This is a genomic window from Paenibacillus sp. LT-B23 (assembly GCF_059417685.1).
Map to the genome: position 1 here is coordinate 173,015 of NZ_JBSQBM010000010.1, position 55,430 is coordinate 228,444.

A 55,430-nucleotide genomic window follows, 5' to 3' on the forward strand; every position below is an offset into this window, starting at 1 on the left:
AGACGACCACGATGCGCCATCCCCATCAAGACGTGGCTTGCACCTGCATTCGTCGTAAGACGGATAATCTCGTCGAGTACCGGTACAAGGACATCATTACCCTCGATGGAAAAACGTTTCTGTCCGACAAACGTTTTATGCAAAAACTCTTCGAATTGCTCCACCTCTACCAGTCTGCCTAGCAATGCCTTGCGTTCCTGTGTGGTGAGTGGTTTGGAGGACCAGCCGGATTCAGCATAGCTGTTCAGCCAGCGGCGTTCCTCCTCATTATGAATGTGACTAAATTCATAGGCAATCGGGCCTGTGTATGCCGCACGCAGACGTTGGATGGCTTCCCAGCCGTTAAGTGTTCCGGCAGGAGCGTTATCCCATATTAAAGAGGCCGGAAAAGCCTTTAGGTCCTGTTCAGTTAAACCGTAGGATGCCGGATCAAGCAAGCGAGTATCCTGCTCCGCATCCAGTCCCAGCGGGTCTATTTGTGCAGCCAAATGTCCGTACTCACGGATGTTCCACACCATTTTCCCGGCTGTAACCGCTTTCTGTAATGTGTTCGAGTCAAGATGTCCCTGAGCGCTTGCCGGGGGGCCTTGCAATTTGTAGTCTATCATGGAAGCAGCCGAGTATTCGGATTGCGGCGGCTCACCCCATTGATCAAACAGCTCGCGGTAAGCCGGATCAACTGTTCCGGGGTCCGCTACATACTTTTCATACTGGTCCTGCACATAACCTAGATTAGGTCCATAATAACTCTGCCAAGGTACCTGTCTGCTGCTCTCTTCCATTGTCATCTCGTTCCCTCCGTCAAATTTTGAAATTCATAGCTGGACGGAAATCATTTTCATTTCAGTTTTTGCGAAATTCTCATTTTAAGTTGTTCACAATATGCTCACATTATATGAAATCCTTCATCAAAAGTCGAATTTCACAGTTCCTATCCTTCTTCCATTGTATAAACTTTTCCGTCTATGAGCATTTCCTTTTTCTCAACATACCAATGCGTAAATTAGATGAATCGGGTTATTTCGTATAAAAAAAAGCACCACAGGCGGAGTTGTCCCCCAGCCCAGGCGCTTTATCATACAAAAATCGTAGTATCAGGAACCAAATTGGGCAGTATGCAGACGGCTGTACACGCCACCCGCCGCAACCAGTTCCTCATGTCTCCCCTGCTCGGTAATGCCTTTTTCTGTCACCACGATAATACGGTCGGCATTTTTGATCGTCGCCAGTCGGTGGGCAATGACCAGTGTCGTCCTTCCGGCAGACAATTCTGCCAGCGATTGCTGAATCGCAGCCTCTGTCTCCGTATCCAGCGCTGAGGTCGCTTCATCCAAAATGAGAATCGGCGGATTTTTCAAGAACATCCGTGCAATCGCCAACCGCTGCTTTTGACCTCCAGACAGCTTCACCCCCCGTTCACCGATCACCGTATCCATTCCTTCCGGCTGCGAACGGATAAAATCATGCAACTGCGCACGCCGCGCAGCCTCCCATATTTCATCTTCCCCGGCATCCAGCTTGCCATACCCGATATTTTCACGAATAGTGCCAGAGAACAGGAACACGTCCTGCTGCACAATCCCAATCTGTCGGCGTAGTGAAATCAGCGACATGCTGCGAATATCCATACCATCTATGGTAATGCTACCACCCTCCACATCGTAAAAACGGGGGAGCAAGCTGCAAATCGTCGTTTTACCCGCCCCTGATGGTCCTACAAAAGCAACCGTTTCACCAGCCTGAATGCTGAGATCAATTCCTTTGAGTACCTTGTCCTTGCCTTCATATCCAAAAGAAACATCGCTATAGCGAATATCTCCTCTCAAATGCTCCACAGCACGTGCATCAGGTTCATCTGCCACATCCGGCGCGGTATCCAGCAGAGTTGTATAGCGTTTAAACCCTGCAATGCCTTTCGGATAACTCTCAATAATGGCATTGATTTTATCAATCGGACGGAAAAATACATTAGACAGCAAAATGAACCCGATAAACTGTCCATACGACAGCTCTCCACGAATGACATAATATGCACCAAAAATCAGCACAAACAGCGTAACCATACGGGTCAGCATGTAGCTCATCGACAGTCCGTTGGACATGATTTTATAAGCCATCAGCTTCGCGCCCCGAAATCGGTTGTTGTCCTTGTCAAAGCGAACCTTCTCAAACTGCTCATTACCAAAAGCTTGCACGACACGAATACCGCCAATCGTATTTTCCACACGGGCATTAAAATCTCCCATGCTCGTATACATTGTATCGAAGGCCTTGGTCATCTTTTTGTTAAAATAAATGGACAACCAGATCAGCACCGGAATTACCGCAAAAATCAGCAGCGCCAGCTTCCAGTGAATTGAGCTCATCAGCACAAATGCTCCAATCAGGGTCATAATCGCAATAAACAAATCCTCCGGCCCGTGATGCGCCATTTCGCCAATTTCCATCAAATCATTCGTAATCCGTGACATCAGACTGCCTGTCTTGTTGTTATCAAAAAAACGGAAGGACATTTTTTGCATATGATCAAACAGCTTCCGCCGCATCGCTGTCTCAATATTGACCCCCAGCATATGCCCCCAATAGTTAATAATGTACTGCATCACCGTGTTTACTGCATAGATCGCCAGCAAACCCGCGCAGGCCCACAGAATCAGCTTCAAGTTATTTTGCGGCAATAAGTCGTCTACTACATAATTCACAGCGAGCGGAAACCCCAGCTCCAGCAGCGCAGCAAAAACCGCGCACGAAAAATCTAAAAGAAATAAAGACCGATAAGGTCGATAGTATTCCAAAAAACGGCGTAGCATGCTTCTCCCCATTTCTGTATGTACTCGTTAGCGAACAGGCTTCCAACCGAATAAAATTCCAATAGACAAAAAAATATCCGGCAGGCGCACAATTTGCGTCAGCAGGACATTTTGATTAGAATCGGAGTAGCGGGATTCGAACCCACGACCTCGCCCACCCCAAGGGCGCGCGCTACCTGACTGCGCCATACCCCGATATAAAAGCGCGGTGTATCAACGTTTTCTTTGCGTTCGTCCAGCGGTCAACTACCGTATATTTCCTATTATAGCGGATAGGCGCGCACCCTTGCAATAATTATCCGCGCACCCCTGCGCACTAATTTCTCACAGCTACACGGGCTCCTTACGTTGAGACCAGCGCGCACACCTGCGTAAATTTACGCCTATAAACGAAGAAAAAGCGCCCGCCCACGGATCACTACCGTAGACGAGCGCTTTATTATTTCCGGAAGTTTATTTTGATACGCCGATTTCTTATGCACCTGATTCCGGGCCGCGCGCAGGGGCGCTTGGGGGTACAACCCTCGCAATCTCCACGCAAAAAGACGCTTATTCAATCGCTTTTGATAGCGTAAATAAGCGTTAATTTCGATCGGACAAGCGCTACCATATGTGCCACCCGTCCACCTTTTATGCAGCGTATATTCACGTACATGTGCACAAAATCCATATTATGCGAATATGTCTGCGCCCGGAAGCCGCGCTGTTATGCGGTTCCTAACGTGTTGTATAAACGTACTGTATGCACTGTATATACATTACCAGCGTATAAACCGTATAAATCCCGTAACTACGCGGCTTCCCGCCCTGCACGGCCACCAATCGGCTGGTAACGTATGCAGTGAAATGCGCTGGTCTTCGCGTCCGTTATGCATGGCGTATGCAGCCGGAAGGTATAGCGTGAATCCGCCATGTATCCGTTCACTCCGAAAAATTCCGGAGGGGTCACGCGTCAGGAGCTCCGTGTAGGAAAATCCGCTATATCGGTATCATTGTAACACGTTATTCCTCGTTGAACCACGCGTCAGCCCTACGCATAACGGACATTCACACGTACTTACGGAAGAACCATTCGATATCCCCCGCAGCCCTTACGCGTACCCTTTCGCGGTTCTCACGCATAAACTCATCGGCTCGACGTCGCCCCTCACGCTTTAGCTCCCGTTGGAAGTCTGGACGCTTACGATAACGATACAATGTCATACGCGTAATCCCGAGTCGACGCGCAATCTCTTCGTGACTCGGACGTTTGATATCGGATAGTAGCGCAATCGCCGCGTAATGAATATCGCTGAGAGGCAGGCGGCGGCTCGGCCGTTTATTCATCGGTGGTTCTCCGCTCCTTCAGCGCTTCAATACGTGCCTTTAACGCTGCTATATCCGTGCCGCCTCCGCTGGTTGCGGTTGTGCTTACCTCGACCTTATCGGAAAGCATCCCGTGAACCTGTAGCGCGAGCTTCGCCATAGCTGCGTTCTTTTCAGTGATCGCGATTTTCGGTATCAGCGCAATAAGCTCCGGCAAGTCGTCGACATTATTACGTACGATTTGGCGTTTTAGCTCCGCTTCAAATACGCTGTCCTGACGCCATTGATATAGAGCTGACGGAGTAACGCCACACTCATCCGCAATCTCTGCGAGTGTAGGACGCTCACTAGGTGGAAGCGACAGGTATCGTATCGCAGTATAATGTTTCGTTTCGAGATTCATATAACGTTCCCCTTTCGTAATAAAAGAGCGAGCCGCAGCCCGCCCGTTATTAAATCCGTCCTACCACGATGTAGCGTTGTCCCGCGCCAAACGACGCAACGGCTACGCGGTCGCCCGCCTTCAACTCGTCGTGAAACGTAATCTCGAACGTGCCGGACGAAAAGCCCCCGAAGTTGAATACGTCGCTGAACGCTTTGGACGTAACAGACGCAGACGATTCCGTTTCCTTTGTTACGCGAGTATATCGGTTGAGTTCGACCGTAGTCGGCTCCACCGCTTTAACGGACACCTTCCGGGTGTGTTCACGTAAATGCTCCGGTATGATTACGTCGTCTGCGTCGAGCTCAATCTTCATATTATCGACCTGTACGCGGAGAGCTGGCGGAGGGGAAATGATGGACGCGTACTCGATATCGACTTCAACGTTGTGGCCGAGTTGCTTAATGACGTCGCGGAATTGCGATACGCCATTACCTTCGATTAATTTAATCATTGATCTGTTCTCCTTTCGTTACACTGCTAATCTACGAGCCAGCACACCGGCAAGCTTTTCAATATCCGATTCCTCGCGGATCGTTGCGTTGATCGTGATGTTTACGTCACCGCGACCGCCGCTTCTCCGATACTCCTCCGCTTGCGCACGAGGTAAAACGGCCTCTCCCTTGTGGAGTTCAGCGCGGTACTGGTCAAAAGGTACGTTATTTAGACCGCCCGAGTGTTTACCGTCCTCTTTCCATGCGTTAAAGCGATCTATCCCGACAGGAGCGTTACTTCCCGTAGGATTCGTCCCTTGGTAACTAACCTTTCCGCCAGACTTGGCTTTATCAGCATAGGCCGCCGATCTTTCTTGAGCCGCGCTTGCCGCCTGTGCAAATTCTGACGCGCCTATACCTAAAACAGCCCCGCCCGCGCCTCCAATTACAGCTCCCCAAGGCCCGAACCTAGACCCGAGGTTCACACCGGCCCCACCGAGAAGAAGCGAACTGACTGCCGGATTAGAGCCGATTTCCTTGAGAACTCCGGTTACCACAGCCGCACCGATATCGACTCCGACCTTTGTCGCAGCTTGGAGTAAAGGACCGGATGCTTTGAGCGCTTTACCGATCGTGTCACCGATATTACGGCCAGTCTCCTCAAACGCCGCGCTACCTCCGCTACTCCACCACTTGTCGAACGTAGCAAGAACGTCGTCAAAGATAAACGCGATCTTACTTTGGATGTCTGGAAGTCGGTTGAATGCGGGATTGTCAATAAAATGCGTCTTCAAATACGCTTTCGACGTATCGACTGCACGTTGCATGGCCGCCGTGATTCGCGGCGTATATTTAACGACGAAGTCCGCAGCAGCTTGCGCGAGCTTCTTCAGGATCGGCATTGTCGGAAGCAACGCGGAAATTCTTAAAGTTTCCAGTGCTCCTTCAAATTGTTCTACCGCACCCGCCGCGTTATCCATCTTCTTGGTCGCAACTTGAAGTGCAGTAACGTTCGCCATCTCCTGCTGAAACTTCTTAACGCCCGCCGCGCCCTCTTTAAAGAGGATGTTACCCGCACGTATCGCATCGGACCCGAACATTTGGTACAGGTAGTATTGACGCTGCTCATTCGTAAGTTTTCCGAATCGATTCTTCAGCAAGTCCGCTACCTGCGCCAAGTCCTTAATCTCGCCTTTATTATCGTAAAAGGATGAATGGATCAAGTTACTCGCAGTTAAAAACTTCTGCGTTTCCTTTGCGGCCTTCGACGTACCCGCCTTGAGTCCCGTTTGCGCTGCGACGTACTTCTCGATGTCCTTCGTAACCGCTTGGACGGAAGTACCGGTCGACTTGATGCCCTTTTTCGACATGAACGCGAGAGCGTCCGTCGTATTAACGGTCAAGAGGTTGAAGTCTTCGAACATGCTATACGCCTTGTCCGTCATCGGCACCAGGTTAGCGACCATTGTCTTTAGTGACGTACCTGCGTCCGCACCTTTTAGCATGTTATTCGCGAACAAACCTAACGCAGTATTCGTGTCTTTAAACGACATTCCAGCGCCGTCGGCTACGGAACCAACCGCAGCCAGCGAGTAGCGTAAATCATGCACGTCCGCAGCGGAGGCGTTCGCCGTACCCGCCAAGATATCCGCAGCCTGCGCCGCGCTGAGACCGTCCTTTTTGAATCCGTTAAGTGAGTTCGACATGACTTCCGCAGCTTCAGCGAGACCGAGGCCACCCGCCGTCGCGAGATTCAAAGCCGCGTTAAGACCGCCCGCTTGGACCTGCGCGGTGGACATGCCCGCTTTTAGTAGTTCCTCGATACCCTGCGCGGCTTCAAGTGCGGAGTATTTCGTTAATGCGCCTTGCTGAAGCGCGAGCTGTTGCATGGCCTTCGTTTGCGCGTCGGTCGCTCCGGTTAGCGCCTGTACTGTCTTCATTTGCGATTCGAAGTTCATCGCCTTCTTTACGCTATCTGCCGCGAACGCAATCCCCGTAGTGGCAACGCCGAGGCCGGTTGCTGCTACGCCGAATTTCGTCATATTACCGAACGCTTTACGTAACGGGCGGCTCAAGTCATCTACTAGGCGTAAGTGTCCTATAAGATCGAATGAAATTTAAATCGCCGTCCTTTCGATCGCACGCACCAGGAGTCCCAACGCCTTGTAAACGGCCATTGCCGGTCCTACTATGTTCTTTCCAGTCCGGACGGCTTCGTCTACGTCGTCGATCGCGGGAAGTAGCTTCTTCATACGGAAGCCCATCGCCTGGACACGTGCCATATCTGACGCTTCAAACCTTGCGGCCACCTCATTCCATAGCGCGGCCTGACCCGGAAAGTTGTCGGCGAAATCGTACGAACCGGGGCGCTTGTGCGTTAAGACCGATTCAATTAGCCGGATAACGGGTGTTACGCGCTCCATATCTGCGAGGACGCTATCCGGTAGTTTAGACTTGCTCATTCATATTCCCCCTTAATTTCCACGAAAAAAAGACGCCCGTTAGGACGTCAATTCACGTTTGATTTTGCGATATAGGACGAGGTTGTCTAGCGAGCTGTTCTGACGTGCGAGGTGCTCTGCGTCCTCCAGGTCTTTTGACGTAATCGTATCGCCGTTTGCCGACCTATAAGTACCAACTGCCAATAGCTTTCGGCTTCGCTGGCTCTACTGGTGCAAATAAATAACCACTCCTAGTCCTAAGTGTTTCAATCGCGTCATCAACTCCCCACACCTTGCCGTTATCGTCAATGGATACGCCGGACAAGTCCGCCAGTGTGTACGCGGCGTCGAGTGCATCCGGAAGCACGCCAGCATTTCTTGACACGACCAGAAACTCCGCCCGGACAAGGCGTTTATTTGCGGTCTCTAAAACACCATCGCTCATTACTCCGCCGCCTTTCCTGCCCCAACGCTTAACGTCTGATTCTCGTCGTCTTTATAAGTCCAAGCCAAGTCTTCCTCAATTTGGCGGATACGGTCCCCCTCTTCGTCCACAAACGGCTTTGGCGTGTATTCTGGATGTTTAACAAAAAACGAATCCGTATCGTTGATATAGCGCGCATAATCCGCCCCAAATGTTTCTTCTGCCGCGCTGTTTACGATAACGCTACGGTGAATGCGTGAATCCTCAACGAGCATTTGCGCAATCTCAAGGACTTCGCTGGCCCCGCGAAAATCCTCGCTTTGAAACGGCCTCATCAAACCGTCGTACATCTCGCCGAGTTCTCTACGGACGGAAGTCGTTACCGCCGCAGCGCCAGTGCCTTTTTGGGAGTTACCGTCCCCTGGAGTAGCAAGGACTTTCGTTGTGAGCTCCGCAAAGTCGTCCCGGACAAGCTTCGCAAGGTACGGGTCATCCAACTTTTCGATGAAGCCGCGCAGCTTATCAAACGCCGACTTCTGCGACGTGGCGAACATTAATTCCGTTTTCAGTGACCGGAAAGCGTCCTCAAATCGGCCGAGTTTCGTCGCATCCGGCTTTCTCGGCGGCGTGTAAATCACCTTTTCGGCTTCCTGGATTGTCTTTTTGATGTCCGCGACGTACTTTTGTCTCATCGTGTGTGTTTTTTGCAAGAATTCAATCGCATGCTTTTGTTTAGCTTCGGCTTTGACCTCCTGCTTGCCCTCTTCGGTGAGGCGGCGGTCCGATTCTATCTGTGAAATTTCAGCGGAGAGTTTCCTTTTATATTCCAGCATCATACCAGTTGAGGATTGTTCAATTTCGCGCGCTCTCTGTAAACTTGCCTTTGCTTTTGCGTAACTCATTTTCATTTCCCCTTTTAGTTTAGTTTGCTTGTACGTCCGCCGCCGCAGGCTTGCCGCCTCTACCTTCCGTCAGCACGTAACTCACGCGCAAGCCGACCGGCACTTCCGCCGTATCAAACGATTCGCAGTCCGATAGGTGAAAGAATACGCGATCCTCACCGGATGAAATGAATCCGTAGCCTCGATCGCTAAAGTACGAGACTACGCCGGATTTACGCTTTACTCTCGCCGGTTCAGCCGACTTCCTCCGACTGACTCCGAGTGACGGGCCGATGTTGGCGATCTCTTCACCCGTACCGATGCCGCCTGTCCACGTCTTTGAATTGGCAAATTTACTCACGCTGATTCCTCCGTTACGTTAATTATTTGTAGTGCTCGATCGGCCGCGCCTGGCACGTTTGAATGAAGCCGGATACTATCGCCGACAAACAAACCCCGCGCAGCCACTTCGTCGAAGGCGGAAACTATCGCGCCAGCTCCGGCCTCAACTGCATCGTCGTTATCCTCTGGAATCGGCTTACTACCTTGTAGAATCGGCCACCCGACAGATGAGTCAACGTATACAAAGTCACGGCCGAAGTTCCGCTCATGTTCGATCGTTGGTAATCCCTTGCTCATTTCCGTCTCTCCTTCCGCTTTCTTTTTCTCCGTTCCTCTTCCGCGATCATAGGCGCAGCGAATCGAATCCACGCGCGCGATACTGACGAGCCGAACGTCACGGAAACGTCAGAGTACGTTACGACCGTATGGTACTGGTTAACCCCGTTGCTCAACATACTTGCGTCATCCTTCCTTGATTTAAAGCGTTAAAGTATTGGCTTAAAAAATAAAGACGCTTATTAAAGCGCCAGCTTAGCGGATTCCTTTGCACGTTGAATTGCGGCTAAGACATCGTCACCCGTTCCGAAAACCTGCGCGATCTTGATTCGCAGGTCCCGGGAAACCGTTCGACGGCCGTTTTCAACGTCAGATATGCAGGACTGACTCACGGATAAAGCCTCCGCGAAACTTGCCTGCGTCATACCGGTCATAACGCGGATGCCGCGAACTCCCGTTCCGTCCATTATCACAGACCCCCTTGTCCTATTTGTAATAACGCCTGTCCATTAAATAAAACAGCCAGGAACGTCCGTTCCCTTCCTCACTAGTATGTAAATCTGTACGGGGATAAGCTGAATACCCCGTACTTCATCCGCAAGTAACGTTTTACCACTTCCGGACGTCTTTTCTTGACTGATACAACGCCGCTTTCACCTTTTTGGGAAGGTCGATACGGTCTAAAGTGTGTAGATACCTGTTCGCTGTCCATCGTCACCCCCTGCGGCTTCTGCCGTCCTCCTTTATTCCGCGCTTGGGCCTTTCGATCAATGGTATCTTCCTTATAGCACACCTCTGAAAACTGGTTGACGTGCTCCAATTCGTAAGGGCTATAGAACGGGTATTCATGTTGCTGACGTGCTTGGTCGCGTTTCCTCCGCTCATCCCCTTCGTTTCTATGCCGACGGATTCGAAGCATTTCGGCCCAACGCGTGCAACGTGGTCCGCATCGCTTGGCGTTTCCGCTGGGACTGGTATCAATGAAGTAGCTTCGGCAACATTCGCATACTTTTCGCCTCTTGAGCATAGCTGGCGTAAGGAAGTTCATCTCCATTTCTTGATACGCACGGGCAGCGCCGCCCAACGGAGGATACTCCTTGCTATACTCATCCGGCTCCTCTCGGAATCTGTCGCGCAGCATTAAACCGTTCGCCAAGTCCTCTGCGAGAAGGAAGTCGGTCAATAGTTCAAGCGCAGTTAACTCGCGGTATGTCGGATATACACTCTTGGAGCGCTCGACCAAGATTGCCAGAATAGCCAACACGCCACGCATCCGATGGTCTAACGGTATACTCGCGTTCCACACATAGTACATCTTACGTGTGTTTGGTAACGACCAAGGGATGGCGTCAAGAATATCGGTGTATTGAAGAGAGCGGAAATGTTCGTCGAAGCGGCTGTAAACATACTGATCGAGTGGTGTGACGATTACCCTGAGCTGCGCTTCTGCTCCGTGTTGTGTCAACTTTTTGACTGCTGCCATGTAGTCTCCTCCTTAGATTTCGTAATCTGCCCACGCTTTTAGCAGCGATCGCATACGGCTTGACGGTAGATAAAGACGAATAGGCTCACCCCTACGGACGCGAGAACGCCATATCCACTGAAGCAGATCGGACACCGCGAGCGCGCCCAAGTTAATGCTGACACCGTTCTCCTCAAAAAACGCCTTCTCCTGCGGATTCAGGTATCGGTTGTATACGTAGGCCAACGCCCACCTATCGGCGTACTCGTTAGTCGCTCGTGTATTTACAGGTATGAAACTGTCCGCAAAGCCGCGACCTTTCAAAGTACCGCGATGATCCTTGAGCGTGGTCCATAGTATCTCTCCCGCTTTCGCATCGCATTGATTGCGCAGGAACGTATAGAGATTCCTCTTTAGCTGTATCATCGTGTCTCCGTCGGCCCGATCAAGCCATGACGTACTAAGTGCGTTGGAACGTTTAGCTACATCATTAAGCTTACCGTCATAAACGTCGATTAGTTGAAACAGTTCCTCCCGCCGCTCGTTCCGTTTATCGTATTCGACAAGTTCGTAGCAATCACCGCATTTCTGAACCGCTTTGTATTCATATGGAATGCCGTGCATGTCGAAATAGTACCTCTGTAACTGTCCGTCAAATAAATAGGTCATTGAGTAGACGCTATCAAACGTAGAGAACACACGCGGCGGAAACGTCCATACAAGGAACTGGTTTCGGTAGATAAAAAGATTACCCGCTTTCGCAAGCCGTTTAATGTCCGCAAAACGCGAATCTGAGTATTCATCGAATAACCAAATGACTCGGTTATCTACAATCTCAATGTACTCGGACCTAATCAGCGTCTTGATATCCTGAGTGCCGATGTTCACCCGCTCCACAACGTCCATCGCCTCGTCGAGAATCAGCGTATATCCCGCACCGGTTAGAAGCTCGATCAACTCATCGTCAGCGTCACGAAAAAGACTGTGTGTCGCGCAGATATCCTCACCGCGAATTATAAGTTGCTTGAGGTCAAACATCTTCCGTCCCTTGGCGTTGTTGTTATCCGGTGCCACAATCTCGCGACGAGTCAAAGCCGCCCGAACACGCTCGATCTCAGCAAGAAACGGCGTAATAAAAATAAATTTACTCTCCGCTGGAGCTTCGTTCATATGTGAGATAGCCCACGAAGTTTTTCCGCTTCCCATAACCGAGTCAATTACGATTACCTTATCCATCGCCATACCTCCTATATTTTGTAAGTAGCTATGACAACATCAGCGAGGGAAAACGTATCTTTTTCCTTTAAGGAACGACGCCGGAAACCCTTGATGCATAAGGCTTTTTCGAGAAAACCAGCACACCTACGTTGCTAAATCACTTTCGACGTGATGGTTTTTATCACGGAGATAGCGAACGAAGTGAAGCTATTGATACGGAGTGTTAACGCAGAACCACAATGGTTCACCGACAACACAGCGCCACTTACTGCCGCCTCCCTTCGGTCGTTGCCTCACCGCGCCCAAAAGATGGCACGATGAAAGTGTATCTCTACCAAAGTCTTTCTCGCGTTTAGAATATGTACAGACGTCCCGGTTAGGGGCGGATGTCCGCAGGAGCGCAGCGACGCGGAAGGTAAAGCGGATAAACACGACGTATCTACCGTTGTAGCGTCTACTTTCCCGGTAGTAACGTATCCCGGTATATCTCGGTTAGGCGCGTTAATTTATCCGGCGTAAGTTCTAGTTCTCTTTCGAGCATATCCGCCCTGACTTTCGGTAGGTTACGGGCTCCGTTCTCGACGTAGGACACGAATCGTCCACTCACGCCCATCAACGCGCCGATATCTTCGTATGAGAGCCGATAGACTGCGCGGATAATACCGATATTGCTTTCGTTAACGATCGCCATATAAAGCGTCCTCCCTCCGTAAGATAATTGAGCGGCAGCCCACAGCGGAGCCGCCGCGTTGTTGTACGATTAAGCCTCCAAGATGGCTGCCTTTTCTCGTTGTAGTGCTGCGGTTATACTGCTTCTCAATTTACCTACTTTAATTATTCCTCGTGGTATCCGTTTCTCAATGAGCCTGCTGGCTTTTGGAAAGTTACCTTCAGCTTCAGCTAGTTTTGAAAAATCTGAGAGGACGCTGTCTACGCGCGATTTGAGCAATCCCCCTAATCGTGAGTAAGGTCCTTCCGAGAGTAGTTTAGAGAGTTTCTGGATATGATACATTTCATCGGACAGATACACCGTACTAAGCGCGTAACCCTCCGCATTTATAGCGTGATCCACGTTGTATGCGTGTTCCATGGCCCGAAACATGGACGCTTGGATACCGGCCAGCGTCATATAAAACACAACGTCGATCCCCTTCGCTTCCGCACGCGCTGTTACGAAATTAAACTCTACGCTCAACTGATCTTTCAATGTTTGTACATTTGCTAATACTGTCATAATAAAATCGCTCCCTTTTCGTTTGGTTTTATGAGATGCGGTTCCCCGCGGTCTACCTACTTAACCGAATGCGCGGCGTAATTGTGCACACAAGAATATAGAAAGTTCGCACGCGCTTCGCACATCGTCTTACACTACTTTGTATCCGGCGGATTGAGTTTGGCACAGGTGGACGTGATGTTTTTCCGTCTTACATAGATAAAACAACAGCAACACAGCCTTTCGCACACTCCTGCGGAAATTTATTTCGTCCCGTCATAGATAACACGTCGGTCGATGACCGTTTCGCACATCGGATACAGTTTTATCTACAGCGAATTTTGATTCCGCACAGGTTCACGTGAAATTTTCGTCCTACATTTAATATAGGGACAAGAGATCACGAATTTGGGACACCTTCCTTCATTGAAATTTCTTCGACACTATATATAAGCACACGTTTATTCTAAATTGGGACATCGTCTCCTCTCCTTTTATATAAGGACAGAAACTTTTCAAAATGGGACACGCACAAAAACTTTTTTCGTTATTTTTGAAACCAATCAGAACTCACGTTCGTATTACTGGATATAACAAGCAGACGACCGGTGCCTGAACCGGATTTACCGGCCGATCGTCCACGGATGGAAGCGTAGTTGCCGCTACACTTCCGGATTTATATGAACCACGCCTGCCTGACGGATATTGCCGTATCCGGACGTAGGAATTATCGGAACGGGCCAGCCTACGAGACGTTGGCGCGTCTTACGTAGACCAACCGGAGAACCACCGAGCAGTTAGCGCTACTCAGCTTTAAAGCAGCGACCTGTTAGCGCAGGCCGGATGTCCGTATGGCGTTCTCTTCGATTGACGTCGAAAAGTACGGACATTTAGCCGCCAATGTTGGCGCAAAGACAGCCGGATAATACACGCGCGTCTCCTCCCCGTTAGGCGTTGGCGGAACGTTTGGCGCCATTCCGAACACCGTTAGTTCATTGGAGGCGCGTCAGCCCTTCTTCTTAACGAGATTCAACTCGATATCGCCGCGGTCTTCGAGCCATAAGAGCTCATCTACCAAAAACGTTAACCCGTTCATGGCGCGGATATGATCGAGGACTTCCGTAACCACTTCCAGCAAACCGCGCTGAACGTTCTTCCCGAGTTGAAGACCGCCGGAATCCCCGTCGATAAATAAATGCGTGTGTTCCGGGTGCTCGACTTTGCGGACGTGACGGAGCCACAAAATCCCTGTCTCAAGATGAAAGAAATAACGGTCAGCGTACAAAACGCCCTCCACGAGCTCATACATATGCGGCAGGTCGTACGGACCGTAAGCAAGCGCCGCCTGTTCTAATACGATTGACATCGTTGACTTAATTTCCATACTTATCGACTCCTTCGTATCTAAATCCGATCGGCTTCATATCGGCGGCTGTAACGTTGTGTCCGGTGTCATTCGCGTCTTGAACCGCCTGCTCGATCGCAATAGACCGCAGTTCATCCTTCGTAAGCTGGCGCGGCGAATATACCGGAAAGGTCATGCGGATGTCTCCGAACTCGACGACGCATCTATAACAGTGATCAGCCGCCATTAAGAAACGCCTCCATTCGGAAATACATTGTTAAATGCTGTATCTAGTTCTTTTAACGTCTCGACCCGCTCCGCGTCGGTGAAGTGCGGACTCTCTAATACGTTACCGACCGCGAGTGTATAGAAACGGAACGCGATCATCAACGCATCGCCGTAGGTCTCCGACCCAAGTCGGTAATCCGTGAATATTTCCAAGTACGTCATTACGTCAACACCTCCCGCGCTATCAACACGACAGCGTAGATGAATCTAAGAATCGAGACAATACGTTTGCGATTTTTACGTGATAATACGATGTTACGCGTAGCTGGCGAATTTACTGTTTCGTTCAATCTGTACGCCTCCCTTCCTTACGATGAACCCGAGTTCCTTCATTACATCCATTGACAGCGTTAAACTACCGAGCGGTGACCGCCGACTGACTCCGGTTATCTTCGAGAATGCGCGCGGCTGTATAACGAGTTCCTGACGTGTGCCGACGTAGCGTAATATGTAGTTGCCCGTAGTCGGATCGAGTATATAACGGACTTGAGCCGGTGTAACTAGCGGACGAACAACACGGAAGACTTCCCGTTTCATTTCTGCGTCCAACTCAAAACCGAGTTCGACGATTTGTGCCGGAGTAGCTAAGACTGTGTCACCGTAGAGAAACGGATTAGCTTGCGGTATAATGGAAAAGAATAATTCCGATGTAACGCGAAGTTCTTGACGTTTGCGGCCGCTTCCGACCGTGATGATGACGTTACTTTCGCGACGATTACGGATGAAACCTAACGTGATTGACATATGATTGCGCCTCCTAGCGAGATATATAGGATGAGTTGCGTTGATGCTTCGGAACAGTACGATGTTGCTCGGGATAATCACTCGTTTTATTGAATTGTTGAAACCAATCTGCTACTATTAACGTATAATAATTTGCGCATGTCAGCATGTTGATTTATTAATATGTCTACATAATACAATGTATATTTCATCATGTCAATATGTTGATTAGTTATTTTTTTTTGGAGGAATGAAATGAGCCGCACACGAATACGTTGTACTCTTGGGGATATAATGGAAGAACGCGGTCTGAGTATCCGCGAAGTCGTAGAATTAACCGGAGTAAGCCGTAATACAATTACATCACTAGCTGCTAATGCAACTAAGCGCATTGACTACGATACACTTGAGGCGCTATGTCGAGGCTTTTCTGTTTCACCTGGCGAGTTACTTCAATATGTACACGACGAAAAAGACCGTTAATCTAGCGGTCTTTTTGCGTTAAATAAGCGCCCTCCCCTCGTACCCTTCCGTACCCCTTAACGTAGGTCTAAACGGGCTATTTCACGGTGATTTTACGGTGAAGCGACGCGACATACTCTGCGTTTAACGCAGGGAAATACCCAAGGTGGGTCGTCCGAACATGTACGTTTTGCATATTAATAGGTTTATTTATTCGCTTTAGTGAAATGAAGTAGGGATGAGGGGAATAGTATTCACGTCACTGGCTCGAAAGGAGGAGTCAACGTGAGTGAAGTCGCAACTCTATCAACGGATTTGCCGACAATAACCGCCGAGATTAACGCCTATAAACTGGTTGCGGGCGAGGCGATCTTCGAGATTGGCGCACGCTTAAAGGAAGTACGTGATGTCCCCGAAAAGTACGGCCTGTCCGGCTATCGGGATTGGGAGCGGTGGTGCGAGACGGAGTGTGATATATCGAGGCGTCATGCTAACCGTTTCATTAAGGTTGCGGAAGAGTTGGGGACCTCAGGGTCCCGAGATTCAGCGTTAGGGATTAAAGCACTCTACGAGATCGCAACGCTTCCGCCTGACGAGCGCACTCGGGAACACACGCTGAAATCTGGAGTTACGAAGGTTCCGGACGAAATGACCGTCCGCGAGTTACGCGAAGTTAAAGCTGCGCTGAAGGTCGAACGTGAGGCACGAGAACTTGCGGAGGCTCGCGCTGAGAAGGCGGAGGACGTAACACGCGTGTTACATGTCGAAGTTAATGTATATCCGGGTATACACCGCCTTTACAAACGACGAAAAAGCCCGCAATCCTCTACGTTGAGGACACGGGCTTTTAACGTGAAATTAGGCGTTTAAGGCGCTACCCTTACGTGGGTATTCAGAGCGGAGTTACTGCGCTGATTTGCGGTGAAAATACGTGATAATAACTTTACTCCCAACCACGATATCTCAATACTACCTTGTCCATTATTTCCTTCTTTAGATCAATTTTATTGTCGTTTTCTCTGAGTTGGAGGTTGAAAACTATTTCTGCTGAATGTATATTAATTGCACGACCGAATACATCAAAAAACATATCAATTCCGTCAGGTGCTCGTACGGTTGTAACTTTTAGACTAACTCCGTGATTCTCAGCGTCTAAGTTCAACGAAAGGGCAGCTCTTTCGATTGCTTTTATTAACTCTTGTTTCTCCTTCTCTTTTTCCTGTTCTATTCGTTCCTTCTCTAGTAACTCGTTATGTAACTCCACTAACTCTTTAAAGTAGTCCATTTAGCAACCCCCTACACTTAGTTATATATCGGAACAGGCACAACAAACCCGATCAGTGTACCCAACACCCCGCACGCGATCGCTAACGACATGATTATGACGCCCTGAACGTCCTTACCGGACTTTTTCGTCAAGTATCCGAACACAACGCCAGCGGCTCCGATAAGTAACGGGAAGAACAACAGCGATACGACAACGCAAAGCCATCCGAGTATTGGATAAACGTTAGGCTGCGTCTTCTTCCGTTCAAATCGTGCTTCGAACTTATCGCTCTCCAAACCGAATCCCCCTCCGTTATCTCACGTTTACCTAAATAATACCATTGGACTAGTCCGTTGTCACTACGGATTTTAGCTCGGGCGGCCTTGTAAATAGCGGCCCCGATATAAACAAATATAATAATATATTGTCAATATGGAGCTTAAAGAGTATAATAAAATAAAAAAGGATCGCTACGAAAAGAAAACATAGCGATCACAATTACTATCTTTTACCTTTTAAATTCGCTACTAGAAAGATTAGCATGGTAAAAATTCCAAACAAAAGCATAAGTAGCAGTGTCTGAAATGTGGACATGCTAGTTCACTCCTTTCCTTTAATATGGGTTAGGATTATTTGTCGTATTCTCTGTCTATTCTATATTATTTTATTATAATTTTCTACAAAAAATACCGCCCACCTCCGAAGAGATGAGCGTTTGTGTCGCGATTTACCGTTTGCGCTCTTTCTGAAGTGGACTAATTACGTTATTCATAGGCGTAAACTGGTCGTGCTTCTCTTTAATCGACTTGTCCGAAAGATGTGTATATCTCGCTACCATGCGGAGGTCAGTGTGGCCCATGATCTCCGCCAGATAACGCTCCGATCCTCCGTTTTCAAGAAACATCGTCGCGCTCGTATGGCGGAATAAATGAGGATGTACGCGTAAGGTAAGTCCAGCCTTTTTAACGTACCCCTTCAGCCGATCCCGGAAACGGTCATCGCGTACCGGCCCTCCATAATTCGTAAGGAACACGTAATCCGAATCAAAGTCCTCGCACTCCTTTAGTAGCTCTCGGATAAGCCTTGCGGTCCGCTGCTGTATCGGCACAGTCCTTCCGCGTCGTGACTTTGTTATCATCTCGCTTAGATACAGCGTGCCTTCCTCTGTATTCACTTCCGTTTTCTTTAACGAAAGAACTTCGTTTATGCGCATAAAAGAGTCGATCAATACATTCATGATTACATAATCGCGGAATCCCGCATACGTCCGCTGGTCCGGCTGCGCTAGAAGCTTTTTCAAGTCCTCTACGCTCATAATCGTTATCTTCTTCTCCGGTTCCTTAACCTTCTTAATTTTAGCGGTCGGGTCCCGTTCAATAAGCCCCTCGTCCTCCAAGAACCGAAACATTGTCCGTATTGATTTAAACTTTGTATTGACCGTCACAGGAGCCAGCCCTACCGTTCTGTCGCGTTCGTGTTTATGCGGATGGTCGTGAAACTTCCGCTTGCTGTGAAGAAGATGCGCAATGAACGAGCGTAGCAATTCCGGTGTTATCGCTGTCACTGATCTTTCGATATTAACTTCGTCTAGGTAAAAACATAAACACCCGTAACTTTCCCGATACATCTCCAACGTCCTCGGCGCACGCCCCTCCGCTATCTTCGCGTGATAGAAAACTTCGAACAACTCATCAAGAGACTTCGCCGCCCCCTTCCTTCCGTTCTTATACCGCTTGCCTGTCCGATTATCCAAAACAAAAACGCCCCCTACCGTTAATTTATACGATAGAAGACGCAGACCCTTCGTAAAGCTAGGCGCGCACACCTGCACCCTTTCCGCCTCGTCCAGCTGTCAACAAACGCTGATACAACGGGGGATTAGCGGCCAACTCCGAAATAGGTGACCCCAAGGGCGCGCGCTACCTGACTGCGCCATACCCCGATATAACCATTGTATGTAAACCGATGTTGTTATTTTCCATTATAAGGTGACCATAAAATCCTGTAAATCCATTTTTCTAAAAATCACGCAGTTGATCAAAAAGCTCAAACAACAGATCTCTGTCAATGAGAGTTTTTCTTTGCTCACCAAGCTGCTGCTCCACTAGATCCAATAGACCTGACAGCACCATATAGATTTCTTCGCGCTCTATTGTTTCGATAAACCCGGTACGACGATCCAATTTGTTAAAAGCTTCTGTATATTCCGTCACCAGCGATTTCAATCTTGCATTCACTGTATTGATGTCCATCTCTTCATCCATTGTTCTTGCAATCGCCAGCATTTTTTTATACAGTTGGGCGGATTTTTTGGCATTGGCTGCTGTAATCTGCTCGCGTCCATCCCAATCCCGAAACGGATTGTCCAGATTTTCAGCCAGCCATTCCGGTTTGCGTGCTTTGGTAATGGAGAGGTCTAGTCCACGTGGGACTTCTTTTTTGTAAGCAGCCTTAATCAACTTGCCTGCGTCTGCTGGTAAGCTGGTCATCCACAACATGGACAAATGTGGCAATCGGTCTGGAGTAGGAAATTCTTCACCCGTGAATCCGAACAGGTCGTATGTAGTGAATTGGCGCAGCTCCTTGAGTTGCTCTAAGCTGTGCAGATTAGAGATGATTCCCGGCTTGCCCCAGATCCGTAATTCATATAGATGAGGGAAACGCGCGACAATTTGCTGCATATTGATTTCGTTAACACCAGTCAAAGAAAGCCCATTTAAGCGATCAAGTCCGTGAAATGTAGGAACATCGGCAGGTTTTTGAATATCCATCCATCGTCCATCCTCATGAGCATGAATCGTCAGACGGGGTGAAAGATTGCCACTTAACATGAGTTGTTCCAGGTCCTCGTTCAGATAAAGTTCTTCGATACCTTCTGCATTTAAAATAAGCCGACTTACATGACTATTTCTGAGATCCAGTTGGCTTGAGCTACATGATGCGAGCTGAAGTTCATGAATCAATGGATTACTATTTACATAATGAATCAGTGCTTGATCTGCGTTATTGGTGTGGATAGTCATCAGGCAAGGAAGCTTGTCCAATTCAGACATATCGTGTACTGCTTGCAGGATCGTATCGTTAATTTTACTGGTATCCCGGCGTATGCTCTGACCCCCGATCTCAATCAAGGTGTCATCGTTTGCAGCAGCTTTAAATTGTTCCCGTTTACCCGGATCAATCTTTTCCCAATTACGCTGACGATGCAGGCTTCCTCCAACATGCCACCCACCACTGTAACTGTTCGTTTCCTCCTGAACTAAGGGTGGGATATTGCCGACCAAAGTATAGTTAGGCGGGACATTGGCTCCGACAAAACTATGATCTAAGCGATTGTTCCAGAAATAAAAATCGCAAACGAGAGGTTTCATCGTATGTAGTTCTGCCCCATCCGGTAGACGATCTCCTGTCCAATCCAGTTCAAGTACAGCGGCAAGCTGTGGGTTTCTTTTAGAATCAGTCTCTCTAAGCATGGTGATCTGACAGGCTACATATTGCTGCAATTTGTCCGAGTACACACAATAAATATCTCCAACGGATGGTATCATCGTAATCTCCTTTATGTAACATGATTCTGTAAAAATTTTTTTTTTTAGTATAGCAAAAGATTCTACTGGTGGTTCACTTCTAATCTCAAAAAAAGTTGACAACGTTTTCAGATCATGATAACTTATCCGTGAGGCTTGTTACCGGTAATGCGGGCAAAACCACAACGGAGATGATGATGTTTATTTCTGTTGTAGTTTTGCTCTTTTTTATTCCTCAAAATGGGTGGTTCAATGTGATAATTAAACAAATCTTCAACAATAATATTGTCAGTACGGTGGATGATAAAAATCAGGAGCTGCTTATCCTCGGCCGGGGTATCGGCTTTAACTTCCGTGCGGGTGACCCGATTGATGAAAATCGGATCGAGAAAATTTTCCGTCTTCAGGATGCAAATATTTATGAGAAGTTTAAAGCGACTGTCATGGAAGTTCCGATTGATATTTTACAAGTCACCGATGACATTGTTAGTCTGGCGCGCACACAGTTGAACAAAAAAATAAGTGACGGTATCTATGTATCCCTATCCGATCATATTCATTTTGCCATACAGCGTATGGAGCATGACATGATCGTACGTAACCCATTATCATGGGAAATTCAGCATTTTTATAAGGCTGAGTATGACGCTGCCAAAGAATCGTTAACGCTTTTGCGCGAACGTCTGGGTATTGAATTCTCTAAGGAAGAGATTTGTAATATTGCCCTTCATTTCGTGAATGCTGAAATTAACGATTCGATGAATGATGTCACTCATATGATGCAGTTGCTTCAGGAGATCATGAACATTATTAAATATCATTTTAATGTGGAATTTGATGAGGACAGTGTGAATTACTTCCGTTTTATTACACATCTCAAATATTTTTGCCAGCGCGTTATTACGCATTCAAGCCATGATGATGCAGAAGAATATTTGTATGAAGTCGTGAAGAAAAATTATGCGGACACTTTTAAATGCATTGGTAAAATCGAAAGATTTATTCAAAAGAACTATAAGTACACCATGACGCATTCTGAGCAATTGTACCTGACACTGCATTTGGAGCGTCTCATCAAAAGAAAATAGAATATTTTTCAAGGCTTGTCACTGTTAAATCAGGCAAAACCTGAATGAAAAAGGCTCACGATACGTGGGTCTGCTCATTCGGGTATTTTTTTACCTAAAAATGGGGGAATTCAAGATGGATCAACAGGAAATAGCCCAAAAAATTGTGGCCTCCGTTGGTGGAACAGATAATATTAATTCTGTATATCATTGCGTTACACGCTTGCGCTTTGATCTCAAGGATAACGGCAAGGTAAATCAGGATGAATTAAAGAAGCTGGACAAGGTTATGGGCACAAATATATCTGGTGATCAATTTCAGGTCATTATCGGCAATGAAGTGGCCACAGTATTCAATGCGATGGCACAGCTATATCCTGTTTTAAAGAGCGACTCCAGCGAAAAGAAACCTTCTGAAAAAAAGAAACAAAATGCTATCTCCAGATTGTTTGAGTTCATTGCAGGTGTATTTGCTCCTATTTTGCCTGCCATTGCCGGTGCAGGTTTGCTCAAAGGTTTGATTGCTTTGCTCGTATCCGTGGGCTGGCTTACAGCGGGCACGGATACGTATCGAATTATCTCAGCGATCGGAGACGGAGTCTTTTATTTTCTACCGCTATTGATTGCTGTGAGTGCCGCCCGAAAATTCGGTTGTAACCCTTATGTCGCCGTTGCCATCAGTGCAGCACTCATGTACCCGGACATGGGAACGTTATTATCGAGTGGTCAAGCTGTTTCCTTTATAGGTATTCCGGTTACTGCCGTTACCTATGCGTCCTCCGTTATCCCTATACTTCTGGCCATTTGGCTGATGTCTTATATCGAAAAAGGCGTAGATCGTATCATTCCTTCTTCTTTTAAGCTATTACTTGTCCCATTGATTACGATGCTCATTGTCGTTCCGGTTACATTGATCGCTATTGGACCGCTGGGTACTCTGATCGGTAATGGATTGTCAGGCGGTATTAATTGGCTGATTTCCGAAGGCGGCTTGTTCGCAGGTATTATTTTGGGCGGAGCTATGGCGCTGATCGTGATGACAGGCATGCACTATGCGCTAGTTCCAGTCATGATCAGTAATTTGGCGAAACTGGGTTTTGACAAGTTTCTGCCGCTGACCTACATCTCCAATATGGGGCAGGCAGGAGCAACCATGGGAGTATTCTTCCGTGCAAAGAATAAGAAGCTGAAATCTGTAGCATTTTCTACAAGCCTGACAGCACTTATGGGTGTCACCGAGCCTGCTATGTATGGGGTTAATATGAGATATAAACGGCCTTTTGTGGCGGGTATGATCGGTAGTGCCGCAGGTGGTGGCTTCTCCCTTGCCTTTGGTGCGAATGCCTATGTACTGGCGGGCAACGGTGGGATTCCGGGGCTACCTGCACTGATTGGACCGACGTTCTGGTATGCATTTGGCGGTATGGTAATCGCATTCGTTGTAGCCTCAATCGCAGCTATACTGATGGGGATTAACGAAGAACAGAACGACGAAGATGTGCAAACCACGAGCGAAACGGCCGTCTCTCCAGCAAACCGTGACAGCTCAACGGGTTCCTCTAATGAGATACAGGAGGATGTAAATATTCCAGCTTCGAATGAGACGATCTATGCTCCAATGACAGGTCGATCGATTCCACTAAAGGAAGTGAATGATCCGACATTTGGTGACGAATTGATGGGTAAAGGCGTGGCCTTTGTTCCTGCCATTGGCGAATTGTCCTCACCTGTGAGCGGCACCGTGCTGAATGTGTTCAAAACGAAGCACGCCATGGTGATTCGCAGCAACGACGGTGCAGAGCTGCTCATCCACGTTGGCATCAATACCGTTAAGCTTCGCGGGCAGTTTTTTGAGGCTCATGTTCAGGCTGGTGATGTAGTTCAAGCAGGCGATAAGCTGCTCACGTTTGATCTGGAGCATATCGCAAAAGAATATGATATCACAACAGCCATGGTTGTCACCAATACAAGCGATTATCAATCTGTTTTTCCAATCAAGCTGGGGGATATCATCATGAAGGAACCCGTACTGAAGGTAGAAATCTAAAAAACGATAAAGGAGCTCACACTTATGAGTAAAGCACAAGTATTTCCCGAGAACTTTCTATGGGGAGGCGCTATCGCCGCCAATCAAGCTGAGGGCGCATTTGACGCAGACGGCAAAGGCTTGTCTACCGCAGATATGGTTCCTTATTATAAGAAAAAAGATTATGCCAATCTTAGTGCCCTCATGCACGTATCCAGTGAAACGATCACGGAGGCCATGGAAACAAAAACAGCTGAGGGTTATCCGAAGCGTTATGGAATAGACTTTTATCATCATTTTAGAGAAGATATTGCGTTATTTGCCGAGATGGGCTTCAAAACATTCCGTCTTTCCATTAACTGGAGCCGCATTTTCCCTAATGGAGATAATCAGGAGCCGAATGAAGCTGGCCTACGGTTCTATGACAATGTTTTTGACGAGCTACACAAATACGGTATCGAACCTCTGGTTACGCTATCCCATTATGAAATGCCAATGACACTGGTGTTGAATTATGGTGGTTGGGCAAACAGAAAAGTCATTTCGTTCTTTGTGAAGTATGCCGAGACCGTTATGAACAGATATCAGAATAAAGTGAAATACTGGCTGACGTTCAATGAAATCAATACAACCCTTATTGAACCTTTCACAGGCGGCGGAATTGTCGGGGACAAGGAAGATAATCTGCTGCAAGCGTCCTATCAGGCATTACACCATCAGTTCGTCGCCAGCAGCCTGGTAACCAAAAGAGCACGTGAAATCAATCCGGCGTTCCAAATCGGCTGTATGCTAGCCAGAATGATCCATTATCCTGCTACGAGCAGCCCGGAAGATGTACAGCAAGCTCAGATCGACAACCAGATGAACCTGCTTCACACCGATGTCCAGGTACGCGGTAGCTACCCGCCAATCATCAAGCGTTATTTTGAGGATCATCAAATTCACATCGTAAAAGAAGCAGAAGACGAGCAGATTTTGAAAGAAAATACTGTCGACTTTATTTCCTTCAGCTATTATACATCCCTCGTCTCCACTACAACGCCGGAGAAGTATGGAGTTACTGGAGGTAACCTGTACAGTACCGTCAAAAATCCAAATCTGAAGGTGACGGAATGGGGCTGGCAGTTGGACCCGATTGGCTTGAGAACGGTTTTGAAAGAATTGTATGATCGCTATCAATTGCCTTTGTTTGTGGTAGAAAACGGGTTGGGAGCCAAGGATACTGTCGAAGAAGACGGCTCCATTATAGATGATTACCGGATTGACTATTTCAGACAGCATATTGAACAACTAAAAGAAGCTATCCTGGATGGCGTTGAGGTGATTGGCTACACCAGTTGGGGAGCAATTGATATCATCAGTGCATCCACTTCAGAAATGTCCAAACGCTACGGATTTATTTATGTCGATCAGGACAACGAAGGCCACGGAACCCTTAACCGCAAAAAAAAGAAAAGCTTCGACTGGTATAGAAAAGTGATTGCTACGAATGGCGAGGATTTGGGTTAATTTAGATTAGAGACTGCCCCTCATTTGTGAGTCAGGAATCAAACACCTGGCAAGTTAACCAGCCAGTCGTCGGATATCAACCGACGGCTGGTTATTTAGTTTATGTTGCACCTCATACTACGCCAAACGAGTTTAAAAATAACTCCCCAGTCCACCCTACTATGATTATCGTTAATAGTAGAATTTAAAAGACAGATGGTCCGATACGATGCAAACTCAAATTTTAATATGACATTAAAGTCACTTTTCTGTACAATATTCCTGCTTTTGACTATTATTTTACTTAGGCATCTAAAAACCGCTTTGAAAGCGAAAGGGATGGAACTGTGACTGGATTAAAACAAATACTCAGAAACAAGAATTATGTCAGGTTTTTTCTGGCAACCTTCGCCTCACAAATGGGAGGAATTATCGGGGTTACAGCATTCATGTTTTATTTGTTGAAACGGTTTACAAATCAGCCATACTATGCAACGCTTGCCGAGTTAATGTATTCGCTTCCGATGCTGGCAGTATTTCTCGTGGTTGGAGTGCTGGCAGATCGGATGGACCGACAAAAAATTGCTGTTAATTGTGACTGGATCAGCGCTTTTTTATCCTTATGTTTGCTTATTTTTATTTGGGTCGATTCGATTCCTTTGATATTTGCCCTCCTCTTCATCCGTAGTGCTGCCTCCAAATTTTTCTTTCCAGCCGAAAGTGCCATTATACAGGGGATATTAAACGAAGATGATTACACCATTGCCGCAGGCCTCAATCAAATGATGGGGAGTCTTTTCATGTTATTTGGGGGAACTCTGGGGGCCGTCATTTACTGGCATCTTGGAATTACTGGAGCGATCCTAATTGATGCTGTTTCTTTTATTGTGTCTGCACTGCTCATTCGTTCCTGCAAAATTCCAAAGGAAGTACGCCTTCCGAACGGGGCACATCAATTTAAACAATTAAAATTCAAACTGGTCATGCACGACTTTAAACAAGGGTTTCTTTACATATTACGCAACAAACTATTGATTTGGTTGGTTTCAGGATTTTTTATGTTCGGTATTTTGAATGGTGGATTTAGCGTTTTACCGATGTTTATTCTTAAATATAAGCTAGCTCCAGGCAACTATGAGCAATATATGGTATGGACAGGTATTATTTTTGGAGCTGGTGTGTTGCTTGGTACCCTAATCGCTTCTCTCATCTCCGCCAAGCTAAAGCTACACCAAATGATTGCAGCGGGAGTTCTGGTAGCCGGAATGGGTATGTGCACACTTGGATTTGTTAACCACCTCTATGCTTTTCTGATTATCAACTTTGTCATTGCACTGATACTTCCGTTCATTAACATTGGCATAGGAGGATGGCTTCCTCGTATTGTAGATCCTCAAATGATGGGACGTGTGCAAGGTTTAATTAATCCGCTAATGATGCTGTCCCAATCTCTTACATTGGGTTTCATTGCTGTAAGCTTTCCTTCATTTATTTCAATTGAAGCCTTATTTTTATTAGTCGGGATCTGTACCGTTATTGTAGGAATATATTACACTATTGTGCTCCCCCGTTATGCTGATTACGGCACTTCTTCTAACGCCCTTCAGGAATCTTTATAGGCAGATTAAAAGAGTCCTAAGTTGAATTGCCACTTCTGTCTCCATATCCAGTGCAGAGGTGGCTTCATCATAGCTCCCCTCAAATGCTCCACAAGCACGTACATTATGGTAGATACAAAAGTTAAGAGGTCAAAAACGGAGATCAAGGAGTTAACCATGCAAAGCAAAAAAGTGTTAATACCCGCAGCATTACTTCTTTTAATACAATTAAGCGTTCCTGTCTGCTATACCTTTGCGCAGGAGATCCTTATCATAGATCAAGAAACGAAAGAGAGAATCAAAGAACAATATGACTTGGAAGAACCTCTGTCACCTATACTAGAGCAGCAGCAAAACATTTTATTCGGAGGTGATTGGGGCTTTAGTCCTTCTGCCGATGCCGCGATGCTGGAATTGATCATATGGATTCGGAATCCGCTCATTTTCATCAGTCAACAACTGGTACATTCACTGAAATCATAAGCTGTTTTCTATTCGGTAAGTTCCATGATATAGAGCATAAGGGTCATTTATTTTGTAGTAAGTTGTCTGCCACTTGGGGTCACTTCATCCTTCTTATTGAAAAGGTTTAATTCAATGGGTCCCCTACCATGTAGCCACAGCAGTTCATCGAATAAAAATGTCAGTCCATCCTTGGCGCATAAGCGTTCGATGATCTCCGTGACAACTTGCATAACTTCCCCTTGTACACCCTCTGCCAGTTGCAAACCTCCGCTCTCTCCGTCCAGGTAAAGATGCGTATGATATGATTGCTCCACCTTCTTCACATGGCGCAAGCACAGTATGCCATTTTCGAGGTAAAAGAAGTATTGATGGTCATAAAGAACCCCTTCGCATATCTCATACATATGAGGGAAATCATACGGCCCCTGCACCATTGAGACCCGCTCCAATCCCATTACTGATTCTGTCATAAATCCTCGCTCCATTCGTCTATTCATTTATCCAATGATATTAAAGACTAAAGAATTCATTAAAATATTTAAAACGTTGTTATGAGCATTACTACTTATTGTATTTGTGTTAATATCCTTTCTTCTACAGATGGTTTGTTCTAAACTAGGTGTCTGGACGATAATTTATTGCTAATTGTAAAACGTTTTGGTACGATAAGCATATTACTACAACGTTCACAAATAACATCCCAATAAACTCAATGCACATTACAGTGTTACTTTTATTGTTTTCAGTATATATTCAACAGCGTATATTGTCAATACTTCGATGTTACTTTTTAACACTATAGAATGCATTTAGCTGGAGGAAAATATGATAAAGATTCATCTTTCCCGTATTATGGGCGAAAAACGAGTAAATATTGCCGAGCTTTCCCGCATGACTGGATTACATAGAAACGGAATCACCAAACTTTACAACGAAGAAACAGACGGTGTGAAATTTGATACGCTAGATAAAATTTGTAAAGCTCTAGACTGCCATGTTCAAGATGTAATCGAGTATGTTGAGAATGATACAGACTAGATCCCTTCCGTTTATTTAACCCCTCCTCACGCATTATTTGTTTAGGATTAGCAACATAGTGACTGTTGCTAATTTCAAAGCATTTTGATCCTATGAAGGCATCAATCTAGATTACTTATAATCTTGTTAGCTAGGTTACTTAATTGCATGTATAGACTTCTCTTTTATTTATGTCAACTAGTTTACTTAATTACTTTGGAGGAATTGTTGTGATTAGATTTTCTCTTGATAAAATCATGAAGGATCGTGGACTCGAACAAAAAGATGTTGTTTCTATTACGGGAATTAATCGAAATACGGTTAAAGCTTTGGCCTCCAACGCAAACGCCCGAATTGACTTTCCAACCTTGAATACACTTTGTAGAACCCTTGGCGTACTCCCTGGTGAACTAATCGAATACTTGCCGGAAGACGATGAAGAGAGCCGTTAATTTGCTTACGGCTCTTTGTTCTTTACAAGCTAGATGAATGTGTACTTATAAATACTAGATGCCCCCTATTACAATTCCAAATACGAGCCACCACTTAGCAGATTCATCGTTTGCTCGTATAGCCGCACCAGTAAGTCTCCTTTCGCTTCCTCATCTGTAATGTAATACTCAAACGTCATATTTACTTTTGTATAAAAGAAAAATAAGTTAAAAGCAAGTCTCTTTGAAATGACTTCTTGGTCTTTTGAAAGCTTAGTTAACTGCTCCATACAATCCAACAGCTCATTGAACTCTTTTTGCAAAACAACCCCTCTTGATCTCATTTGAGGAAGCACAATATGCATCAATTTTTTTATTAGATTTTCTAATTCAGTTTGATTGATCGTCGTCAATCCCTACCTATTCAGTGGTTTTAGATGTATGCTCTCCACATATATAAAATCATCTTCCATTTAAAAGATTCCCTCCTACTACACTATCTTAATTCGAAGCAAAATTCACGGTAACACCACCTGATACCAAGATTGTTAAAAGATCTGTGAAATATTGCTGTGGTGAAAATCTATAGCACGTCTCTTTTTGATCCCACTCTTCCTCATATCTTTTCAAAAAGTAATGCGCGTTTTGCCAATGGATCGTGAACGGTCCAATAGCTCCAAAACCTCCACAGAGACAGTCCGATATACTGTCCAAGCTAAACCCATAGTACCCTCCGGGTCCATTAATCGCTTCACCAAGTGCTATAAAAAATGTTGTGAAATCCAATATGTATTCCCCGTCTAAAGTGTAGACTTCTCCTCGTTTATCCAGTTTGGAAGAATGATTAGATGAAGAATGTATTCTAGTCACATTTAGCCATCCGAACCGTTCTTCTTTAGAGAAGCCTTGCCATATGCTATTTTCAAGCGGCTGAGCTCCCTTTAAAAACTCCCATAATTTTAATTCCACAGGAGAGAGCTTCGTTTCAAGTATACCTGTTAACTCCAGATTGAAGTTTCCTTTATTGTAATTCAGTTTATGGATTATGTAGGATTCAGGTAGGTGATAATAATAGCTTCCAATCACTTTTTCTTCATCATTTAAAATAGCAATATACAAGCTGTATACAGATTGTTTTGTCTTTGTTATGCTTCCTATGAAATCCTTATTAAATACAAATTGTTCAAAAATCATTTTTTCGTACGTTTCAACGATGAGTTCACCCGTTAAGCCAACCACATCTCTACAATAGCCAACTGTGAGTCCACTTTCAGCGTCAATGACAGCAAATCTATATTTCATATCACACCTCTTTTTGTAAAATTTCCCTTAAAATAAAAGTGGATTATACCTTGGAGTTAATCCATAAACAATTCCCCTAAAACAGCCATTATTCGCATATATAACTGTGGTAATAAATCACCCGGTTCTTCACCTTCTTTTACGTAGACTAGTTCTGTTTCCACAGTGGTATACAAACGAAATAGTTTATATGCGAGACTCTTAGAGATGACCTGCTTGCCTTTTAAAATCTCACTCAACTGATCAAGGCAATTTAATATTTTATTAAATTCATGATGTAATATTATATTTTTCACTTTCAAAGCAGGAATTACTATCAAAATAAGATTAGATAACTTATTTTCCAATTCATCTTCTATCATGACCATTCCCCCTCATTACAAAAAAGCGAAAAGAATCTTTAAAGTGAAAATATTTTAAAATCCCATTGGAAGAGTATATTTTTATTTACATATGATAACAAATATATCTCTTTTGTATATAGCGAATATTATCGAGATAAAAAGCAAAAAAATATTTTAATCTCTGTATAAATAGCTTACTTTCACTTCATCCATTGATTTTATATAAACAAAATGTTATATTGTCTATAAAATAATCAACATTTAGTCGAGGTGTTTATTAAAATGGATCATTCTGAACTATTCTGGAATGCTGGAATTGAGGAACTGAAGCGTGGGTATATCCGTCAGGAAGAACAGGTGGTTTGTCTGCTGGACGGACAGCGCTACGAGCAGGGAATCATATATCAGGATGAAGGGGTATTTTATGACGCGGAGCGGTATATGCGTCTTCATATTGAGCGGACGTACGGTTCGGTCTTTGACTATTTGGTTGGCCTGGACAAAAAGCTGACCGGACTGACGGATCATCAGAATCGATTGCTCCAGTTGTTTTATCAAGGCATGGGCGATGCGGATATTCAAAAGGAAACCGGAATCGGCAGTGCATCCACCATCCGCAATCATCGCTTTGGTCTCAAAGAAAAGGAACGTCAGGCCAAGGTATTTCTCACCTTGATGGAGCTGTTAAAGGAAAAAGACCGCCACGCTCCCACTATCGTCGAAGTGCCGGTACAGGCACGGATGGTGGATGAACGCTACAACATTACCGAAGACGAAAGACAAAAGGTTTTGGCAAAGTATTTTCCAGATGGTACACAGGGTCGCTTGAAAACCTTCAAAATGCAGGAAAAGCATAAGTTGATTGTACTGCGTGAAATTGCGGGACGTTTTGAGATAGGACGGACGTATCATGAGAAGGATATTAATGCCATTTTGCAGGAAGTGTATGACGATTATGTCACGGTACGAAGATATATGATTGAATATAGTCTACTGGATCGCAAGCCGGATGGCAGTGAATATTGGTTGAAGGAATCTTGAAGCACGATATTTGTAAAATAAGGAGGACTCAAAATGAATCGAAGAAAAGAACTGGTGCAGCAGTATATGGAGATCAAGACAGAGGCCGGAATCTACTGCATTCGCAATACACACAACGGGAAAATTTTTGTTGCTGGTACACCTAATTTAAAATCATTGAACGGTCGTCGGTTTGAGTTACAAATGGGAACTTGTCAGAACCAACAATTGCAACAGGAATGGAATGAGTATGGCGAAGATGCGTTTGAGTTTGAGGTGCTGGAACTTTTGAAGAAAAAAGATTCGGAATTCTTCGATGTCAAAGATGCACTGGCCAAGCTGGAGCAGACCTGGCTTGATCGGCTCCAGCCTTACGGAGAAAAAGGATATTTGTAAAATTACCAATCCGCGCGATATTCTTCTCGAAGGATAGCAAAAATAACAGCATCGACAAACTGGCCTTTTTCATAAAAATAGTCTCTCAAGTGCCCTTCTTGGGTAAAACCACTTTTGAGCAATAACCGTCTGGAGCCTTCGTTATCTGGATCAATGAAGGCTTCAATACGGTGAACCTGCGGTAAATGAAATCCATAATGAATCACTGCCTTCATCGCTTCTGCCATCAGGCCCTGTCGCCAGTATTCGGGTGCCAGCTCGTAGCCGATTTCAATACGGGAGTGCTTCTTGTGCCAGTTATGAAATCCAATAGTACCAACTACACGTTCAGGAGCTTCTCTTAACGTAATCCCCCAACGAAAGCCCTCTTGCTTTTCATATTTGGATTGCATGGAACGAATAAAATGTTCTGCTTGCTTTACCTCCGTAAAGCTTTCCAGATCATAATATTTCGTAACCTCATCTTTGGAGAAATAGGCGAACACATCCTCCGCGTCTCCCAACGTAAGCTGTCTTAAATGCAAGCGGCTGGTTTCCAGCACCGGAAATATTTCCTTTGTCATCATCTATCTCCTTCCTCATATATGAAGATACTAATTCATCAGCCACCAGCCGATTCCGACCATCACCCCATTGATTAAAAATAATAAAATACTTGCCTTCCATTTATTTATTCCACTTGTTTGAAAAAATCCAGTCACTGTACTACGGCACATAAACACCGTAAACAGCAAATTCCAAACAATACGCATACCATACTTTACGTAGTATAGGGCAGGACTTAGATGTACGCCCCCCAACATTGGAGGTACATTTGGAATAAACAGGATCGCACACGTATAACGCATCGTTTCATATGTAAAATAAAATACAGCCAGCCACCAGGCCCATTTCTTGCCAAATAACATCCCGACACCCGCAGTTGCCCCCGACAAACCGAGCAAAGCGATGAACCCTTGAAACATCCCCCTGCAAATCCCCACCAGCGTAGAAGGCTCATTCAACGCATTAAGCGTCAACAACTGTGTCACCAGCAGAAGAGCTCCATTAAAAATCAATAAAATAGCTGCAATACTTACACCTAAAGGCCGCTCAAAAACTACATTCGTTACATAGTCTTCTACTTCTTTTTTCGTATACAAATCCGACACTTCTTCTACTCTCCTAACCCAATCATATACATCCATTTTCGGACGGGTACAATAACAGTGTGTTTTCGCCTCATTCAGATATATCGGCTTTTAGGAAAATATGGTTTAGATCGTTAACAGAATCCCAAATAGAGTAATATCTAACCTTATACTACCATTCCAAGATGAGCTCTGACAAACAAAAGGATTAAAGTCCCACCTTCCTCCTTGGTCATTCTCCAAGCAATCATAGCTGCGTTGCCCAAAATCAAAACAATGGAGGACGTTATTATGACTGTAACCGCCGGGAAATTACACGATAGCAAGGAATTTTTTCATAAGTACGGTATTCAAACAGAATCGCCACAGCCTTGGGAAGATGGTATGAGACTGAGCAAGGAGCTAAAGCCGGGACAATGGGAATGGTGGTATACGGATGGTCATTTTACGAATGGATTATTTTTCGTAGCTAGTTTACATATCATAGCAATGGGAAACCTTTTATGCCCGCTTTGGCGCGATCACTTCTGTCGATCTGCATATAGAGGCAAGCATATCACTGCAAAAGGGCATTCCACACTGGAGAACATGGACTTTTTCGGCAGACAAAAATAAATCGTCTCACAACCGAAACTGCTATATCCTATTCCATCCTATCGACACTGTATGAGCTTCAGATACAGTGTCGTTTTTTTCGTTTTATGAACACGGCATTTTCACATAGGATATAATGGAATATTGTGCAAATGCCCCTGTTCCTGAAGCTTCTGAAATTCTATGGAGGCGGCGGCAATCATATCATCCACTGTGTCTATACTTACCCGAAGCAGCAGCAGCTTTGTTTTTATAATGGAGGAAATCAGCACATCGAGCGGGTACGCTAGTGCATCCATACTGAACTGGTTCAGCAATTCAAACTCACCGGATACGGACATCACGGAGCTTAAATACAGCTCTTCTTCGCTCCAATCTGAGGATGAGCCGACCCATTGACTGAAAAAATCATTCATAATCTGAACATACTCGCTTCGCAGCACGTCTATACGGGAAGCCTGAATATAGATGCGGAAAATGTGCTCATCCTCAGTAATCATGTGAATAAAGGCATGGACCGTGAGTGCATATTTCTCCAAGGGGTCAAGCTCTTTGCTCAGTACGTTATTCAGCAATTCGTGTATATTGCCTCGCCCAATCTGCGCCGCTTCTGCAATTTGCCGAATGGTGGTGGTGCTGTAGCCTTGGAACATGAATAATTCAGTTGCTTTTTGCAAAATTACATTTTTTAATTCTGCCTGATGATCCATGAATGTCGTTCATTTTCTTTATAATGGGTTCAATCCAAAAGCTCTTGCAGCGCCTGTTTATACTTTGCTATTCGTGCTGTATCCTTCTCCGTGGGATGAGGGATGCGTTCCAGATTCATATTCTCCTGAATATCCGCTATTTTCACCGCTCTGGACAATGGATTGTTTTTGGCTCGCCGTATAAAATCGCTGTATTCCTCTCCCTCGTTCCGTGTGAGCCCTTCCACCGCTTCAATGATGTGGTTGCCAAAGCCCGCTTCTTTCAGTTGATCCGCTGTGACCTCTGTATCCTCCATCACATCATGCAGCACGGCTACTATTTTTTCATCCATCCCCTCTACTCGATTCATGACCTGAAGCGGGTGAAAAATATAAGGCTGACCGCCCTTGTCCGTCTGTCCCTGGTGAGCCTGTGCGGCAATTGCAATCGCTGTTTCTATGTTCATTGTGCGCCCCTCCATGCTCTGCTTTTTACCTTTGAACACCCTTAGCCATTATGAACGTAATCGTGTTATTTTCGTGGCTTCATAACCTTTAGATGACTGGATATGCTCTACTCGATAACCGGTTCGGATATCCAAAAGCACTTCCATAAAAGGAAGGCACGGACTGTAAATAAAGCTTCCTCCAGGTCGGATTGCTCTAAGCAATTCCATATATTTGTGGGCGTATTCGTGAATATTGCCGTCCGCTTTCAGATGATGATGTATAAAATGATTGGAGAACGCCATATGAGAGATAATTGTTCCCCATGCGTCTTCCTCGAAGGTTGTCTCCAGCCAATCGCCCTGAGTCACACCTGTTCCCTTTTCAGCCAACCGATCTGTCCCATAAGCCTCAATGCCAAGAGAACGCAAATAGCCTACCAGCCGTGCCTCTGATCCGCAGCCCACATCGAGAACAGGCTCCTGCAAGCAGGCAATGTCCAATCCTAGCAGCTTTGCCTGCAATTCAGGCGTATATTCCTCACAAGGTATCCAAAAGGTAAACTCACTCTCTGCATACTTGGCAAACATCGTCCGTCCGTTGGTACGAATTAGAAAATCTCTTAAATGCCCGTAGTGCTGCTGTAGCAGTATGTTTAGTATACTCTCATTCATAGTTTGCTTTTGGAACAGCTTTTGAATCCGGGTGAAAAGTCGATCATACAATTGCGTAAGCTCATCAAGATGGTCGGAGTGAAAATGAATATACTGATTGACGCTCACAAACTGGTGCAGTGTTTTTGCCGCTACGCCCGTGACAAAAGCGGTATATTCATGCTGCCGTTTCAAGCTTTGGAGCATAAGGAGCAGTTCCGGGCTTCTCTGTGTCAGCCAATACGTCATTTCCGGTGAAGGTCCCATCAGGGCGTTCCCGTCATGCATATAAAACAAACTCCGATGCTGATTATAGAGGATTTGACCATCAATGAGTCTGTTCAACTGGGCAACCGTCATTAGCGTTTCCTCCCGTGGCTCAAGTTAAATGAAGTTCTTATTTTGCCAATGAATGCTCAAACTGTTTGCACAGCCTGACGATATCCTCTACTTTCGCCAAGGAGGTAAGCCAATGCTGCGGAATCTCCCCAAGCCCATAATAAATCCCTGCCAAGCCTCCCGTAACGGCTCCCGTTGTATCTGTATCTTCGCCCAAATGAATAGCACGCAATACAGCATCCGTATATCCGTCTGTCATCAGCAAGCTCCACAAGCTCGCCTCCAACGTATGAACGACATATCCGCTGGAGTATATTTCATGCTCAGCTAATTGAGGAATCTCCCCTGATAAAATCCGTTCAAAATGCCGCAGCTCAGGATCACCCTGAAATTGCGATTGTACATAAAGGATTGTTTCCCGGTAGCTCTCGTCCAAAGCCTTGCCACGAATCAGAAGCATCGCCATATGCACATAAAATACGCAAGCGATGATAGAAATGGGATGTCTATGTGTAATGGAGGACACTTGAGTCACAGCCTGGATCAGATCCACACTATCATGGGCTGACCCATACCAGGCGAGCGGCAAAATTCTCATCAGCGAACCGTTGCCGTTACTATATTCATCATCGCCACCTGCCAGCTCCGGCTTGATCCCATCCCGGCTGATTCGATCTAGTGCTTTACGGGTCGCGATGCCGATATCAAACACTTTACCATGCGGTGTCCAACATTCTGCATGATACCACTGCACAAATCGACGGGCGATATCCTCTGTGTCGATGCCCCTGCATGCAGTAAGGCTATCCAACAGACACAGCGTGAGCGAGGCATCATCTGACCAGGTGCCCGGTGGCTGATGATGTGTGCCGTAGCCCATCATATCCGTCAAGGGCTGCTCCCGCCGCGCCTCTCTGCTGCTGAATTCCACAGGCACGCCAAGCGCGTCCCCGATGCACAGACCCAAAATACCGTCCTTTATGTTACTCATGCCTGTCCTCTCCTTCTTCTGCTCAGAACGTAAAAGCCCTACCCAAGCCGGAACAGAGCCATCTTTGGGTAGGGCCAGCTTATTTTCTAAGTATACCATGCGTATGGAAATAGCGTTTTATGGTCAATGATTCGTCCGTACATAAGAGGATAAAGGGACATTCAGCTCACGGACACCCTGTGCTACCAGACGGGCTATTTGCTCCGCACCATACTCCTGAAAATGCGTATCGTCCTTCACCCCATCAGGGAACGCAGGATACACTCCCGGCTCCAGATGTAAAAATAACGGAAGTGTCCCTTCCGGACCAAGTGTATTATAGTACGCCACACTTAACCGGCTTAGATCGACCAGCGCAACACCTGTCTCGGATGCCGTTTCCTTCATGGCCTGCACGTATTCCGGAAAACTGATCCGATAGGAAGCACTTGCGGCATCATAATCCCTGCGGCCAACAGGGGTTATCAGCACAGGTGTAGCCCCGCGCTGTGTCGCTCCTTGAATGTAGGTTTTCAAATAGACTTTATAATCCGCTGGAGAAACATAACGCTCTTGGTTGTTGATTGCCGCATCATTATGACCAAACTGGATGAGCAAATAATCACCCGGTCGGATGGTCCGCAAAATATCGTCCAGTCTTCCTTGTACAAGGAAAGTCTTTGTGCTTCGTCCACCAATAGAACGGTTCACAAAAGTCGTCTCGTCTGTGAAAAACGGCGCAATCATCTGTCCCCAACCAGCCTGAGGCTTCATAGAGGATTTATAGGTTTGGACCGTGGAATCCCCAGCAAGATATACGAAAGGATGCTCACTCTGCGTTCGAGTCTCTTTTGGCGTAATAACCAGCGCGTTAATCTTCGGATCATTTCCCGAGAAATACAATTCCAACTGACCGTCGATGAGTGCAAGCTCAAATGTGGCCTCGACAAATTGTCCTGCTGGTTTGGCGGTAGGCTCCACCTTGACAATGGACTCGGCCTTCACCGTAATGTCTGTGCTTCCGACTGTATCCCCGGCGATCAGGGAAAGCGTATAATCCGCAGGCGGCAAATTGACGACAAAGGATGATCCCTGAACACGAACGAAATCCGAACGAATACCGTCATTTCCACCACGATCCTCTTCTTTCACCTTGGAAAGATCGGTAAATCCATAGCCTCGTTCAGGCGTATATGCATCCTTGGCGGTGACCTGAGTGTAGCCCTCAGCTATGCTTCCCGGGCCAAAGTCAAAACGAAGAGGCCCCGCGAGCTGTTTATCGGCCAATGCCTGCCCCGGAACAATTATGGTCGCAAACAACAAGCTGAACCCTGCGCATAATCCGATCATTTTACCTAACAACCTGTGACGCTTTCCCTTTTGTCTCAAGCGCAACCCTCACTTTTCAGGTTATTTGAATGACTCGTCATCGTCTATACGTGTAGTGCGTGTTGTGATACCCGCCAGCCTTTGGCAGCCTTGGTCCAACGCCCAGGATACCGCAATACCCACCGTGTACCGGACCAGATCGGCAGTCAGGAACCCTTTTCCCAACACCAGCCCGCCCAATGTCGTCGCCCGGATACTGCTAATCCAGGGAGCCTGGTACATCTGACTGAACTCAATGGCGAAACAAAACAGCAAACTGCCCCACAGCGCTACAGACAACCGACGATCCACCCACAACATCCTCAGCCCAAAGTAAATCATGCACGCCCACAAGGCATCCCCAAAATGATTGGCAACGAATTCAGGCAACCGGGAAGAAAAGGCCCGGCTTCCCAAGCCCAACAGGATAGCGATCAGCACAGCAGCCAGATACATAGCTCGGGCCTTCCAGCGAAATTTCGCACCCGCTTTCCGATTCGTCTTCCTGTTGACGTCGACGCTTTTACGAGTTCTTCCCATGCTAAATCACCTGACCTAACGTTGGAAAATCTTCGCCAAGCTGCTGGGATCTCGTCGAGTATACCCTTAGGTTAGCGCTTGCAAGAGTGCTGATATTCCTGCTGATGTCATATTGTATGCACACCAGCTTGTCTGTATTTTTCGTGATCCAATTCATCATAACGAGCCTCCGCAATATCGTACAAACGTAACTTGTAAATCAGATGATCTTCGCGCAACAACAGGGTATCCCCTCTGAAATCCCTGTCCACCGCCTTGATCGCTTCGCCCGCTTCATTTACAAACCGGACCGTATGCTGTTCCTTGAATCCACGCTCAGGTTTGAGTCGGGTTAAAATATATTGTTCATGCTTGCCATACCCTTTATCGAATAAAAATGCCTGTCCCTGCTTGATAAATCCGGATGCCCCCGAGATATGCGGATTTACAAACTCTACGCTGCGTCGGTCGGTTATTTGTCCAAGATGAAAATCCATATAATAATAAAACCAGACTTCTTCATCCGAAATGACATTAAGCGCATAACAGTCAGAGATTTCTGCCGCCTGATTGGTATACAGCTTTGTTCCGTCACTGCTAAAAGCGACCAAACCGGATTCGCCTATCGGCGTTGCCCAGCCATAGTTGCCGAACACACCCTCATCAAAATATCCCACCCAGATCACACCACTAGCGGTTGTTTGCACATTTTGAATGCCATCACCCAGCAAAAGTTCACGGATTTTCGCACCGCTGCTGCGATTTAAGATTTTGCCATTCAAATCATACTGGTCTGAACCATAATAGCTACATCTGGCACCAACCAACAACAATTGCTCCTCCCCTAACGGCTGCACAAAATGATAATTAAACTTCTGTCCAGAAAGCAGCAGTTCCTCCATATGATCGCCATCGAGCATTAACACTTTGTATGTATGCCCATCCGATGTTCGGGAAGGAACAAACATCCCCTGCTTCCTTTCCGGCGCACGGTCAATCAGTAAAATATACAGGCTGTCGTCAAAGCCAATGGAGGAGGAAACGACTTCAAAACCATCTGTGTATGCACGAATATCGGCATAAAGCTGAAGTTTGTGCTTGATTGTTGTCTGCTTGCTTTTTCGGTTCATATATTGTATCCTCACTCCACTTCTGATGCTAAAATGCTAAAATTCAATACCGCGTACCTTGGCAAAAATCATTTGGCTGGCCAGTGTTCCCTCTTCATCATACTCAACATTCCGCAAAATGCCCTCCAGCGTAAAACCTGCCCGTTCTGCTACCTTGGCGCTGCGTGTATTTCTGGAATCACAACGAATCTCGAGCCGATTCGCCTCCAAATGCTGTATGGCAAAATCCGTGATACCGTGTACTGCCTCTGTTATCATGCCTTTCCCTGTGCAAGACGTTCTGAGCCAGTATCCGATTTCAAACTTGCGTGCAGCCCAGTCAATTCGGTGCAAGCCGCTGCTCGCTACAAAAGCTCCCGATGCCGTCTCAAATACGTACAACATCATGTCAGACCGGTCCAGAAATTGAAGTCTGGCTTGGCGTGAACGGATTTCAGATTCCTCTGGCGTAGGAAGATTTCTTGCAAAAGGCAACCAAGGACGCAATTCCTCCACACTCTCCCGCATCGCTTCATTGACCATTGCCCCATCACCCCACTGTGGAGCGCGAATCGTCAACCGTTCTGTCTGGAATTGCTCCGGAAACGATAATAAGATGGGTCTAGTCTGATCCGTCTGCACCTTACTCATGATGCTCCCTCCTCCATATTACCGGAATAGCTGACATCCTCCAGCCAACCAATGATTTCGCGCAAACTGCCAATCCTGTAATCCGGTACAATACCCGTTTCCTGCCACGGCATAAAGCCCTCCAACCAGATCGTATGCAAACCCGTGCTTTGGGCACCGCGAATATCATTTGTCGGATGATCGCCTACATACCAGACGTTGCCTGGGTCTGTTATCCCAAGCTCATTTAACGCCAACTCGAATATGCGAGGATTAGGCTTCTCGACGTGGACTCCTCCCGAGACGATAATGGAATCAAAATAATCCTTCAGCATCACACGGTTGATCTTTGCTTGTTGCGTGCGAAGTGAGCCATTGGTGATGATGCCAAGCTTCAAGCCCCGCGACCGCAGCTCGGACAGCACTTCCTTGGCCCCATCCATCAGTACCGTAAACTTATGAAATTCACCATACCAAAAGCCCAGCATTTCCTGCACCGTCGTATCTGGATTTTTCAGTTCCAAATCTGCATGCAGCTCCGTATACAGCTCCCTTTTGTCCCGGTATCCATCCTGATCCGCCAAGCGTATGTGTTCGACTATTGCTGCCCGGCTCGCCGGGTCTTCCGCCACAATGAATCGTTCCACAAAACGCTCCGTATATACCGCAAACGCCTGTTTGCGATGAATCAGCGTATTATCCAGATCAAAAATAATCGCTTCTATGGACATCACGAGCTCCCTTCTTCCGGTTCGTTATACCGATGAATTCGAAACAAATTGAACAACTCCGATTACCAAAAGCAAGAAAAAAATGGACAAGAAAATGATAAGCATCGTTTTCAGTATTCTTCCGGAAGTCGACCCTCGTTCCAGCTTCGCCTCAATCTGGGTCAATCTATCTTTGATTTCTTCCAAATCCTGTTCCACCTTCACGCCATTTCTCCCCTTCCTTCGTTTTGACTTACTGCTTTCGACCTCAGCAATCTCCTGCGTGGATAGACTCGAGGTCATGCTAGCTCACCTCCATTTACTGGCAGGGCTGTCTGTATCATCGTGTTCCATCTAAAACTACCAACATGACTCAATTCTTTTCAAAAATATGTACTTCGTACTAGTGTAATCCAATAGGAAAAGAAATCCAAGACCCATCCGCATGAGTTGCCGAATAAGCTTGGATGACATAAGTCCCTCTTGGGTCAGAAAATATGACTTCTATACATGCTGTCCATTCACCTGAATATCTACGGCTACCTGCTGCCCCAGCCATTCCCGCATGCGATTCCACGAAAAACACTGCTCCATGTGAAATACACCATGAGGAAGCTCAGAGCGGTATAGCGCTAGCGCTGCAAAGACGGCTGCCTTCGCGGTTAAATCGGATTGATGATGTCCCCTTAGTTGGCATTCGACTTTCGTTTCCTTACCATGAAGAGTTCCTCGTGCGTCCACCTTGACCGCCACCGCGTTCCCTCCCAGATGCAGCTTGCTAAAGCTGCGAACTACTGCATTACGCACGGACGACCGTCGAAGCAGACCCGATATTCCTGTGGTCCGAAGCCCTGCCAGAAGGCGGGTAGTCAACCGCGAATCGAAACACAGACGGGTGCTGACCGTGGGAATGCCGAGCGTATGTGGAAGTGTCTGCTGATCGGAAAAAGGAAAACGATATGCGCGATGGCGTCCCACACCTGCGCCGAAATCTGCCACTCGCCCGTCGCTAAAGCTTTTTCGAATCACCGGGCGCCCCCGTTCCATAACCTCCAAATCCGTATGAATCTGATCCACTGTCCATTCAATGGCAGCCTGACCGTGTTTGTCTCCCAAGCCCAGCATCAGAGATATGTTCAACTCATCTGTCTGATCCATAAGCTGCGTCGCTTGCAGCGCCAACAGATTCGTCAGTCCGGGGGCCAGCCCCACACTTAGCAGGGCAGTAGCCTGATAAGCTCGTGCTTCCTGATGATACCGCTCGACCTGACTCAAGAAGGCTGCATTCGCGGTAATATCCATATAATGCACCCCATGCTGAAGGCAGGCACGTACCAAGTCTGTATTTTCCTGATCCAGACACATGATAACGATCTTGGCCTGCTTTAAAATCGACGGGGCTATCGGCTCATGAATATTAAGCTGTAGAGGCAGCACCTTACCACCCGATTGCTTGCTGAATTCAGTGGCACGTTCCATACTACGTCCTGCGGCAAACACCTTGCCGGGAAACATTTCACTTAGTTCTGTGCATAAAATTTTTCCGACATGACCGTATCCGCCAATGATGATGATATTATCCTTTGTCATGAGTAAATTCTCCCCCTTTAACTGCAAACCACGCATTCACTAAAAAAGCCCCAAAATACCGGGTGATATGGGTAAAGCCTGCATCCACCAGCATTCCCTGTATTGCCGTATTGGACACCGGGTCAGACTCACGGCCAATGGAAGCAGCGAATCGCTCCCAATCCTCCAGAGGAATGCCCTGATCCAGCATATGGCTTTTCCACGCCTGCATTTGAATGGCAAAAGCAGGCTCCTGTGGATTTCCATTGATGGAGGCCAGGTAAAAAGGAGCGCCCGGTTTGAGACGAGCGGATATCTGCTGTAGCAGTGCCCGTTTGCTCTCCATGCTGTGAAGAAAATGAAGCACCAGCAGGCAGGTGGCCGCATCATAAATCGGCTCCGCGTGTACTTCCTCGGTCTGTTTTCCAGACTGCTCAATGGGCTGTTCTTGGAGTAGTTCTCCGTTAAGCTCTCCCAACGTACCTGTGACAAAAGATATTTTTGACCTTATACCCGCTTGCGCCACACGCTGACGTGCCAAATCCAGCATGCGTTCGGATGGATCAACTGCCGTAAAAGACCATGCCGAATGTTGTCCTCCGAGCGTGATCAGCTCCTGACCACCGCCAGCCCCGATGATTAGTACATTCGGATCTGCGACCTGCGTGCGGGCCTGAGCCTCAAGCTGTGCGGTTATCAAGCGGTCAGTCATCTCATACAAATGAGCATATCCTGGTATTTTTAAAGCAATCTTGTCCGGGTACTTGCGTACATTCGGATCGTTCCAGCTCATAGACTGGTTAGGAATCGTATGTTCAGCGCTTGTATGATGACTGTTGCCTGTGTGATGAGCGTCCAAAGGATCGTTTGGCTTACTGCTGCTATATTCCATATATCGTTCCCTCCAAAATTCGAATAGCTGGAAAAAGATGCGACTGGCCTTACATTTTGCCTTGATCTTCCCCTAGCATTCGTATATTGTTGATTTAATTAAGAATTATTCTCAATTATAACAACCACACGTATATCCACCATCCCACAGATGTGGGATTTACTTCGATACACTTTGGCGAAACTCCAGCTTTTTACGATAGGAGCAATCTATGAACGCACAATACACACCATTGGCACAGCTAAAGGATGCTCGACAGCAAATCATTCGACTGGGAGAAAAAGCTCCTTCATCCCAAGCGTACAAACATACGCTCATCGACCGTTTGCGTACTCAGGTTTCATTCGATGCGGCATGCTGTACCTCGGTAGATCCGCATACGCTGCTTTCCACAGGTGCATTTACCGAATCTGGCGTGGGTGATATTCATTACAAGCTATTAGAATACGAATATCTGCGCAATGATGTAATGAAATACGAACAGTTAGTACGGGAGGGGAAGTCCATAGCGTCTCTCAACGGAGCCACGGAAGGTGAACCGGGTCGGAGCGCACGCTACAGGGATGTTTTGCAGCCTGCCGGATTCGGGGATGAGCTACGTGTTCCTTTAATGTACAAAGGAAGCTGCTGGGGATTCCTTACGTTATTTCGCCATCATACAAAGCCGGTATTTAGTGAAGAGGACCAGCAGCTTCTTGAAGCCTTAGCGCCATCCATAGCCTACCATTTGCGTCAGGCCAGTGTGCGCTTATCTCCAGCCCCCGGTATAATTATGGAAAATGATATGGAGCCAGGGGTTCTGGTGCTTTCCGGCAAGCTGGAGCCGATTTCCTCCAATCCAACGGCAGACCAGTGGCTAAATTTGCTTCGGCAGCAGGAAGGTATCGACGAAAATAGCATTCCCGCGCCCATTCGGGCGGTATGCTTTCGGGCACTATCCACAGCCCTTCCGGGAGCTTTCACTACTTCCTCTTCACCAGCCAAACTATGTATTCCCGCCGCAGACGCGGGAACCCCGTGGGTAACACTCAGAGCCACCCTCCTTCAAGGCGGGCAGGGAAGTAATGGTGAGCATCAACTTGCTGTATGGTTTGAACCTGCTAAAGCCTCTGAAATGCTTCCGCTTATGGCCGAGATGTATGCATGGTCCGAGCGGGAAAGACAAATTGTCCGGCTCATTGTTCAAGGCTTATCGACCCGAGAGCTGGCAAGCGCACTTCATATTTCAGCCTACACGGTGCAAGATCATCTGAAAGCGATTTTCTTGAAAACCGATGTAAGCAGCCGCCGTGAGCTGGTATGGAAGGTATATTCCAGATTCAACTAATTTCAATTCTCCTATCCACAATAAATGCATGCCAAAAAGACAGATGACCCGATTAAGGATCATCTGTCTTTGCATGTCTGCTCTCTTTGTTCGCAAGAGCCTTATTGGTTCGAGGAGGATTTCGTATCATCGTAGGACACAGGTGAAGGCTTCGCAATCCATTCGTCAGCCTCCGGCTCGATATCCACGCCGTTTTCCAGCTTATTTTTCTCCATCAAGGAATCTCCGTCCTCGTTCTTCTTGTTGCGGATTTTCGCTTCGTCTTGAGTGTGGTCGCTCATATTGATTCCTCCTTTTTAACTTCATCTGATTGATGTGTACCTTACTCAACATTCCCCATTGCCGCCCTGTGCAAACCTCTACACGACCAGATGCCCTTTTTTCTCCGCCGGACCAATAGTTGCTTCAATCCCGGCATTAAACTCCAGAAAATCGCTTTCCACTCCATCGCTGAAAATCACTCCATGTTCCGGCATCTGCGAAGCAATTCGCAGCGGCTTTTCGGCCTCCACCTGACCAAACACCAGATCCGCAGCAGTCGTCCGACTGGGAAAAGGCTCTCTCACCGTAAAATATAACGATGGCGAACTCCACGTTGCGCGGTTGTCATCGCTACAGTCATCGTCACTGCTATAGTAGCGCCCGTTGCTCCCCCGGCTTCGTCTTCGTCCATCTGCCGCTGCTCCTGGATGGAAGGCTGCGCCTGACACCAGATGATCTGGAGTCAGCGAAATTGGGCGCTGCGTAGCGCTGCCGACAATTCCGGCTGCCCCGGCAAGCACGCTGGTCAGCCAGCCCGTCGCGCCCAGCCCCGTCGACACGATGATGCCGCTGGATGACTGCTGCTCTACCTGATCTTCCAGCCTCAGCTCATATCTTGCAGAAACATGAGTTTTGCGTCCAATGAACAAATCGTTCACCGCATACAATGACTGACCATCATTGAGCTGGGCTTTAGCCAGCGTAACCTCCTTGATCGGACGTTTGTGTACGAACACATCTGGCACAACCCAACGCAAATCCGATACCGTAAATGGCAGCAGTACCCCGTCCCAACGCAATGGATCTGGATTCACACCGATCAACGGCTGCTCGGTCAAGTATTTTAACGTGTTAGCCACCAGCCCATCCTGACCCAGCACCACCACTGTATCCTGCTCACCAAAAATAAAGTTGGGCACATGCTCCCGCTCCACAATCTGAACCCGCCCCAAGGCTGTCAGCTCCGAAGTTGCCGTTGCTACCGCTCTGCGGTAATTTTCATCCTCCAGCACATAATCACTAAAATCCGCGCCTAGCCGTTCAATAAAAAACCGGGCCTGCTGCACGGTGTTATACCGGACAATCAGTTCCTCCAGACGTGTTTTACGCTTCACCAAAATGATCTTGTGCTCTGTCATCCGACTGCTCATCGCACTCTTCCTCCCGATCCTCTCGTTCCTTCCGATCCGCCTGTTCCCGTACCCGACATCAGACCTTGCAACAAATCTGGTGTAATGTTTAACTGACCGATTTTCCCTGCATTTTCTGCAAGCTCCTGGAATGCAATGGCAATCAGCTTATCCGGACTCATATCCATGTTTGCCATAGCCTGAAGCACGTTCGGCTCGACATCCTGCAACGATTTCATGACTGCTGTCAGCTCATAGGCTTTGGCATCGGCTTCCGCCTTTTTATTCGTTACCGTCAGCTCAATCAGCTCACGTTTTTTCTCCTCCAAAGCCGTGTCAAAACGCAGTTGCTCCTCCTTCATCTCGCTTTGCTTCTGCTTTACTGAACGTTCGGCATCGAGCTGGGTTTCGCGGATTTGCTTCTTTTTCGTCTCTACTGCAATTTCGGTATTCAGCTCATTCTCCTTCACACGCCGCTCTTGCTCAATGGAAGCATTCCGACGCTCATACAGGGCGTGATCCGCATTGCGAAGAATTTCCTCCCTCGCCTGTGCCTCCAATGCTCTCATCGTTTCTTTATTCGGCAAAATCGCCAAAATCGACAGGCCCATAACCTCAATGCCGAGCTTTTCGATTTCCGCATGCTGAGCGATATCCTTCGTCATGCTTTGGGCCAAACGTTCACTGGATTGAACAGCCTCTTTGAGCGGGATACGCTCCAGATATTTTTGGTGAGCACCTTGCCAAGGTTAATCACCCGTTGGGCCAGCTTACCAGGGTCATCCGAAATGTAGCGTTTGGTCTTCAAATCATACGTATAATTCAAAATCTGCGTCGTTCTCCGGTAATCCACAATCCGATAGGTCAGTTGCCCCTGCACAGTCACCGCCTGAAAATCATGGGTCATTTCCTCAAATATGAACGGCACATCAATAGAAGATACAGGAGCGACGACGACCGAGGTTGTTGGAGCGTAATAATAAAAAGATAATCCCACCCCTTCCCGAACTACCTTCCCATTCCTCACCTTCATCACATACTCACTGGGCTGAAATTTCACAAAATTAAATCCGAACATGGCAGATTCCTCGCCTTCCTTATAGTTTTTATTATTTTGTTATTATCAATTAGTTATTAACAATAAAATAGCATACATTTTCAATAATATCAATATGACATTTATATATAAAAAAAAGCTGCTTCCCCTCCGATACACTCGGTTAGAGGAAACAGCCTTATTGAAATCCTTATTTATCATCCACATTCCACTCTCTGTAAAACTGCTCCAAATACATCTCCATCCATTGATGCCGGACAGCCGCCAACTCCTTGGCATACGTGGTATTCATTAAACCCTTGAGCTTTAACAGCTTTTCGTAAAAATGATATATTGCACTTTTCCCCGTAGCACGATAAGCATGCTGTGAAAAATCCTTTTCCGGGTGATGCATCATACTGCCTTTTGAGCCTGCATACATAAAAGTCCTCGCAATGCCAATCGCTCCAAGTGCATCCAACCGATCTGCATCCTGCACAACCTGACCTTCCAGCGTATTCATAGGCGGATTTTGCCCACCGTTGTAGGACATTGTAGCGATAATGGTCATCACATGCGTAATCACGCCCGAATCGCTTACATGCAGACGCAGCCAGTGCTCCACTTTATCCAGCCCCGCTTGTTTGGAGTCGTTTAATTTTTCATCCGCTACATCATGCAGTAGCGCTGCCAGTTCACAAATAAACGTATCTGCACCTTCTTTGGCAGCAATTTCGAGGGAAAGCTTTCTCACCCGGTCAATGTGCCACCAATCGTGACCACTGTGGTCATGCTCCAACTGCTGCTGTACAAAGGGTTCTGCCTTTTGAATAATATCTGCTAAACTAGCTTCCTGTTGCTCTGTTCGATTCTCCATAAGTCACCTTCCGCTCCCGCCCTTGTATTCCATGGCAGGCTATTTTAATTTCTAATCCTTGTTCTTTTGCTTATTCATTTGCTTACTACGGATCATCGAAAGCGCCTTGCGGGCTGCCAGCTTCCCATTCAGCATTCCGTGCTCCACCACTTCTTTTAGTGTCCAAAATGGACAGGCTATCTCTATTTTATTCTATATGGTGTATGGCATCCAACCTTTGTGATGGAGTTAGTGACCGTACAAAAAAGAACTTCCAATTCCACATCAACAGTGGTCTCGGAAGTTCTTTTGCGTTTTGCCTATCCTATCTCTATTCTATTAAACTTAATTTCGTATCTTACTCCACGACACCAAGCTCGCGGTTTTTCTCCTTGAAACGGCTGTTGTGGGAAGATACATAGGCCACTTTATCTGCTGCGGGATCAATGTACAGCTTGGCGCTGTTCAGTGCAAGAGCAGCATCCGTGAATGTACCTGCAATCAGATACAGCTTGCTTCCGTACTCCACAAAATCGCCTGCGGCAAAAATCCCCGGCAGATTCGTTTCCAGCTTCTCACTCACTCTAGCGTGCCACTCACCCATATCCAGTCCCCAATCCCGAAGCGGGCCGAAGTCGGATTTCAGACCATGATTCACAATGATTGCATCGACGTTCAATATCTGTGTTTCACCCGTCTCTACATGGCTGATCGTCACCTGTTCAATCGTCTCGCCATTGTTACTATGTAGCTGGCTCACCGCGTAAGGTGTCAGGACATGGACAGAAGACGCTTTCATGCGAGCTATATTTTTCTCATGTCCACCAAAATGCTCTCGACGATGGACTACCGTCACACTCGCGGCAATAGGCTCCAGCTCATTCGCCCAATCCACAGCCGAGTCGCCTCCGCCGGAAATTAAGACATGCTTGCCTCGGAACGGCTCCAATTCTTGCACAGTATAATGCAAGTTCGTAACCTCATAGCGGTCAGCGCCTTCAATCTCCAGCTTGGCCATTTTGAGAATGCCATAGCCTACTGCCAAGACTATCGTACGTGTCCAATGCTGTTCCCCTGTCGCAGAAGTCAGCAGGAACGTTCCATCCTCTTGCCGATCCAAACCTGTGATCTGCTGTCCCAGCACAATCGTAGGCTCGAATGTCCGCGCCTGCTGCTCTAGCTGATCGATCAGCTTTTCACATAATATCGGCGTGACACCTCCAACATCCCAAATCATCTTCTCCGGGTAAATGCGCATCCGTCCGCCCAGCTCATGCTTGGCTTCGATCAGCTTGGTCTTCATATCCCTCATTCCGCTGTAAAATGCGGTATACATACCGGCAGGACCACCGCCGATTATCGTTACATCATATAATTCCAAGGACTCTGTCACTCTGCAACTCTCCCTACCTTAACGTGATATGTCTGCTTCTATTATAAGTGATAATAATTATCAATATCAATTAAGAATTAAAAACATATCCGCTTCGGGGGCTTTTGCGACCTTAAAACTACATTTTTATACGGTTTATATGGATGTTACTTTCTCTCATTCTCCTGAGGTATTCAGGGATTGCTGCACTATAGCACGCAACGCTTTCTCATTAAGTCCTGTCTGTACAAAATGAAAACGGTGATCTGCTAACCGCTGTACGCGGTCTATGATCTGACCCAGATGATAGGCCGTATGTTCCACCACATGGTAAACATTATACATATCTGTCGCGCCTGTGTTGTCCAACGCTACACAGAAGGATGAAAAAGCCTCTTCCACCTCAACCATAAGCTGCTCCTTGTCTTGTACCGAAGGTGTGAAGCTATCCTCCATCCCTTGCTTATATGTGATCGTCGGATCTATGAGTTTGGCTGCGTTTCTACACACATGCACCATGATATGGTTGATAATACCACCCATACTGTTCGTTTCTGCCTTACCAACGTGCCATAGCGCCTGTTCGTCCAAAACCTCGACGCATGCCCACAGCTTTACCAAGTATTGATCGTACATTCTGTGCTTGGAGATGATTTTAAACTCACGCATGGAAGAATCCATATTTCAACAGCCTCCTTTCAGGTGAATTTTTCAAAAAAATGACTTCCATCTATAATCCAATACCGCTCAGACGGAGGTACCTCGTTCAAAAAGTTTTGATATTCCCCTTTCCATCCCGCTGGAACATAATGCTCAAACGATGCTGGCTCTGGAAACAGCGAATAGAGAACTTTCTGGTCAAAATCAACATACAGCGCAGGGCAGAACTCTAACACTTCATCCTTATGCTCAATGGCATCAGCCAGCATACTGAGCAGTGAGGTTAGTTCATCAGCAGTTACTCTATATTCACAGATATGCCCAAAAAATGCTCCTGCCGTTGTTTCATCCAAAATGGGAATACCAAACCGTTCCTCCATTTCAGTATTCAAAAACCAATACTCTCTTTCAGTCACATACCAATTCCATTGTCCTTCACAGATTACTGCGGGCTTAAACGGCTATAAGCTGCTGAATGCAGCGGAAATTTTGCGATACTCCAATGCGGGCTGGCAACAGCGCGATATGGATCGGTTTTCGGTACTTATGAAAAATGTATTTTACCCGAACATTAGCGATTTTGGTTACCTGAAAGGATTTGTGAAGGATGGAGAATTCAGACCCATGTATGAGCAAGCGTATTTGCGAAAATCCACTTACAGTTCTATCCAAAACCGATTCATACGATTTCCATCTTCATCAACGTAATCCTGATCCGGTGTTCCTCCGTTGCCAAGGATTGTTTTTTTGGAGGCGATATTATCGGAGTCGCATACGACCAAAGCTCTGGAAACCCCCAGCTCTTTTGCTTTTTCCAGTGCCAACGCAAGCATAGTAACCGCGTAGCTATTCCCCCGTGCGGAAGGACGGATACCGTAGCCGATATGCCCTCCGGCATTCAACAGCTTTTCATTAAGATTATGCCTGATGTTTACCGCTCCGACGACCAGCTCAGTGGCAGTCACCAGCCAGTATGTTGAGGTTTTGACCCACCCCTCGGGCAGGTCAACTCCATTTTCCTGATTGCTCAAAAACGTCAGCATACCTTCAAAATCATACGGTTCTGTAGAAATCACCCACGGTACCATAAGCTCCTGACTCTTTTTCCAATCCTCATAAAAAGAAAGATAAGCTTCCTTCCATACTCTATCCGGCTTTACCAATCTGACTGTTTGCACGTCAATCACTTCCTCATATTAAAATCTCAATTCTTCTGCCTAGTGTTCATAACCCTCAATATCTGTGAATTTACGTACCCAATCTGTAAAAGATAGCTTATCATCCCAAGTGACCTGCTTCATCGCTTTGGCACAGCCCCAATTTAAAATCTGCTGATGCAGCATATGCACCCGGAAGCGCCCTACAAATCCTTTTTTGACTTCCATCCCTTTCAAGTAAGCTGTAAGAAAACGTCTGGCCAGCTCTTCCTCTCCATTCTCCAGATACATTATGGTTATTTTCGGAAGGTCTGCAACCCCGTCCCCAAAATAGGCTGTTGTAAAATCAAAAAGCCCGCTGACTTTCCAGTCGTTATCCCCGTTTTGCACAAGGAAATTTTGTGGTTTAAAATCCCCCATCACGAATGTACTGGTATCCAGATCATCGAATGCTTTGTGTGCGTCTTCCAAAATACACTCTACCCATGCCATATCCTGTGCAGAAATGTCCGAGTACTTTCGGGCATCCTCTAGCCAGTATCGAATCCGCCCATACAACCACGCCCGATAAGAAACTTCAAAAGGACGAATAGCCAGACTGATTGTATCCAGCTCTCCACTGTTCTCAACCTTCCAGCTGTGAAGCACCAACAGTACAGAAGCAAGCATCTCAGCTATCTGTTGTTTAGCCAGCGGAGTCCATTTCGCCTGCAACTCGGGTGTATGTATGTGCTGACCGTCTAAACGGGGCATAACAGCATAGCTCCAGCCAAAAATATCCTCGGTTTCATCCACAAGATACGGAGTTGGCACAGGAATTGGAGTCCGTGTGTGCAGCTGCTCCACCATAAACTTTTCTTCCACCCATTGCCCTGGAAAAAGCGGATTCCCCTTCAGCACAAACTTTCCAGCCGTTGAGGAAACATAAAGGGTTTGTCCCATGACACCTTCTGCCGTTTTTCCCGAAGATATCAGGCGACCCAAATCAAAACGATCCAGCATCCGTTGCAATTGATCAGCCGTGACCTCCCCCAACCGCTTAGATGAAAAATAAATGGTCGTCGTCATCTCACCCCTCCTCCATTCCACTGCACTTGCTTACAAAATTATTTGCTATACGCTACTACACACCATAATTTTTGACCGTTGCTTCCAGGGTTTCGTCGGTATCCGCCAGCCAAACCAAACTTACCTCGAACGTTCCCGGCTCGAAAAACAACGGAAATCTCCGCTTAAACCAATCCTGCATCGGCAAGTCTAGCGCTTCCTTCATATCTACCCATAGCAGTTCTCCCTCAGGAGGATTTTCCAGTAATTCTCCTTCAGATGCCGTAGCTAAATAGTTAAAGACCATATATCTTAATCCTTGGCTCGGGTCGCAATATTCGTCAATTCCTTTAAATACAATCTCCGTAACCGTTAGTCCGGTTTCTTCCTTTACTTCACGAATGGCTCCACCTACAATGCTCTCTGGAAACTCTACTTTCCCCCCTGGCGCAATGTAGCCCGGAAAGCCTTTTTTATCCGGTCTGTTGATGAGCAATACCTTGGTTCCTTCCTGAATCATGCACATCGTATATATTTTGTGTGTCACTTCTGTGGTCAATCCGATCATACCTTTCTTTATCACTATTCTTTAGTAGTATAACTTCTATCTTTCCAGCCAGTACCGCGTGGTTAAATATGGTATTCTCCAACTTTAACGCGTTATTTTATATCGCGCAATAACTCAAACCATAGACTGGATCAAAGAATTCATGCCTTAAAATGTATTGGACGTTCAAAATAAATTGAAATTCAGCCTACCTATACGGCGGGACTTACTGGACATGGGCTACGAAGCTTTCTCAGCCACAAGCAACCTAATCAAACCAGCGACTTTATTGTCACCGTTTCGAACATCGGCGCCTTGGTTGTTGCTCCCATGCTTGGCATGATCACCGATGCAACAGGCAGTGCGACAGCAGCCATCATCGTTATCGAAGTTGTGACTTTGGCCAGTGTAATAGCTCCTTATTTCTCCAAAATCTAAAAACCGAACCAGAATTTTTGTGTGGGTGCATCATCGAAAAAAAAGACCGTTTTTCCGTAAAAGCGCTGGTATTACTTCCCGGCGACTTCGGAAAAGAACGGTCTCATAAAAGCTCTACTGTAATGCCAATACCTACATATCTAATTCATCTTACCTAGTGGTGCCATTGCACAGCTCCAGAGCAAAGAGTCTTGTAGCAACAGCGCTCGTTATAGCCCCATTCAGGTTCTTAGACATGACCACCGGGATAGCGGAAACCTGCGGCAAAGCCTTTCGGCGAGATGTGTTCGATTTCCGCAATCTCGGCTTCCGACAGGGAAACCTGTAGAGCGCCGAGATTTTCTTGCACTCTTTCCAGTCTCTTCGTTCCCGGAATCGGAACGATATGATCCCCCTGTGCCAGTAGCCATGCCAGTCCCAACTGAGCGGCAGTGCAGTCTTTTTGCGCTGCGAACTTTTCGATCAGAGTGACGACCTCCAGGTTTTTGGCAAAATTCTCGCCCTGGAATCGCGGAAAGTGACGGCGATAATCATCCTCTGGCAGATCGTCGAACTTCTTGATTTGGCCCGTGAGGAAGCCTCGACCTAGTGGACTATACGGCACAAAGCCGATTCCCAGTTCCTTCAGAAGCGGCAGAACTTCGTCTTCCACTTCTCTGCTCCACAAAGAGTATTCGGTTTCCACCACGGTAATCGGATGCACCGCATGGGCGCGACGGATCTGCTCGGTGGTGGCTTCCGACAGGCCGATATAACGGATTTTTCCTTCCTTGACCAGATCGGCCATCGTTCCAACGGTCTCTTCGATTGGGGTATTGGGATCGATCCGATGCTGATAATACAAGTCAATATAATCAATCCCGAGATGAAATAGGCTGGCATCTACGGACTTTTTAATATAAGCCGGATCTCCCTTGGGACCCTGAGTGTGCGTTATCCCGAATTTAGTCGCAATCACAACCTCATCCCGTCGATTCTTGAGTGCCCGTCCAACCAGCTTCTCATTACCTCCAAACTGTTGCTGTGCGTACTCCTCACCGTAAATATCTGCTGTATCGAACAATGTCACACCCAGATCCAGCGCTCCCTGAAGCGTACGTACCGACTCCTCGTTGTTCGGCATCATCATCGTGCCCAGACCCAGAGCCGACACCTCCAGCCCTTCGCGTCCCAGTTTTCTTTTCTGCATATTATGGCTCCCTCTTTTCTTTGGGGTAATGGATGAATTGAACAATACTCATTCTAATCCACCTGTAAGGAGGCAACCACAGTATATTTATGCTAGTAACAAGATTACCAGGCACAAGGTCAGCATCAGGTTATTTTTGTTTATTGGAATGAAGCTTTCCCTTCCAAAATCGGCGTGTAGATACACATATGCATATCAGGATGGTCTGCAATACTCGCCAGAGAATTAATATCATATGAAACTACATCCACAGCACCGGGGATTCGAAAAGAAACGCGGTTCACTTTTTTGAGCTGGATATTGTGCAGCTTCCACATCGTGTCAAACTCCGTACTCTCCACACGCAACTGCTCCACCGTTTCCTCAAACCAAGGATCTCCCAGATACTTGTCATAGTAGGTTCTATAGACAGCGACCGAATACGACGAAAACTCTTCCCAGTTAATCATACGACGACGTAACCCCGGATCAACGAACAACAATCGGATCATGATGCGTTCAGAAACTGGCATGGAAGAAAAATCGGTAATGACCTCATTCGCTGCGCTATTCCAAGCGAGCACCTCCGCCCTGTCATTGCTGATGAAGGAAGGATAGGACAATTGCTCGATAATATTCTGCCATTGCGGGTTCAGCGTTGTTTGGATGGACGAAGTAGCAACCGTCTCATTGGGATTCCACAATTGAATCAGATGTGCGCTCTCATCATCGGTTAACTGTAGTGCTTTTCCTATACTCTTGATAATCTCCTTGGAAGCTGTTACTTCTCTCCCTTGT

General features: G+C 46.6%; 68 protein-coding genes, 1 tRNA gene and 1 pseudogene (2 of these 70 running past the window's edge). 13 read left to right on the forward strand and 57 right to left on the reverse strand.

Translation table 11 applies throughout. From position 1 onward, the window contains the following. The 23 genes from ACWXW9_RS14515 to ACWXW9_RS14625 all read right to left on the reverse strand — a co-directional run. Positions 1–788: the 5' portion of a 2-oxoglutarate dehydrogenase E1 component gene (locus ACWXW9_RS14515; protein ID WP_494929959.1), read on the reverse strand. 2,104 nt of this gene lie to the left of the window's left edge; only the first 788 of its 2,892 coding nucleotides appear in the window; the start codon lies at positions 786–788; its stop codon lies off the left edge, out of view. A gap of 306 nt (positions 789–1,094) precedes the next feature. Further along, the gene (locus ACWXW9_RS14520) at positions 1,095–2,810 is read right to left on the reverse strand and encodes an ABC transporter ATP-binding protein (protein ID WP_494930022.1); all 1,716 of its coding nucleotides are present in this window, start codon (positions 2,808–2,810) and stop codon (positions 1,095–1,097) included. A gap of 121 nt (positions 2,811–2,931) precedes the next feature. Beyond that, positions 2,932–3,005: transfer RNA gene (locus tag ACWXW9_RS14525), tRNA-Pro, on the reverse strand. A gap of 595 nt (positions 3,006–3,600) precedes the next feature. Beyond that, positions 3,601–3,759 carry a hypothetical protein gene (locus tag ACWXW9_RS14530; RefSeq protein WP_494929960.1) on the reverse strand — a complete coding sequence of 53 codons (159 nt, stop codon included), beginning with the start codon at positions 3,757–3,759 and terminating at the stop codon, positions 3,601–3,603. Positions 3,760–3,857: 98 nt separating this feature from the next. After that, a complete protein-coding gene (locus ACWXW9_RS14535) occupies positions 3,858–4,136 on the reverse strand; it encodes a phBC6A51 family helix-turn-helix protein (RefSeq protein ID WP_494929961.1) in 279 nt (92 codons plus the stop codon). After that, positions 4,129–4,518 carry a hypothetical protein gene (locus tag ACWXW9_RS14540; RefSeq protein ID WP_494929962.1) on the reverse strand — a complete coding sequence of 130 codons (390 nt, stop codon included), beginning with the start codon at positions 4,516–4,518 and terminating at the stop codon, positions 4,129–4,131. The genes ACWXW9_RS14535 and ACWXW9_RS14540 overlap by 8 nt, the downstream gene beginning before the upstream one ends. Before the next feature lie 49 nt (positions 4,519–4,567). Beyond that, positions 4,568–5,011 (reverse strand): DUF2577 family protein, encoded by a 444-nt coding sequence (locus tag ACWXW9_RS14545; RefSeq protein WP_494929963.1) that lies wholly within the window; start codon positions 5,009–5,011, stop codon positions 4,568–4,570. An 18-nt stretch (positions 5,012–5,029) separates the two neighbouring features. Then, complete coding sequence (locus ACWXW9_RS14550) at positions 5,030–7,033, reverse strand: phage tail tape measure protein (RefSeq protein WP_494929964.1); 2,004 nt, start codon at positions 7,031–7,033, stop codon at positions 5,030–5,032. A 75-nt stretch (positions 7,034–7,108) separates the two neighbouring features. Next, positions 7,109–7,453, reverse strand: coding sequence for a hypothetical protein (locus ACWXW9_RS14555; protein ID WP_494929965.1), 345 nt, complete (start codon positions 7,451–7,453; stop codon positions 7,109–7,111). A gap of 163 nt (positions 7,454–7,616) precedes the next feature. After that, a complete protein-coding gene (locus ACWXW9_RS14560) occupies positions 7,617–7,817 on the reverse strand; it encodes a phage scaffolding protein (protein ID WP_232289110.1) in 201 nt (66 codons plus the stop codon). Between the two features lie 59 nt (positions 7,818–7,876). Then, entirely contained in the window at positions 7,877–8,758 is an 882-nt protein-coding gene (locus tag ACWXW9_RS14565; protein WP_494929966.1) for a hypothetical protein, read from the reverse strand. 19 nt (positions 8,759–8,777) lie between these two features. After that, on the reverse strand, positions 8,778–9,098 hold the full coding sequence (locus tag ACWXW9_RS14570; protein ID WP_494929967.1) for a cold-shock protein: 321 nt from the start codon (positions 9,096–9,098) through the stop codon (positions 8,778–8,780). Continuing rightward, a complete protein-coding gene (locus ACWXW9_RS14575; protein WP_494929968.1) occupies positions 9,095–9,448 on the reverse strand; it encodes a hypothetical protein in 354 nt (117 codons plus the stop codon). The genes ACWXW9_RS14570 and ACWXW9_RS14575 overlap by 4 nt, the downstream gene beginning before the upstream one ends. A 149-nt stretch (positions 9,449–9,597) precedes the next feature. Further along, the gene (locus ACWXW9_RS14580; protein WP_494929969.1) at positions 9,598–9,822 is read right to left on the reverse strand and encodes a helix-turn-helix transcriptional regulator; all 225 of its coding nucleotides are present in this window, start codon (positions 9,820–9,822) and stop codon (positions 9,598–9,600) included. 80 nt (positions 9,823–9,902) lie between these two features. Next, positions 9,903–10,838 (reverse strand): hypothetical protein, encoded by a 936-nt coding sequence (locus ACWXW9_RS14585; RefSeq protein WP_494929970.1) that lies wholly within the window; start codon positions 10,836–10,838, stop codon positions 9,903–9,905. A gap of 12 nt (positions 10,839–10,850) precedes the next feature. After that, positions 10,851–12,053, reverse strand: coding sequence for a YonV family putative phage-derived protein (locus ACWXW9_RS14590; RefSeq protein ID WP_494929971.1), 1,203 nt, complete (start codon positions 12,051–12,053; stop codon positions 10,851–10,853). Between the two features lie 436 nt (positions 12,054–12,489). Next, positions 12,490–12,726, reverse strand: coding sequence for a helix-turn-helix domain-containing protein (locus ACWXW9_RS14595; protein ID WP_494929972.1), 237 nt, complete (start codon positions 12,724–12,726; stop codon positions 12,490–12,492). Between the two features lie 69 nt (positions 12,727–12,795). Next, on the reverse strand, positions 12,796–13,269 hold the full coding sequence (locus tag ACWXW9_RS14600; protein WP_494929973.1) for a hypothetical protein: 474 nt from the start codon (positions 13,267–13,269) through the stop codon (positions 12,796–12,798). Between the two features lie 808 nt (positions 13,270–14,077). Continuing rightward, the gene (locus ACWXW9_RS14605; RefSeq protein WP_494929974.1) at positions 14,078–14,224 is read right to left on the reverse strand and encodes a hypothetical protein; all 147 of its coding nucleotides are present in this window, start codon (positions 14,222–14,224) and stop codon (positions 14,078–14,080) included. Between the two features lie 30 nt (positions 14,225–14,254). After that, positions 14,255–14,614, reverse strand: coding sequence for a hypothetical protein (locus ACWXW9_RS14610; protein WP_494929975.1), 360 nt, complete (start codon positions 14,612–14,614; stop codon positions 14,255–14,257). Between the two features lie 7 nt (positions 14,615–14,621). Further along, on the reverse strand, positions 14,622–14,840 hold the full coding sequence (locus ACWXW9_RS14615) for a hypothetical protein (protein WP_494929976.1): 219 nt from the start codon (positions 14,838–14,840) through the stop codon (positions 14,622–14,624). Continuing rightward, complete coding sequence (locus ACWXW9_RS14620; RefSeq protein ID WP_494929977.1) at positions 14,840–15,043, reverse strand: hypothetical protein; 204 nt, start codon at positions 15,041–15,043, stop codon at positions 14,840–14,842. The genes ACWXW9_RS14615 and ACWXW9_RS14620 overlap by 1 nt, the downstream gene beginning before the upstream one ends. 93 nt (positions 15,044–15,136) lie before the next feature. Further along, positions 15,137–15,625 (reverse strand): hypothetical protein, encoded by a 489-nt coding sequence (locus ACWXW9_RS14625; protein WP_494929978.1) that lies wholly within the window; start codon positions 15,623–15,625, stop codon positions 15,137–15,139. A gap of 234 nt (positions 15,626–15,859) precedes the next feature. On the opposite strand from ACWXW9_RS14625, the gene ACWXW9_RS14630 reads away from it, so the two are divergent. Further along, positions 15,860–16,087 (forward strand): helix-turn-helix domain-containing protein, encoded by a 228-nt coding sequence (locus tag ACWXW9_RS14630; protein WP_494929979.1) that lies wholly within the window; start codon positions 15,860–15,862, stop codon positions 16,085–16,087. Between the two features lie 264 nt (positions 16,088–16,351). After that, the gene (locus tag ACWXW9_RS14635) at positions 16,352–16,936 is read left to right on the forward strand and encodes a DUF3102 domain-containing protein (RefSeq protein WP_494929980.1); all 585 of its coding nucleotides are present in this window, start codon (positions 16,352–16,354) and stop codon (positions 16,934–16,936) included. Between the two features lie 73 nt (positions 16,937–17,009). On the opposite strand, the gene ACWXW9_RS14640 is transcribed toward ACWXW9_RS14635, so the two are convergent. The 4 genes from ACWXW9_RS14640 to ACWXW9_RS14655 all read right to left on the reverse strand — a co-directional run bounded on the left by ACWXW9_RS14640 (position 17,010) and on the right by ACWXW9_RS14655 (position 20,881). Beyond that, a complete protein-coding gene (locus ACWXW9_RS14640; protein ID WP_494929981.1) occupies positions 17,010–17,351 on the reverse strand; it encodes a hypothetical protein in 342 nt (113 codons plus the stop codon). A 17-nt stretch (positions 17,352–17,368) separates the two neighbouring features. After that, positions 17,369–17,629, reverse strand: coding sequence for a hypothetical protein (locus tag ACWXW9_RS14645; RefSeq protein ID WP_494929982.1), 261 nt, complete (start codon positions 17,627–17,629; stop codon positions 17,369–17,371). A gap of 431 nt (positions 17,630–18,060) precedes the next feature. Then, positions 18,061–19,086, reverse strand: coding sequence for a tyrosine-type recombinase/integrase (locus ACWXW9_RS14650; protein ID WP_494929983.1), 1,026 nt, complete (start codon positions 19,084–19,086; stop codon positions 18,061–18,063). A gap of 265 nt (positions 19,087–19,351) precedes the next feature. Next, entirely contained in the window at positions 19,352–20,881 is a 1,530-nt protein-coding gene (locus tag ACWXW9_RS14655) for a hypothetical protein (protein ID WP_494929984.1), read from the reverse strand. Between the two features lie 233 nt (positions 20,882–21,114). Here ACWXW9_RS14655 and licT point away from each other — a divergent pair, with 233 nt between their 5' ends. The 5 genes from licT (at position 21,115) to ACWXW9_RS14680 (ending at position 27,522) form a co-directional block, all read left to right on the forward strand. Then, the gene (gene licT / locus ACWXW9_RS14660; protein ID WP_494929985.1) at positions 21,115–21,948 is read left to right on the forward strand and encodes a BglG family transcription antiterminator LicT; all 834 of its coding nucleotides are present in this window, start codon (positions 21,115–21,117) and stop codon (positions 21,946–21,948) included. A 115-nt stretch (positions 21,949–22,063) separates the two neighbouring features. Further along, complete coding sequence (locus tag ACWXW9_RS14665) at positions 22,064–23,974, forward strand: beta-glucoside-specific PTS transporter subunit IIABC (protein WP_494929986.1); 1,911 nt, start codon at positions 22,064–22,066, stop codon at positions 23,972–23,974. A 24-nt stretch (positions 23,975–23,998) separates the two neighbouring features. Next, positions 23,999–25,462 carry a glycoside hydrolase family 1 protein gene (locus ACWXW9_RS14670; protein WP_494929987.1) on the forward strand — a complete coding sequence of 488 codons (1,464 nt, stop codon included), beginning with the start codon at positions 23,999–24,001 and terminating at the stop codon, positions 25,460–25,462. Positions 25,463–25,788: 326 nt separating this feature from the next. After that, positions 25,789–27,060, forward strand: a complete 1,272-nt coding sequence (locus ACWXW9_RS14675; protein WP_494929988.1) for an MFS transporter — start codon at positions 25,789–25,791, stop codon at positions 27,058–27,060. A gap of 156 nt (positions 27,061–27,216) precedes the next feature. Next, positions 27,217–27,522 carry a hypothetical protein gene (locus ACWXW9_RS14680; protein ID WP_494929989.1) on the forward strand — a complete coding sequence of 102 codons (306 nt, stop codon included), beginning with the start codon at positions 27,217–27,219 and terminating at the stop codon, positions 27,520–27,522. Between the two features lie 47 nt (positions 27,523–27,569). Here ACWXW9_RS14680 and ACWXW9_RS14685 read toward each other — a convergent pair whose 3' ends face one another. Next, a complete protein-coding gene (locus ACWXW9_RS14685; RefSeq protein WP_494929990.1) occupies positions 27,570–27,974 on the reverse strand; it encodes a hypothetical protein in 405 nt (134 codons plus the stop codon). Positions 27,975–28,329: 355 nt separating this feature from the next. Here ACWXW9_RS14685 and ACWXW9_RS14690 point away from each other — a divergent pair, with 355 nt between their 5' ends. After that, positions 28,330–28,542, forward strand: coding sequence for a helix-turn-helix domain-containing protein (locus ACWXW9_RS14690; protein WP_044646690.1), 213 nt, complete (start codon positions 28,330–28,332; stop codon positions 28,540–28,542). Positions 28,543–28,751: 209 nt separating this feature from the next. Next, complete coding sequence (locus ACWXW9_RS14695) at positions 28,752–28,973, forward strand: helix-turn-helix domain-containing protein (protein ID WP_494929991.1); 222 nt, start codon at positions 28,752–28,754, stop codon at positions 28,971–28,973. Between the two features lie 68 nt (positions 28,974–29,041). On the opposite strand, the gene ACWXW9_RS14700 is transcribed toward ACWXW9_RS14695, so the two are convergent. From ACWXW9_RS14700 to ACWXW9_RS14710, 3 genes are all read right to left on the reverse strand, one after another. Then, positions 29,042–29,365, reverse strand: coding sequence for a hypothetical protein (locus tag ACWXW9_RS14700; RefSeq protein ID WP_494929992.1), 324 nt, complete (start codon positions 29,363–29,365; stop codon positions 29,042–29,044). 88 nt (positions 29,366–29,453) lie between these two features. Next, complete coding sequence (locus ACWXW9_RS14705; protein WP_494929993.1) at positions 29,454–30,254, reverse strand: barstar family protein; 801 nt, start codon at positions 30,252–30,254, stop codon at positions 29,454–29,456. Positions 30,255–30,310: 56 nt separating this feature from the next. Continuing rightward, on the reverse strand, positions 30,311–30,616 hold the full coding sequence (locus ACWXW9_RS14710; protein ID WP_494929994.1) for a hypothetical protein: 306 nt from the start codon (positions 30,614–30,616) through the stop codon (positions 30,311–30,313). Between the two features lie 264 nt (positions 30,617–30,880). On the opposite strand from ACWXW9_RS14710, the gene ACWXW9_RS14715 reads away from it, so the two are divergent. Together ACWXW9_RS14715 and ACWXW9_RS14720 are read left to right on the forward strand one after the other, a co-directional pair. After that, positions 30,881–31,639 carry a DUF2087 domain-containing protein gene (locus ACWXW9_RS14715; protein ID WP_494929995.1) on the forward strand — a complete coding sequence of 253 codons (759 nt, stop codon included), beginning with the start codon at positions 30,881–30,883 and terminating at the stop codon, positions 31,637–31,639. Between the two features lie 33 nt (positions 31,640–31,672). Beyond that, the gene (locus tag ACWXW9_RS14720) at positions 31,673–32,014 is read left to right on the forward strand and encodes a GIY-YIG nuclease family protein (protein WP_044646694.1); all 342 of its coding nucleotides are present in this window, start codon (positions 31,673–31,675) and stop codon (positions 32,012–32,014) included. 2 nt (positions 32,015–32,016) lie between these two features. Here ACWXW9_RS14720 and ACWXW9_RS14725 read toward each other — a convergent pair whose 3' ends face one another. Both ACWXW9_RS14725 and ACWXW9_RS14730 read right to left on the reverse strand, forming a co-directional pair. Then, positions 32,017–32,577 carry a GNAT family N-acetyltransferase gene (locus ACWXW9_RS14725; protein WP_494930023.1) on the reverse strand — a complete coding sequence of 187 codons (561 nt, stop codon included), beginning with the start codon at positions 32,575–32,577 and terminating at the stop codon, positions 32,017–32,019. Between the two features lie 30 nt (positions 32,578–32,607). Next, positions 32,608–33,165, reverse strand: a complete 558-nt coding sequence (locus ACWXW9_RS14730) for a hypothetical protein (RefSeq protein ID WP_494929996.1) — start codon at positions 33,163–33,165, stop codon at positions 32,608–32,610. A 270-nt stretch (positions 33,166–33,435) separates the two neighbouring features. Between ACWXW9_RS14730 and ACWXW9_RS14735 the strand changes: the two genes are divergently transcribed. Continuing rightward, entirely contained in the window at positions 33,436–33,759 is a 324-nt protein-coding gene (locus ACWXW9_RS14735; protein WP_494929997.1) for a hypothetical protein, read from the forward strand. 101 nt (positions 33,760–33,860) lie between these two features. On the opposite strand, the gene ACWXW9_RS14740 is transcribed toward ACWXW9_RS14735, so the two are convergent. The 12 genes from ACWXW9_RS14740 to ACWXW9_RS14795 form a co-directional block, all read right to left on the reverse strand. Beyond that, positions 33,861–34,448 (reverse strand): TetR/AcrR family transcriptional regulator, encoded by a 588-nt coding sequence (locus ACWXW9_RS14740; RefSeq protein WP_494929998.1) that lies wholly within the window; start codon positions 34,446–34,448, stop codon positions 33,861–33,863. A 29-nt stretch (positions 34,449–34,477) separates the two neighbouring features. After that, complete coding sequence (locus ACWXW9_RS14745; RefSeq protein ID WP_494929999.1) at positions 34,478–34,894, reverse strand: HD domain-containing protein; 417 nt, start codon at positions 34,892–34,894, stop codon at positions 34,478–34,480. 48 nt (positions 34,895–34,942) lie between these two features. Further along, positions 34,943–35,887, reverse strand: coding sequence for a class I SAM-dependent methyltransferase (locus tag ACWXW9_RS14750; protein WP_494930000.1), 945 nt, complete (start codon positions 35,885–35,887; stop codon positions 34,943–34,945). 37 nt (positions 35,888–35,924) lie between these two features. After that, the gene (locus tag ACWXW9_RS14755; RefSeq protein WP_494930001.1) at positions 35,925–36,857 is read right to left on the reverse strand and encodes an ADP-ribosylglycohydrolase family protein; all 933 of its coding nucleotides are present in this window, start codon (positions 36,855–36,857) and stop codon (positions 35,925–35,927) included. Positions 36,858–36,980: 123 nt separating this feature from the next. Next, positions 36,981–38,186, reverse strand: coding sequence for a rhamnogalacturonan acetylesterase (locus tag ACWXW9_RS14760; RefSeq protein ID WP_494930024.1), 1,206 nt, complete (start codon positions 38,184–38,186; stop codon positions 36,981–36,983). A gap of 60 nt (positions 38,187–38,246) precedes the next feature. Continuing rightward, positions 38,247–38,744, reverse strand: a complete 498-nt coding sequence (locus ACWXW9_RS14765; RefSeq protein WP_494930002.1) for a ribosomal maturation YjgA family protein — start codon at positions 38,742–38,744, stop codon at positions 38,247–38,249. A 107-nt stretch (positions 38,745–38,851) separates the two neighbouring features. Further along, positions 38,852–39,853, reverse strand: coding sequence for a YxiH-YxzG fusion protein (locus tag ACWXW9_RS14770; protein ID WP_494930003.1), 1,002 nt, complete (start codon positions 39,851–39,853; stop codon positions 38,852–38,854). Positions 39,854–39,889: 36 nt separating this feature from the next. Further along, positions 39,890–40,483, reverse strand: a complete 594-nt coding sequence (locus ACWXW9_RS14775; RefSeq protein ID WP_494930004.1) for a GNAT family N-acetyltransferase — start codon at positions 40,481–40,483, stop codon at positions 39,890–39,892. After that, positions 40,480–41,193 carry an HAD family hydrolase gene (locus ACWXW9_RS14780; protein ID WP_494930025.1) on the reverse strand — a complete coding sequence of 238 codons (714 nt, stop codon included), beginning with the start codon at positions 41,191–41,193 and terminating at the stop codon, positions 40,480–40,482. The genes ACWXW9_RS14775 and ACWXW9_RS14780 overlap by 4 nt, the downstream gene beginning before the upstream one ends. Before the next feature lie 24 nt (positions 41,194–41,217). Beyond that, complete coding sequence (locus ACWXW9_RS14785) at positions 41,218–41,475, reverse strand: hypothetical protein (protein ID WP_202894861.1); 258 nt, start codon at positions 41,473–41,475, stop codon at positions 41,218–41,220. Positions 41,476–41,676: 201 nt separating this feature from the next. Then, a complete protein-coding gene (locus ACWXW9_RS14790) occupies positions 41,677–42,762 on the reverse strand; it encodes a saccharopine dehydrogenase family protein (RefSeq protein WP_494930005.1) in 1,086 nt (361 codons plus the stop codon). Next, entirely contained in the window at positions 42,749–43,534 is a 786-nt protein-coding gene (locus ACWXW9_RS14795) for a class I SAM-dependent methyltransferase (RefSeq protein ID WP_494930026.1), read from the reverse strand. Before ACWXW9_RS14795 ends, ACWXW9_RS14790 begins: the two co-directional genes overlap by 14 nt. A gap of 310 nt (positions 43,535–43,844) precedes the next feature. On the opposite strand from ACWXW9_RS14795, the gene ACWXW9_RS14800 reads away from it, so the two are divergent. Then, positions 43,845–44,960, forward strand: a complete 1,116-nt coding sequence (locus ACWXW9_RS14800; protein ID WP_494930006.1) for a LuxR C-terminal-related transcriptional regulator — start codon at positions 43,845–43,847, stop codon at positions 44,958–44,960. Between the two features lie 101 nt (positions 44,961–45,061). On the opposite strand, the gene ACWXW9_RS14805 is transcribed toward ACWXW9_RS14800, so the two are convergent. From ACWXW9_RS14805 to ACWXW9_RS14860, 12 genes and pseudogenes are all read right to left on the reverse strand, one after another. Next, positions 45,062–45,241 (reverse strand): hypothetical protein, encoded by a 180-nt coding sequence (locus ACWXW9_RS14805; protein WP_025682442.1) that lies wholly within the window; start codon positions 45,239–45,241, stop codon positions 45,062–45,064. A 78-nt stretch (positions 45,242–45,319) separates the two neighbouring features. Beyond that, a complete protein-coding gene (locus ACWXW9_RS14810; RefSeq protein ID WP_494930007.1) occupies positions 45,320–46,372 on the reverse strand; it encodes an NAD(+)/NADH kinase in 1,053 nt (350 codons plus the stop codon). After that, positions 46,369–47,429, reverse strand: a pseudogene (locus ACWXW9_RS14815) (SPFH domain-containing protein). The gene ACWXW9_RS14810 and the pseudogene ACWXW9_RS14815 overlap by 4 nt, the downstream one beginning before the upstream one ends. 169 nt (positions 47,430–47,598) lie before the next feature. Then, a complete protein-coding gene (locus ACWXW9_RS14820) occupies positions 47,599–48,264 on the reverse strand; it encodes an HD domain-containing protein (RefSeq protein WP_494930008.1) in 666 nt (221 codons plus the stop codon). A gap of 337 nt (positions 48,265–48,601) precedes the next feature. After that, positions 48,602–49,636, reverse strand: a complete 1,035-nt coding sequence (locus ACWXW9_RS14825; RefSeq protein WP_494930009.1) for an NAD(P)/FAD-dependent oxidoreductase — start codon at positions 49,634–49,636, stop codon at positions 48,602–48,604. 156 nt (positions 49,637–49,792) lie between these two features. Further along, positions 49,793–50,296, reverse strand: coding sequence for a DinB family protein (locus ACWXW9_RS14830; protein ID WP_494930010.1), 504 nt, complete (start codon positions 50,294–50,296; stop codon positions 49,793–49,795). Positions 50,297–50,313: 17 nt separating this feature from the next. Then, a complete protein-coding gene (locus ACWXW9_RS14835) occupies positions 50,314–50,718 on the reverse strand; it encodes a hypothetical protein (RefSeq protein ID WP_494930027.1) in 405 nt (134 codons plus the stop codon). Positions 50,719–50,931: 213 nt separating this feature from the next. Then, a complete protein-coding gene (locus tag ACWXW9_RS14840; protein ID WP_494930011.1) occupies positions 50,932–51,453 on the reverse strand; it encodes a GNAT family N-acetyltransferase in 522 nt (173 codons plus the stop codon). A 39-nt stretch (positions 51,454–51,492) separates the two neighbouring features. After that, positions 51,493–52,500, reverse strand: coding sequence for a phosphotransferase family protein (locus ACWXW9_RS14845; protein WP_494930012.1), 1,008 nt, complete (start codon positions 52,498–52,500; stop codon positions 51,493–51,495). 55 nt (positions 52,501–52,555) lie between these two features. Then, positions 52,556–53,047 (reverse strand): 8-oxo-dGTP diphosphatase, encoded by a 492-nt coding sequence (locus ACWXW9_RS14850; RefSeq protein WP_494930028.1) that lies wholly within the window; start codon positions 53,045–53,047, stop codon positions 52,556–52,558. A gap of 646 nt (positions 53,048–53,693) precedes the next feature. Then, the gene (locus ACWXW9_RS14855; protein ID WP_494930013.1) at positions 53,694–54,653 is read right to left on the reverse strand and encodes an aldo/keto reductase; all 960 of its coding nucleotides are present in this window, start codon (positions 54,651–54,653) and stop codon (positions 53,694–53,696) included. 140 nt (positions 54,654–54,793) lie between these two features. Next, positions 54,794–55,430: the 3' portion of a helix-turn-helix transcriptional regulator gene (locus tag ACWXW9_RS14860; protein WP_494930014.1), read on the reverse strand. Its footprint extends 182 nt past the window's final position; only the last 637 of its 819 coding nucleotides appear in the window; its start codon lies beyond the right edge, outside the window — the gene reads right to left on this strand; the stop codon is at positions 54,794–54,796.

What these genes read in the sequence shown, in the direction of transcription:
- ACWXW9_RS14520 (WP_494930022.1), bottom strand. Translation starts at nt 2,810, where the DNA reads ATGCTACGCCGTTTTTTGGAATACTATCGACCTTATCGGTCTTTATTT.
- ACWXW9_RS14535 (WP_494929961.1), bottom strand. Translation starts at nt 4,136, where the DNA reads ATGAATAAACGGCCGAGCCGCCGCCTGCCTCTCAGCGATATTCATTAC.
- ACWXW9_RS14540 (WP_494929962.1), bottom strand. Translation starts at nt 4,518, where the DNA reads ATGAATCTCGAAACGAAACATTATACTGCGATACGATACCTGTCGCTT.
- ACWXW9_RS14545 (WP_494929963.1), bottom strand. Translation starts at nt 5,011, where the DNA reads ATGATTAAATTAATCGAAGGTAATGGCGTATCGCAATTCCGCGACGTC.
- ACWXW9_RS14550 (WP_494929964.1), bottom strand. Translation starts at nt 7,033, where the DNA reads ATGACGAAATTCGGCGTAGCAGCAACCGGCCTCGGCGTTGCCACTACG.
- ACWXW9_RS14555 (WP_494929965.1), bottom strand. Translation starts at nt 7,453, where the DNA reads ATGAGCAAGTCTAAACTACCGGATAGCGTCCTCGCAGATATGGAGCGC.
- ACWXW9_RS14565 (WP_494929966.1), bottom strand. Translation starts at nt 8,758, where the DNA reads ATGAGTTACGCAAAAGCAAAGGCAAGTTTACAGAGAGCGCGCGAAATT.
- ACWXW9_RS14580 (WP_494929969.1), bottom strand. Translation starts at nt 9,822, where the DNA reads ATGGACGGAACGGGAGTTCGCGGCATCCGCGTTATGACCGGTATGACG.
- ACWXW9_RS14585 (WP_494929970.1), bottom strand. Translation starts at nt 10,838, where the DNA reads ATGGCAGCAGTCAAAAAGTTGACACAACACGGAGCAGAAGCGCAGCTC.
- ACWXW9_RS14590 (WP_494929971.1), bottom strand. Translation starts at nt 12,053, where the DNA reads ATGGATAAGGTAATCGTAATTGACTCGGTTATGGGAAGCGGAAAAACT.
- ACWXW9_RS14595 (WP_494929972.1), bottom strand. Translation starts at nt 12,726, where the DNA reads ATGGCGATCGTTAACGAAAGCAATATCGGTATTATCCGCGCAGTCTAT.
- ACWXW9_RS14600 (WP_494929973.1), bottom strand. Translation starts at nt 13,269, where the DNA reads ATGACAGTATTAGCAAATGTACAAACATTGAAAGATCAGTTGAGCGTA.
- ACWXW9_RS14605 (WP_494929974.1), bottom strand. Translation starts at nt 14,224, where the DNA reads ATGGCGCCAAACGTTCCGCCAACGCCTAACGGGGAGGAGACGCGCGTG.
- ACWXW9_RS14610 (WP_494929975.1), bottom strand. Translation starts at nt 14,614, where the DNA reads ATGTCAATCGTATTAGAACAGGCGGCGCTTGCTTACGGTCCGTACGAC.
- ACWXW9_RS14615 (WP_494929976.1), bottom strand. Translation starts at nt 14,840, where the DNA reads ATGGCGGCTGATCACTGTTATAGATGCGTCGTCGAGTTCGGAGACATC.
- ACWXW9_RS14620 (WP_494929977.1), bottom strand. Translation starts at nt 15,043, where the DNA reads ATGACGTACTTGGAAATATTCACGGATTACCGACTTGGGTCGGAGACC.
- ACWXW9_RS14625 (WP_494929978.1), bottom strand. Translation starts at nt 15,625, where the DNA reads ATGTCAATCACGTTAGGTTTCATCCGTAATCGTCGCGAAAGTAACGTC.
- ACWXW9_RS14630 (WP_494929979.1), top strand. Translation starts at nt 15,860, where the DNA reads ATGAGCCGCACACGAATACGTTGTACTCTTGGGGATATAATGGAAGAA.
- ACWXW9_RS14640 (WP_494929981.1), bottom strand. Translation starts at nt 17,351, where the DNA reads ATGGACTACTTTAAAGAGTTAGTGGAGTTACATAACGAGTTACTAGAG.
- ACWXW9_RS14655 (WP_494929984.1), bottom strand. Translation starts at nt 20,881, where the DNA reads ATGATACCATCCGTTGGAGATATTTATTGTGTGTACTCGGACAAATTG.
- ACWXW9_RS14665 (WP_494929986.1), top strand. Translation starts at nt 22,064, where the DNA reads ATGGATCAACAGGAAATAGCCCAAAAAATTGTGGCCTCCGTTGGTGGA.
- ACWXW9_RS14670 (WP_494929987.1), top strand. Translation starts at nt 23,999, where the DNA reads ATGAGTAAAGCACAAGTATTTCCCGAGAACTTTCTATGGGGAGGCGCT.
- ACWXW9_RS14680 (WP_494929989.1), top strand. Translation starts at nt 27,217, where the DNA reads ATGCAAAGCAAAAAAGTGTTAATACCCGCAGCATTACTTCTTTTAATA.
- ACWXW9_RS14685 (WP_494929990.1), bottom strand. Translation starts at nt 27,974, where the DNA reads ATGACAGAATCAGTAATGGGATTGGAGCGGGTCTCAATGGTGCAGGGG.
- ACWXW9_RS14690 (WP_044646690.1), top strand. Translation starts at nt 28,330, where the DNA reads ATGATAAAGATTCATCTTTCCCGTATTATGGGCGAAAAACGAGTAAAT.
- ACWXW9_RS14705 (WP_494929993.1), bottom strand. Translation starts at nt 30,254, where the DNA reads ATGAAATATAGATTTGCTGTCATTGACGCTGAAAGTGGACTCACAGTT.
- ACWXW9_RS14710 (WP_494929994.1), bottom strand. Translation starts at nt 30,616, where the DNA reads ATGATAGAAGATGAATTGGAAAATAAGTTATCTAATCTTATTTTGATA.
- ACWXW9_RS14715 (WP_494929995.1), top strand. Translation starts at nt 30,881, where the DNA reads ATGGATCATTCTGAACTATTCTGGAATGCTGGAATTGAGGAACTGAAG.
- ACWXW9_RS14720 (WP_044646694.1), top strand. Translation starts at nt 31,673, where the DNA reads ATGAATCGAAGAAAAGAACTGGTGCAGCAGTATATGGAGATCAAGACA.
- ACWXW9_RS14725 (WP_494930023.1), bottom strand. Translation starts at nt 32,577, where the DNA reads ATGACAAAGGAAATATTTCCGGTGCTGGAAACCAGCCGCTTGCATTTA.
- ACWXW9_RS14735 (WP_494929997.1), top strand. Translation starts at nt 33,436, where the DNA reads ATGACTGTAACCGCCGGGAAATTACACGATAGCAAGGAATTTTTTCAT.
- ACWXW9_RS14740 (WP_494929998.1), bottom strand. Translation starts at nt 34,448, where the DNA reads ATGGATCATCAGGCAGAATTAAAAAATGTAATTTTGCAAAAAGCAACT.
- ACWXW9_RS14745 (WP_494929999.1), bottom strand. Translation starts at nt 34,894, where the DNA reads ATGAACATAGAAACAGCGATTGCAATTGCCGCACAGGCTCACCAGGGA.
- ACWXW9_RS14750 (WP_494930000.1), bottom strand. Translation starts at nt 35,887, where the DNA reads ATGACGGTTGCCCAGTTGAACAGACTCATTGATGGTCAAATCCTCTAT.
- ACWXW9_RS14755 (WP_494930001.1), bottom strand. Translation starts at nt 36,857, where the DNA reads ATGAGTAACATAAAGGACGGTATTTTGGGTCTGTGCATCGGGGACGCG.
- ACWXW9_RS14760 (WP_494930024.1), bottom strand. Translation starts at nt 38,186, where the DNA reads ATGATCGGATTATGCGCAGGGTTCAGCTTGTTGTTTGCGACCATAATT.
- ACWXW9_RS14765 (WP_494930002.1), bottom strand. Translation starts at nt 38,744, where the DNA reads ATGGGAAGAACTCGTAAAAGCGTCGACGTCAACAGGAAGACGAATCGG.
- ACWXW9_RS14770 (WP_494930003.1), bottom strand. Translation starts at nt 39,853, where the DNA reads ATGAACCGAAAAAGCAAGCAGACAACAATCAAGCACAAACTTCAGCTT.
- ACWXW9_RS14775 (WP_494930004.1), bottom strand. Translation starts at nt 40,483, where the DNA reads ATGAGTAAGGTGCAGACGGATCAGACTAGACCCATCTTATTATCGTTT.
- ACWXW9_RS14780 (WP_494930025.1), bottom strand. Translation starts at nt 41,193, where the DNA reads ATGTCCATAGAAGCGATTATTTTTGATCTGGATAATACGCTGATTCAT.
- ACWXW9_RS14785 (WP_202894861.1), bottom strand. Translation starts at nt 41,475, where the DNA reads ATGACCTCGAGTCTATCCACGCAGGAGATTGCTGAGGTCGAAAGCAGT.
- ACWXW9_RS14790 (WP_494930005.1), bottom strand. Translation starts at nt 42,762, where the DNA reads ATGACAAAGGATAATATCATCATCATTGGCGGATACGGTCATGTCGGA.
- ACWXW9_RS14795 (WP_494930026.1), bottom strand. Translation starts at nt 43,534, where the DNA reads ATGAGCTGGAACGATCCGAATGTACGCAAGTACCCGGACAAGATTGCT.
- ACWXW9_RS14800 (WP_494930006.1), top strand. Translation starts at nt 43,845, where the DNA reads ATGAACGCACAATACACACCATTGGCACAGCTAAAGGATGCTCGACAG.
- ACWXW9_RS14805 (WP_025682442.1), bottom strand. Translation starts at nt 45,241, where the DNA reads ATGAGCGACCACACTCAAGACGAAGCGAAAATCCGCAACAAGAAGAAC.
- ACWXW9_RS14810 (WP_494930007.1), bottom strand. Translation starts at nt 46,372, where the DNA reads ATGAGCAGTCGGATGACAGAGCACAAGATCATTTTGGTGAAGCGTAAA.
- ACWXW9_RS14820 (WP_494930008.1), bottom strand. Translation starts at nt 48,264, where the DNA reads ATGGAGAATCGAACAGAGCAACAGGAAGCTAGTTTAGCAGATATTATT.
- ACWXW9_RS14830 (WP_494930010.1), bottom strand. Translation starts at nt 50,296, where the DNA reads ATGGATTCTTCCATGCGTGAGTTTAAAATCATCTCCAAGCACAGAATG.
- ACWXW9_RS14845 (WP_494930012.1), bottom strand. Translation starts at nt 52,500, where the DNA reads ATGACGACGACCATTTATTTTTCATCTAAGCGGTTGGGGGAGGTCACG.
- ACWXW9_RS14850 (WP_494930028.1), bottom strand. Translation starts at nt 53,047, where the DNA reads ATGATCGGATTGACCACAGAAGTGACACACAAAATATATACGATGTGC.
- ACWXW9_RS14855 (WP_494930013.1), bottom strand. Translation starts at nt 54,653, where the DNA reads ATGCAGAAAAGAAAACTGGGACGCGAAGGGCTGGAGGTGTCGGCTCTG.